Source organism: Streptomyces sp. NPDC051320 (assembly GCF_040682175.1).
Taxonomy (GTDB): domain Bacteria; phylum Actinomycetota; class Actinomycetes; order Streptomycetales; family Streptomycetaceae; genus Streptomyces.
This window is the reverse complement of the sequence record NZ_JBFBAL010000002.1, coordinates 336,238-393,226: the sequence shown is the minus strand read 5'-3', so window position 1 is coordinate 393,226 and position 56,989 is coordinate 336,238. Positions and strand designations below refer to the sequence as shown.

Sequence of the window (56,989 nt, the reverse complement as noted above, 5' to 3'; positions counted from 1 at the left end):
GTCATCCTGCACTGGCTCGGCCCGATGTTCGACCCGGCACTGGACGGCTACTGGGGCTCGGCCGGCCTGGACGCCGCGACGGAGACCTTCCTGGAGGTCATCAAGGCCCACCCGGACAAGGTCGACGGCATCAAGGTGTCGCTGCTGGACGCCGAACGCGAGGTCGACCTCCGCCGCCGCCTCCCCGACGGGGTGCTCTGCTACACCGGCGACGACTTCAACTACCCCGAACTGATCGCGGGCGACGACCGCGGCTTCAGCCACGCGCTGCTCGGCATCTTCGACCCGCTGGGACCGCTCGCCGCCGAGGCGGTACGCGTCCTGGACACCGGCGACCGGCAGGGCTTCCGCGCCCTGCTCGACCCCACGGTCGAGCTGTCCCGCCACCTCTTCCAGAAACCGACCCGCTTCTACAAGACCGGCGTGGTCCTCCTCGCCTGGCTGGCCGGCCACCAGTCGCACTTCACCATGGTCGGCGGACTCCAGTCGGCGCGCTCCCTGCCGCACCTGGCGCGGGCCTACGAACTGGCCGACGGCCTGGGCCTGTTCCCCGACCCGGCGCTCGCCCGGCGCCGTATGACCTCCCTCCTGAACGTGTACGGAGTCGACCAGTGAGCACCGCAGACCGCTCCCGCTTCAGCATCAACCAGATGACCGTCAAGCAACTGTCGCTGCCCGAACTCACCGCCGCCTGCCAGGAGCTGGGCGTGCCCGGCGTCGGCCTGTGGCGGGAGCCGGTGCAGCAGTACGGGGTCACCTCGGCCGCCAAGCTGGTTCGGGACGCCGGGCTGACCGTCACCACGCTGTGCCGCGGTGGCTTCCTCACCGCGATCGACCCGGCCGGGCGGGCCGCCGCGCTGGCCGACAACCGCGCGGCCGTCGACGAGGCGGCGACGCTCGGCACGGACACCCTGGTCCTGGTCTCCGGCGGGCTCCCGGCCGGCTCGAAGGACCTGCACGGCGCCCGGGAACGCATCGCCGACGCCCTGGCCGAGCTGGGCCCGTACGCGGCCGACCACGGCGTGCGCCTGGCGATCGAACCCCTGCACCCCATGTTCGCCGCCGACCGCTGCGTCGTCTCCACCCTCACCCAGGCCCTCGACCTGGCCGAACGCTTCCCCGCCGCGCAGGTGGGGGTGGCCGTCGACACGTACCACATCTGGTGGGACGACCGGGCCCCGGCGGAGGTCGTGCGGGCAGGCGAGGCCGGCCGGATCTGCACCTTCCAGCTCGCCGACTGGACCACCCCGTTGCCGGCCGGCGTACTGAACGGCCGCGGCCAGATCGGCGACGGGGCGGTCGATATGCGGGAGTGGCGCGAGCGGGTGGACGCGGCGGGGTACCGCGGACCGATCGAGGTCGAGCTGTTCAACGAGGCGCTGTGGGCGCGGGACGGGGTGGAGGTGTTGCGGGAGACCGCCGAGCGGTTCGCGCTGCACGCGCTCTGAAGGACGACGAGCACCGGCCGACGGCGCAACCGCTCGGTCAGCGGGTGGCGAGGAGTTCGAGTGTGTCGATCACTCGGTTGGAGAAGCCCCACTCGTTGTCGTACCAGGCCACCACCTTGATGTGGCGGCCGTCGACGCGGGTGAGGGCCGAGTCGAAGATCGACGAGGCCGGATTGCCGGTGATGTCGGACGACACGAGCGGGTCGTCCGAGTACTCGAGGATGCCGGCGAGTGGTCCTTCCGCCGCGGTGCGGTACGCCGCCAGCACGTCCTCGCGGGTCACGTCGCGGGCGACGGTTGTATTGAGTTCGACGATCGAGCCCACCGGGATCGGCACGCGGATCGAGTCGCCCGACAGCTTGCCGTCCAGCTGCGGCAGCACGACGCCGATCGCCTTGGCGGCGCCCGTCGTGGTCGGCACGATGTTCTCAGCGGCGGCGCGGGCCCGGCGGGCGTCGCGGTGCGGGCCGTCCTGCAGGTTCTGCTCCTGCGTGTAGGCGTGCACCGTCGTCATGAAGCCGTGCTCGATGCCGGCGAGTTCGTCAAGGACTGCTGCCAGCGGCGCGAGCGCGTTGGTGGTGCAGGAGGCGTTCGAGACGATGCTGTGCAGGGCCGGGTCGTACGCGTCGGTGTTGACGCCGAACGCGAGCGTGACGTCGGCGCCGTCCGACGGCGCACTGACGAGTACCTTCTGCGCGCCCGCGTCGAGATGGGCGCGGGCGGACTTGGCCGAGGTGAAGCGGCCGGTCGCCTCGAGCACGACGTCGACGCCGAGTGCGGCCCAGGGCAGCTGTGCCGGGTCGCGTTCGGCGAGCACCTTGATGTGGCGGCCGTCGACGACGAGGGTGTCCGCCTCGACGGTCACCGGGCGACCGAGCCGGCCGGCCGTCGTGTCGTAGGCGAGCAGTCGTGCGAGGGTGGCGGGCTCCGTGAGGTCGTTGACGGCGACGACCTCGAGGTCACTGTCGCGTTCGAGCAGTGCGCGCAGCACGTTGCGTCCGATGCGGCCGAATCCGTTGACGGCGATGCGAGTCATGAGGGTGTCCCTTCGGTTCACCACCAGGTTCGCGGGCGGTGTCCGCCCCTGACAGCGGCCTGATCGCCAGGGTTCGCAAGGATCGTGCCACGCGGTGGCGGGCTGGGTCCTAGTCGCCCTGTGCGAAAGTGCGCCGGTACTCGCTCGGCGTGGTGTTGAGGACGCGCTGGAAGTGCAGCCGCAGATTCGCGCCGGTGCCGAGACCGATGTCGTCGGCGATCTGCTCGACGCTCCGCCCGGAACGCTCGAGCAGCTCACGGGCCATGTCGATCCGGGCGCGCATGACCCACTGCATCGGCGTGTATCCGGTGTCCTCCACGAAGCGCCGCGAGAAGGTGCGCGGCGAGACCGCCGCATGCCGGGCGAGCACCGTGAGGGTGAGCGGCTCGCCGAGCCGGTGCAGCGCCCACTCGCGGGTGGCGGCGAACCGCTCGCCGAGCGGCTCGGGCACGCTGCGCGGCACGTACTGCGCCTGACCGCCGCTGCGGTAGGGAGCAGCGACCAGGCGCCGGGCCGCGTGGTTCGACGGGGCCACGCCGAGGTCGCCGCGCAGAATGTGCAGGCACAGGTCGATGCCCGAGGCGGCGCCGGCCGACGTCAGTACGCTGCCCTCGTCGACGAACAGCACGTTCTCGTCGACCCGGACGAGCGGATGCTTCGCGCTGAGCGCACGCGAGTAATGCCAGTGGGTCGTGGCGCGCTTGCCGTCGAGCAGACCGGTGGCGGCGAGTGCGAAGGCGCCCGTCGAGATGGCGGCGAGCCGCGCGCCCGCATGGTGGGCGGCGATCAGCGCGTCGACGACGGCCGGGGGCGGGTCGTTGCGGTCCGGGAACCGGTAACCGGGGATGAAGACGATGTCGGCCCAGGTGAGCGTGTCGAGGCCGTGGGTGACGTGATAGGAGAGGCCGTCGCCACCGGTGACGAGTCCGGGTGCCGCGCCGCATACCCGCACTTCGTACGGCATGCTCGCCCGGGTCGTGAACACCTGAGCGGGAATGCCGACATCGAGGGGCTTCGCACCCTCGAGCACGAGGACGGCGACGCGATGCGGGTGGGAGGACGGCACGGAAACAGGGTACGAGGGGGCGTGGGCCGGGTCATTTGGGCGCTGCGCCCGGATACATCTCCCGGAATCCGTACAACCTTTCCTGAGTGACCGCAGTCGTACACCTCACCAGGGCTTCAGGGGGGCCGTACCCGGGGGGATACGGGAAGCGCTGAGGGGGGGAATGCGGTGGGGCCCGGTCCACGGACCGGGCCCCACGCCATGGCGACGGGACGTCTGCTCAGAAGAAGACGCCGCACCGCAGCAGCACATTGGCGTACGGTCGGGCCTCACCCGTCCGTACCACCAGCCGCGCCCCCACCGATCGGGATTTCAGTTCCTCGTGCGGGACCAGCTCCAGAGTGGGAAAGCATCCGCCCAGCAGCCCAGCGGTAGCGGGGTTCGCGTCCAGGACCTCGCGCGCGGCCGTCGCACCTTCCACCACCAGTTCGGCCAGCAGTCCGTCGAGGACTTCGGCGAACGACGGCACACCGGCCCGGAAGGCCAGGTCCACCAGGCGTGGGCCGTCCGGGACGGGCATCCCGGCGTCGCAGACCAGTACGCCGTCGCCGTGACCCAGTTCGGCCAGCGCCCCGGCGAGATGACGGTTGAGGATTCCGGACTTCTTCATCCGGCGACGACCTCTCCGGCGGTCGGATACGACTCCTGCGCGCCCGCCGCGGTGACCGCGGTGGCGCCCACCCGTGCGGCGAATGCGGCCGCCTCCACGAGCTCGTCGCCCTGGCCGAGACGCCAGGCCAGCGCTGCGGTGAAGGCATCGCCCGCGCCGGTCGTGTCCACCGCGTCGACCCGGGGGCTCGGTACCCGCGAGACGGTGCCGGGGCCGGATGCGGCGACCAGCGCCCCATCGGCTCCCAGGGTGATCACCACCGAGCGCGGGCCGAGACCGAGCAGCGCGGCCGCCCAGTCCTCGGGTCCTGGTCCGGCGGACGGGCCGAGCAGCACCCGGGCCTCGTGCTCGTTGACCACCAGCGGGTCGCAGGCGGCGAGCAACTCGGTGGGCAGCGGCACGGGCGGGGAGGGGTTCAGCACGAAACGGGTGCCGGGCGGCCGGGTGCGGACCACCTCGACGACGGTCTCCAGCGGGATCTCCAGCTGCGCGGACACCACCCGGGACGCGGCGAGCAGGCTGCCCGCCGCGCGGACGTCGGCCGGGGTGAGCCGGGAGTTGGCGCCGGGGGAGACCACGATGCTGTTGTCGCCCGAGGGATCGACGGTGATCAGCGCCACGCCGGTGGGCGCGTCGCCGACCAGCATGCCGACGGTGTCCGCACCGGCCGCCCGCTGCGCGTCGAGCAGCAGCCGGCCGTGGGCGTCGTCCCCGATCCGGGCGAGCAGCGCGCTCCTGGCGCCCAGCCGGGCGGCGGCTGCCGCCTGGTTGGCTCCCTTGCCGCCGGGGTGGACGGCCAGATCGGAGCCGAGCACCGTCTCGCCGGCCGCGGGCCTGCGCTCGACGCCGATCACCAGGTCGGCGTTGGCCGACCCTACGACCAGCAGGTCGTAGTCGTACATGTCTGTCCTGCTTTCCGGGAAGAAAGTGCGTCGGTCAGGGCGTCGGTCAGGAGAAGGCGGCGACGTTCTTGCTGGTGACGACCTTGACCGGCACCTTCACCGCCTTGGGCACCGTCTTGCCGTGCGCGGCCCGCACCGCGTTCCGCACGGCGAGCTTGCCGAGCTCCGCGGGCTGCTGGGCGACCGAGGCGTACAGGGTGCCGGCCTTGACCGCCTTGAACCCGTCGGGCGTCCCGTCGAAACCGATCACCTGGACGGACGTGCCGGCCTTGCTGCCGAGCGCCTTGATCGCGCCGAGCGCCATCTCGTCGTTCGCGGCGAAGACACCGGTGACGCCGTGGTTGGCCTGCAGCATGTTGGTCATGACGTCGAGGCCCTTGGTGCGGTCGAAGTCGGCGGGCTGGCTGGCGACCACCTTGATGCCGGGGTAGGCCTTGATGCCTGCGGCGAAGCCCTGCTCGCGCTCCCGGGCCGCGGAAGTGCCCGCGGTGCCCTGCAGTTCGACGATCCGGCCCTTCCCGCCGAGCTTCTCGGCCAGCGTCTTCGCTGCGAGCTTGCCGCCCGCGATGTTGTCGGAGGCGACCAGGGCGGCGACATCGGCCTTGTTGACGCCGCGGTCGGCGGCGACCACCGGGATGTCCGCCTTGTTGGCGGCCCGCACCGAGGGACCGGACGCGTCCGAGTCCACCGGGTTGATGATGATCGCCTTGATGCCCGAGCTGGTGAAGTTCTGTATCTGGTTGGCCTGCTGGGAGGCGTCGTTCTGGGCGTCGGTGACGGTCAGGTCGAGACCCTCGGCCTTGGCCTCCTGCTGGGCGCCCGCCTTCATCTGCACGAAGAACGGGTTGTTCATGGTGGACAGGGACAGGCCGACCTTGAGCCGGGTGCCGGACGAGCCCGAGTTGTTGAAGAACGACACGGCGGCCACCACGGCCGCCACACAGACCACGGCGACTCCGGCCTTGATCACTTGTGGCCGCTTGCCGCCCGGCGAGCCGGTGCCCGCCGCTGCGGAGGGGCCGGTGCCGGTGCCGGCGCGGCGGCGCAGGGTGTCCAGCAGGACCGCCAGCGCGATGACGACGCCGATCACGACCTGCTGCCAGAAGGCGGACACCGACAGGAGGTTGAGGCCATTGCGCAGCACAGCGAGGATCAGCGCACCGATCAGCGTGCCGGACGCCTTGCCGACGCCGCCGGAGAGGCTGGCGCCGCCGATGACGACCGCGGCGATCGCGTCGAGTTCGTACCCGTTGGCCGCCTGTGGCTGCGCGGAGGACAGCCGGGCGGCGAGGACGATGCCCGCGGCGGCGGCGAAGAGCCCGGAGAGCGCGTAGATGGCGAGCTTCTGCCGCTTGACCCGCAGCCCGGAGAGCCGGGCGGCCTCCTCGTTGCCGCCGATGGCGTACATCGAGCGGCCGATGTACGTACGGGACAGCACCAGCGCGGTGAGCAGACCCATCACGATCATCACGATCACCGGCACCGGCAGCCAGCCGCCGAGGGTGTCACCGAGCGAGGAGACCGAGGAGGGGAAGGCGATCGGGGAGCCCTGCGAGATGACCAGGGAGAGTCCGCGGCCGATCGACAGCATGGCCAGCGTCGCGATGAACGGCGGGAGTTTGCCGTACGAGATGAGCGCGCCGTTGACCAGCCCGCAGGCGATGCCGGTACCGATGGCGAAGATCACCGCCAGCCAGATCGGCAGCCCCTCGGAGGTCGCCGTCCAGGCCAGTACGGTCGCGGAGAGCGCGGCCACCGAGCCGACCGAGAGGTCGATGCCCGCCGAGACGATGACGAAGGTGACGCCGAACGCCAGGATCGCGGTGACCGCGGCCTGTACACCGACGTTGAGCAGGTTCTGGGTGGTGAGGAAGTCGCCGGAGAGCAGCGACATCGCCACCACCAGGACCACCAGGGCGCTGAGCGCGCCGTTGTCGAGCAGAATGCGGCGGACCGCCGAGGCGCCACTCGCGCCCGTTGAGCCCTTGAGCGTGTCAGTGGTCACTGGAGGCCCTCTGCTTCCTTCGCTTCAGTGGTGGGTGTGGTCGGGACGGATGTGGTGACGGCGAGTGCCATCACCGCGTCCTGGGTTGCTTCCTGGGCGGCGAGTTCGCCGGCGATCCGGCCCTGGGCCATCACCAGCACCCGGTCGCTCATGCCGAGCACCTCGGGGAGATCGCTGGAGATCATCAGGACCGCGTGTCCGGAGGCCGTCAGCTCGTTGATCAGCTGGTAGATCTCCACCTTGGCGCCGACGTCGATCCCCCGGGTCGGCTCGTCGAGGATCAGTACCCGGGTGTCGGCGAGCAGCCACTTGCCGATGACGACCTTCTGCTGGTTGCCGCCGGACAGGGTGCCCACCTGCTGGCCGAGCCCGGCCATCCGGACGCCGAGCTGTTCGGCGATGCGCGCGGCCGCGGCCTGCTGGCCCTTGAGGTCGACCAGGCCGCCGCGGGTGGCGGAACGCAGGGTGACCAGGCCGAGGTTCTCCTGGACCGAGGCCGCGAGCAGCAGGCCCTGGCCCTTGCGGTCCTCGGGGACCAGGCCGATGCCGGCACCCATCGCGGCGTTCACGTCGTGCCCGGGGAGCTGCCTGCCGGTGACGGCGACGGTGCCGGAGTCGTAGGGGTCGGCGCCGAAGACGGCGCGGGCGACCTCGGTGCGTCCGGCGCCGACGAGACCGGCCAGGCCGACCACCTCACCGGCCCGCACCTCGAAGCTGACGTCGTGGAAGTGCCCGTTCCGGCTCAGCCCGCGCACCGCGAGCAACGGCTCGCCGGTTTCCGGGCGTTGCCGCGGGAACTGCTGCTCGATGGAGCGGCCGACCATCAGCCGGACGAGTTCGTTCTCCGGGGTGGAGGCGGGCACCTGGTCGATGCTGCGGCCGTCGCGCAGCACGGTGACCCGGTCGCCGAGTGCGGCGATCTCCTCCAGGTGGTGGGTGATGAAGACGATGCCGACGCCGTCGTCGCGCAGCGTGCGGACGAGCGCGAAGAGCTTCTCCACCTCGCCCGAGGTGAGCACGGCGGTCGGTTCGTCCATGATCAGGACGCGGGCCCGCAGACTCAGCGCCTTCGCGATCTCCACCATCTGCAGCCGGGCGATGCCCAGTTCGCGCACCTTGGTACGCGGCGACACGTCGACCCCGACCCGGCGCAGCAGGTCCTGGGCGTCCGCCTCCATCCGGCCGCGGTCGATCATGCCGAAGCGCCGCGGCTGCCGGCCGAGGAAGATGTTCTCGGCGACCGTCAGGTCCGGCACCAGGTTGAACTCCTGGTAGATGGTGGCGATTCCGAGGCGTTCGGCGTCCTGCGCGCCGTGGATGCGGACCTCGCGCCCCTCGGCGAAGATCCGGCCGCTGTCCGGGCGGTAGGCGCCGGAGAGCATCTTGATCAGGGTGCTCTTGCCCGCGCCGTTCTCACCGAGCAGGACGTGCACCTCGCCGCGGCGCAGGTCGAAGTCGACGCTGTCGAGCGCGACCACACCGGGGAAGGTCTTGCGGATGGCTTCGATGCGCAGCAACTCGTCGGGGTTGCTCACCGGTCGCTCCTGTTCGTCGTGTCGGCCGTCGGCCGCGGGGGTTCGGGTTCGCCGCAGGAGCGTCTGATCACCAGCCGGGCGGGCAGGATGGCGGACTGCGGTTCCCTGCCCTCCAGCCGGTCGATCAGCGCCCGGACGGCGGCCCTGCCGAGTTCGCCGGTCGGTTGGGCGATCGCGGTGATCGCCGGGTCCGTGTGGACGAACCACGGGATGTCGTCGAAGGCCGCCAGCGCGATGTCGTGCGGGATACGCAGTCCGTGACCGCGGATCGCGTCCATGGCACCGAGTGTCATGAGGTTGTCGGCGGCGAACACCACGTCGGGTGGTTCGGGGAGGGCGAGGAAGCGGTTGGTCTCCCGGCGACCGCTGTCGGCCTGGAAGTCGCCGTGCCCGATGTAGGCGTCGGGCAGCGGCAGTCCGTACCCCCGGAGCGCGTCGCGGAAGGCCTCGATGCGCTCGTTACCGGTGGTCGTGGTGGCCGGTCCGGCGATGATGGCGAGCCTGCGGTGGCCGAGACCGTGCAGGTGGGCGACCAGTTCACGAACCGCCGCGCGCCCGTCGGACCGTACGACCGGCACGTCCAGGCCCGGGATCCAGCGGTCCACGAAGACCATGGGGGTACCGGAGCCGGCCGTGTCCACCATCAGCGGGGAGCCACCGTCGGTCGGGCTGACCAGGAGCCCGTCGATGCGCCGGTCGAGCAGCGTGCGGATGTGATGGTCCTGCTGGGCGGGCTGCTCGTCGGCGTTGCCGATGATGACGCTGAAGCCGTGCGCCCGGGCCTCGTCCTCCACGGAGCGGGCCAGCTCGGTGAAGTACGGGTTCAGGACGTCGCTGATGACCAGACCGAGCGTCCGGGTCCGGTCGGTGCGCAGCGACCGGGCGACCGCGTTGGGCCGGTAGCCGAGGGCCTCGACGGTGGCCAGCACCCGGGCGCGGGTGCCGGGGCGGACCGACGGATGGCCGTTCAGGGCGCGGGACACCGTGGCAACGGATACCCCCGCACCGGCTGCGACGTCCTTGATGCTCGCCATCGCAGGACCACCTCCTTGTGGGCCATGGAACCGATGCCTCATGGAATCGATTACATTGCTGATTGGAATCGATTACACGGGCGGCGGTCAAGGGGGTACGGGCCGGCCGTGACGCGATCGTGATGGAGCGGGTCCGGCTTCCGGGGGCGCGGCGGAGGCGGGGTACGGGTTGTCGGTGCCGGGCGGTAGCGTCGGCTCATGTCGAACATGGCAGTGCTGGAAGGTGTCCTGGAGCGGATCACCTACGCCAACGAGGAGAACGGCTACACCGTCGCCCGCGTCGACACCGGCCGGGGCAGTGACCTGCTTACCGTCGTCGGCTCGCTGCTCGGTGCCCAGCCCGGCGAGTCGCTGCGCATGGAGGGCCGCTGGGGCTCGCACTCCCAGTACGGCAAGCAGTTCACGGTGGAGAACTACACGACGATCCTGCCCGCCACGATCCAGGGCATCCGCCGCTACCTCGGTTCCGGACTGATCAAGGGCATCGGTCCCGTCATGGCCGACCGGATCACCACGCACTTCGGCCTGGACACGCTCGATGTCATCGAACAGGAGCCCAAGCGTCTCATCGAGGTTCCGGGCCTCGGCCCGAAGCGTACGAAGCTGATCGGCGCGGCCTGGGAGGAACAGAAGGCGATCAAGGAAGTGATGATCTTCCTGCAGGGGGTCGGGGTCTCCACCTCCATCGCCGTGCGCATCTACAAGAAGTACGGCGACGCGTCGATCTCCGTGGTGAGGAACGAGCCCTACCGGCTGGCCGCCGACGTGTGGGGCATCGGCTTCCTGACCGCCGACCGCATCGCCCAGGCCGTCGGCATCCCGCACGACTCCCCGGAACGGGTGAAGGCCGGCCTGCAGTACGCGCTGTCCCAGTCCACCGAGCAGGGGCACTGCTTTCTCCCGGAGGAGCAGCTGATCGCGGAGGCGGTGAAGCTCCTGCAGGTCGACACCGGGCTGGTCATCGACTGCCTCGCCGAACTGGCCGCCGAGGAGGGCGTCGTCAGGGAGCGGGTGCCGGGACCGGAGGGCGGCGAGGAGTGGGTCACCGCCGTCTATCTGGTGCCCTTCCACCGGGCCGAACTCTCGCTCTCCGCCCAGCTGTTGCGGCTGCTGCGCACCGAGGAGGACCGGATGCCGGCCTTCCGGGACGTCGACTGGGACACGGCGCTGTCCTGGCTCGCCGCACGGACCGGCGCCGAGCTGGCCCCGGAGCAGCAGGCGGCGGTCCGCCTGGCGCTGACCGAGAAGGTCGCCGTGCTCACCGGGGGCCCCGGCTGCGGAAAGTCCTTCACGGTCCGCTCGGTGGTCGAGCTGGCCCGCGTCAAGAAGGCCAAGGTGGTGCTGGCGGCCCCCACCGGGCGGGCCGCCAAACGGCTGGCCGAGCTGACCGGGGCGGACGCCTCCACGGTGCACCGGCTGCTGGAGCTGAAGCCGGGCGGTGACGCGGCGTACGACCGGGACCGCCCGCTCGACGCGGACCTGGTGGTGGTCGACGAGGCGTCCATGCTGGACCTGCTGCTCGCCAACAAGCTGGTCAAGGCGGTGGTCCCGGGCGCGCATCTGCTGCTGGTCGGCGATGTGGACCAGTTGCCCTCGGTCGGCGCGGGGGAGGTGCTGCGCGATCTGCTGGTCGCCGGAGGACCGGTGCCGCGGGTGCGGCTCACCCGGATCTTCCGCCAGGCCCAGCAGTCCGGGGTGGTCACCAACGCGCACCGGATCAACTCCGGCAGCCACCCCCTCACTCAGGGGCTGCCGGACTTCTTCCTCTTCGTCGAGGACGAGACGGAGGAGGCCGGAAAGCTCACCGTCGACGTGGCGGCCCGCCGCATCCCGCAGAAGTTCGGCCTCGACCCGCGCCGGGACATCCAGGTGCTGGCACCCATGCACCGCGGTCCGGCCGGCGCGGGGACGCTCAACGGGCTGCTCCAGCAGGCGATCACACCTGCTCGCCCCGGCCTGCCCGAGAAGCGGTTCGGTGGCCGGGTCTTCCGGGTCGGCGACAAGGTCACGCAGATCAGAAACAACTATGACAAAGGGGCGAACGGCGTCTTCAACGGCACGGTCGGCGTGGTCACCGCGCTCGACCCGGACGAGCAGAAGCTCACCGTGCTCACCGACGAGGACGAGGAAGTACCCTACGACTTCGACGAGTTGGACGAGCTGGCGCACGCCTACGCGGTGACCATCCACCGCTCGCAGGGCAGCGAGTACCCGGCGGTGGTCATTCCGGTCACCACCGGCGCCTGGATGATGCTCCAGCGCAACCTGCTCTACACGGCGGTCACCCGGGCCAGGAAGCTGGTGGTCCTGGTGGGCTCCCGCAAGGCCATCGGACAGGCGGTGCGCACGGTCTCCGCGGGCAGGCGCTTTACCGCACTGGACCACAGACTGGCCGGAGGGCGATCGGAGCCGCCGCGGTGGGAAACATCACCCGGGCTTTCGGAACCGGGACCGAGAAGGCAGGATGAATAGGTTGGCGGCACTGAGTGCCGCCGATTAGCCCAATGGGCGACCCCGAGTGCACTCTGCTGAGCCAAGTGGGGGATGGTAGAGACAGTCAGGGCACCTCGAAGAAGAGGCACTACCGTCGGTGAGGGATGACGTGAGCGACAACTCTGTAGTACTGCGGTACGGCGATGGCGAGTACACCTACCCGGTGATCGACAGCACCGTCGGCGACAAGGGCTTCGACATCGGGAAGCTACGCGCCCAGACCGGTCTGGTGACGCTGGACAGCGGATACGGCAATACGGCCGCCTATAAATCCGCGATCACCTACCTCGACGGCGAGCAGGGCATCCTGCGTTACCGCGGGTACCCGATCGAGCAGCTGGCCGAGCAGTCGAGCTTCCTCGAGACGGCATATCTGCTGATCAACGGCGAGCTCCCCAAGGTCGACGAGATTTCGACCTTCAAGAACGAGATCACCCAGCACACCCTGCTGCACGAGGACGTCAAGCGGTTCTTCGACGGCTTCCCGCGTGACGCGCACCCGATGGCCATGCTGTCGTCGGTGGTCAGCGCGCTGTCCACGTTCTACCAGGACAGTCACAACCCCTTCGACGAGCAGCAGCGGCATCTCTCGACGATCCGCCTGATCGCCAAGCTGCCGACCATCGCGGCCTACGCGTACAAGAAGTCGATCGGCCACCCGTTCGTCTACCCGCGCAACGACCTGGGCTACGTCGAGAACTTCCTGCGGATGACCTTCTCGGTCCCCTCGCAGGAGTACGTGCCGGACCCGGTCGTCGTATCGGCGCTGGACAAGCTGCTGATCCTGCACGCGGACCACGAGCAGAACTGCTCGACCTCCACCGTGCGTCTGGTCGGCTCCTCGCAGGCCAACATGTTCGCCTCGATCTCCGCGGGCATCAGCGCGCTGTGGGGCCCGCTGCACGGCGGCGCCAACCAGTCGGTGCTGGAGATGCTCGAGGGCATCAAGCAGGCCGGCGGCGACGTCGACACCTTCATCCGCAAGGTGAAGAACAAGGAAGACGGCGTGAAGCTGATGGGCTTCGGGCACCGCGTCTACAAGAACTTCGACCCCCGGGCGAAGATCATCAAGGCGGCGGCGCACGATGTCCTCTCGGCCCTCGGCAAGGACGACGAGCTGCTCGACATCGCGCTGAAGCTCGAGGAGCACGCGCTGGCCGACGACTACTTCGTCGAGCGGAAGCTCTACCCGAACGTCGACTTCTACACCGGCCTGATCTACCGGGCGATGGGCTTCCCGACCGAGATGTTCACCGTGCTGTTCGCCATCGGCCGGCTTCCCGGCTGGATCGCCCAGTGGCACGAGATGATCAAGGAGCCGGGCAGCCGTATCGGCCGTCCGCGCCAGATCTACACCGGTGAGGTCCTGCGCGACTTCACCCCGGTCGAAGACCGCTGACACCGGCGCGACTCCGCACGGTCGCGCCCACCGACAGAAAAGCGCCCCGCCGCCGATCCCCCCACGGGTCGACGTACGGGGCGCTTCCCATTCCCCGGTCGGATTCCCCCCACGGGATCCGCTCCGGGCGTCTGGTGGGCACAGAAGTGCCCATGCCGCGCTCTGCCGGGGTACGTACACGACGGGAGGGCCGCTCAAAGCTCTCCGTGGCACGTGCCCCGGCCAACGCTTGCCACGGAACGTCCCCCAAGACATTCCGTCGGACGTCCCCCAAGACATCCTTGGCATCGTTCACTTAGACACTCGGTGCGCCGGAATGGTTACCCCATGAAGCACGTGATCCATGTCTCGTTGTGAACGTCATGTGAAGGTACGCAATCTCAGGCTGTTTGTCACTACGAACACCGAAGAGAACGCCATGGCGAAACCGGCGGTCATGGGGTTGAGCAGCCCGGCAGCGGCCAGCGGCAGGGCCGCGACGTTGTAGGCGAAGGCCCAGAAGAGGTTGCCCTTGATGATCGCCAGCGTCCGGCGGGCGAGCCGGATGGCGTCGGCGGCCGTCAGCAGATCTCCACGAACCAGCGTGAGGTCACCGGCTTCGATGGCGGCGTCGGTGCCGGTGCCCATCGCGAGCCCCAGATCAGCGGTCGCCAGGGCGGCCGCGTCGTTCACCCCGTCGCCGACCATCGCGACCCGCCGGCCCTCCGCCTGCAGACCTCTGATCACCTCGGCCTTGTCCTCGGGCAGCACCTCGGCGTGGACCCTCTCGATGCCCACTTCGGCCGCCACCGCATCGGCGACCGTCCGGTTGTCGCCCGTCAGCAGGACCGGTGTGAGGCCCAGCGCGCGCAGCCTCCGCACGGCCTCGGCGCTGGTCTCCCGGACGGCGTCGGCGACCGTCAGCAGGCCCCGGGCCCGCCCGTCCCAGGCGACGGCCACCGTGGTGCGTCCGGCGGCTTCCGCGGGTGCCTCGGGCAGTCCGATACCCGCATCGGTCAGCAGCTTCGCCCGTCCGGCCAGCACCTGATGTCCGTCGACGGTGCCGCGCACCCCGAGTCCGGGTACGTCCTCGAACCCTTCCGGCGCCGGCAGATCCCCTGTGTGCTCCTGTGCGGCCGCGGCGACGGCCAGGGCCACCGGATGGCCCGAGGCGTGCTCCAGGGCGCCTGCGAGCCGCAGCAGCTCCTTCTCGTCGGTGTCCCCGAAGGTGTGCACCTCCTGGAGTCGCATGCGCCCGGTGGTGATCGTGCCGGTCTTGTCCAGTACGACGGTGTCCACCCGCTGCGTCGACTCGAGCACCTCGGGGCCCTTGATCAGGATGCCCAGCTGGGCGCCCCGGCCGGTGCCGACCATCAGAGCGGTCGGGGTCGCCAGACCCAGCGCACACGGGCAGGCGATGACCAGTACCGCGACGGCCGCGGTGAACGCCGCGGTGAGATCGCCGGAGGCCAGCAGCCAGCCGGCCAGCGTGCCCAGCGAGATCAGCAGCACGACCGGTACGAAGACGGCGGCAACCCGGTCGGCGAGCCGCTGCACCTGGGCCTTGCCGTTCTGCGCGTCCTCCACCAGGCGGGCCATCCTGGCCAGTTGGGTGTCCGCGCCGACCCGGGTCGCCTCCACGACGATCCGGCCGGAAGCGCTCACACAGCCTCCGGCGACGGTGTCTCCCGGCCCGGTGTCCACCGGCAGGGACTCGCCGGTGAGCATCGAGGCGTCCACCGCGGACGTGCCCTCGACCACCAGTCCGTCGGTGGCGATCTTCTCGCCCGGGCGCACCACGAAGCGGTCGCCCACCGCCAGCCGGTCGGCCGGCATGCGGACCTCCGTGCCGCCGCGCAGCACCGAGACGTCCTTGGCGCCCAGTTCGAGCATGGCCCGCAGGGCGGCGCCCGCACTGCGCTTGGAACGCGCCTCCAGATAGCGGCCGAGCAGGATGAACGTGACGACTCCCGCGGCGACCTCGAGATAGATCGTCGACGTGCCGTCGGTGGGGGACGCGGTCCAGCTGAAGCCGTGCCGCATCCCCGGCATCCCCGCGTCGCCGAAGAACAGCGCCCACAGCGACCAGAGGAACGCGGCGAGCGTGCCCAGCGAGACCAGGGTGTCCATGGTGGCCGCGCCGTGCCGCAGATTCGTCCAGGCGGCCCGGTGGAAGGGCAGCGCGCCCCACACCGTGACGGGCGCGGCCAGCGCCAGGGAAAGCCACTGCCAGTTGTCGAACTGCAGCGAGGGGATCATCGCCAGCACGACCACCGGCAGGCTGAGCACCGCGGAGACCAGTACCCGCTGCCGCAGCGCGCCCAGCACCGGGTCGGCGGCCGGCTCCGGCTGTCCGTCCGGGGTGGCTGCGGCGGCCGGAGCCGGTGGGGCCGGTTCCTCGGCCGTGTAGCCGGTCTTCACCACGGTGGCGATCAGATCGGCGACCTGTATGCCGTCACCGAAGGAGACCTTCGCCTTCTCGGTGGCGTAGTTGACGGTGGCCTCGACCCCGTCCATGCGGTTGAGCTTCTTCTCGATGCGGGCCGCGCACGAGGCGCAGGTCATCCCGCCGACCGAGAGCTCGACCGTGCTGCTCCCGACCGTGTCGGTTCCGACGGTGCCGGTGTCCACTGCGCCGGTCATGGTGGCTCAGGCCCGGCCCGTGAGCTCGTAACCGGCCTCGTCGACCGCGGCCCGGACGGCCTGCTCGTCCAGCGGGGCCGCGGAGGCCACGGTCACCTGTCCGGTGGCCGCGACGGCCTGCACGGAGCTGACGCCCGGCAGCTCGCCGATCTCGCCGGCCACCGCGCCCTCGCAGTGACCGCAGGTCATGCCGGTCACCTGGTAGACGGTGGTGACGGCGTTGCTCTCGGAGGTCCGGGCCTCGGCGGTCATGTCGCTCTCCTCTGCGCAGATGTACGTGAACCATGGTGCGTGAGGGAACCCCGGGAACGCCGGGGAACCCTCCGACTCCGTCCACGGTATACCCCCAGGGGGTACGGATGCGAGCCGAGACCCACACGCACGTCGGCCGGTCAGCGATCCCGGCCGCGGTTGCTGGGCCTGCGCGACACCCAGACCCGGATGGTCTCCGCGTACCAGTACGGCTTTCCGTGCTCCACCTGATCGGGCGGCGGCAGCAGGCCGTGCTTGCGGTACGAGCGGACGGTGTCCGGCTGGACCCGGATGTGCGCGGCGATGTCCTTGTACGACCAGAGCCTTCGGTCGGTCATGTTCAGCACCTCCCTGCGCCGACCGCGACAGCCGGCCTGGCGGCCGTCGGGGGAGTCGCGGTGCGCGCATTGGTGATCAATCAGCCTGTCCCCGGACAACGAGGGGCGAAGAGGCGCGGCAAGGGCCTGTTGATCTCCTGTGACGGAAAGCACGCGTAACGCGGACATGCGTGACCGCGTGGCAACCACTGTGACGCGAGCGGCACATGGGCCCTAACGGGCTGCAACCACTTCCTGTTCCACGGAGCGGCCTACGCGGCCTCTGCGAGTTCGGTTCTTACCGGCATGGCGTTGGCCGGCGCGAAGCTGTTCGTCGACGAGGGAACTCCTGAAGCCTTCAGGGTCGCCGGTCTCCCCGGCTGCTTCATCGAGTTGACCTGGCACTCCGCGGCCGGGGTGGACGCGCTGCCGGCCGCGCGGCTGCATCCGCCGGCTGCGAGGCGGTCATCCCGGCCCAGGGCCATCGGTGAGCGGCCCATCCGGGCCACGCCGGCCCGAAACGAAGGCCAACAGGCGGGTAGCCGTCCCGTCCGGCTGAAACCCGCCGTCGGGTTCTGGATCCCACGGGCCGACTCCCGACACTACGAACGGCGGAGCCCCGGCGGACCGTCGGCGATCAGCCGACTCGAGCCGCGTCCGCAGCACGTACTTCCAGTCGGTCTCAGGTGCTTCGGGGCTCGGACATCTGCTGACCGAAGAACGGAGCCGGCGCGGAGGCCGGCCACAACAGCACCACTCCGTCAGGCCACTTCACTCGCCGGCGCATGACGAACGGGGGTCAGCCGAACTACTCAGGCGCGCCTCGAGATGGCATCGCCTCGAAGCTGCCACATCTCATAGTTCCCACATTCTGCCGTGATCCCGGCCGTCGACTGAGCCGCAGTGACGAAGTCATCCACTACCGGCGAGGTGTGCGATGCCGCCACGGCGAGGCACACCTGGTCGGGCGCCAGATCCGGGATGGGCACATAGACGACGTCCGGATGCGAATAGAACACGGACGCCGAACGGGCCAGGAAGGAGATGCCCCGTCCGGCCGCGACTTGCTCGAGCGTCTCGTCCACGCCGCGCACCGGGTACCCGGCATTGGGGAGCGGGCGCTTGGTGGGCTGCGTGCTCGGGTCACCGAGCCAGACCAGCGGTTCGCCGGCCAGGTCAGCCTCGGTGACCTCCTCCTTGCCGGCAAGCCGGTGTCCGGCGGGCAGTACCGCTACCCGCGGCTCGGTGTACAGCGGGGTGACTCGCAGGCCGGCCTCATCGATGGGCAGCCGCACATAGCCGACGTCGATGCGGCCGTCGAGCAGCATCGCAGCCTGGTCGTCCCCGTCGATCCGCTGCACGTCCACGACCACGTCCGGGTGCCGCTCCTCGAACGCACGGGCCGCCGGGATGACTGCGACGCCGGCCCGGAAACCGACCATCAGCCGCCGCTTGCCGCCGGCGGCCGCTGACACCCGGCGGCGGACCGCGTGGGTTGAGGCGAGCAGCGGACCGGCGTCGGACAGCAGTTGCCGGCCCGCATCTGTCAGCTCTACGCCGTGGCGATCCCTGGTGAACAGTGAGGCCCCGAGATCCTGCTCGAGCGCGCGGATCTGCCGGCTGAGCACCGGCTGCGCGATGTGAAGATCTTCGGCGGCTCGGCCGAAATGCAGCCGGTCAGCCACGGTGACGAAATAACGCAGTTTGCGCAGATCCAGATCCATGAAACCCCCAGCCCGGTGATGCCTTCAGAGTATCACCACGGCTTAAATAGGTCTTGGACGCCGCTCAGATCCGATGGCAGCATGAAAAACAGGCGCTCGCAGGCGTCGAAGTGAATTCGGCACAAGAATTCGACCAGTGGAATTCGACGGCAGGGCCAAAGCCCGGAAAGCAGCAACGCGGATGAGCAGCATCAGCATTATCGGACTGGGAAACATGTCCCGTGCATTGGCAGCCCGAGCGCTCGCCGGCGGTAACGCCGTCGAGATCATCGGCCGCGACCGGACCAAGGCCAAGGAATTCGCCGCCATGCTCGGCGGCGCCCCGGTCGGGACGGCCGGGGCCGTCCCGACCGGGGACATCGTGATTCTCGCCGCGCCGTACGCCGGCGCGGCGGCCGTGGTGAGGGAGTACGGGGACGCACTACGCGGCAAGATCATCGTTGACATCACCAACCCCGTGGCCCCCGACCTGCAGGGCTTCGTCGTTCCCGACGACAGTTCCGGCGCACAGGAGATCGCCAAGGCGGCTCCTGACGACGCGCATGTCGTCAAGGCGTTCAACACTGTGTTCTCCCACGTTCTGGCGGCCGGCCCGGCCGAGGGCCGCCCTCTGGACGTATTCATCGCCGGCGACGACGCGCAGGCGAAGGCACGCGTGTCGGCCTTCGTCGAGAGCCTGGGGTTGCGCCCCTGGGACGCCGGGGAACTGTTCATGGCGCGGGCGCTGGAAAACGTCGGCCTGCTGGAGCTTGGCCTCATGAACCACTCCGTCAAGCACACCAATTTCTCCCTCGGCGTCACCCTTCTCGGCTGAACGCGCCCTTACTACTACCCCTCGTGCCGCATTACGCCAGGTCACTTACGGCACGGGAGGACCCTGCACCTACCCTCATAAGGACAGTTGGATGCGCATATTCGTGGCTGGGGGGACCGGCCATTCCGGTTCGTACATCATCCCCGAACTCATCGCTGCCGGGCATGAGGTCACCGGCCTGGCTCGGTCGGACGCTTCCGCTGCGGCCCTGTCCGCGCTCGGCGCGAAGGTGCGGCGCGGCGACCTTCAGGATCTCGACGGGCTCAAGGAGGCAGCCGCGGGCGCCGATGGTGTCATCCACGTCGCCCACCGGCAGGATCTGCTGCCCTCCGGCGGGATGGACGCCGTGGCCGCTGCGGAGCTCCCGATCATGCTCGCGTACGGCGAGGCACTGGCGGGAACCGGAAAGCCGCTGGTCGCAGCGGGGAGCATCGGCTCACCCGGGCAGCACCTGGGCCGGCCGGCCACCGAGGAGGACCCGGCCCTCCCCGCAGGCGAGGAGTACACGGGCACCCTGCGGGTCCGCAACGTCGTGGAAAGGGCCGTGGTCGGCCTCGCCGAGCGGGGAGTGCGGTCCTCGGTCGTGCGGGTCGCCAACATCGCGCACAGCGCGACCGATCGTGCCGGCTTCCTCCCCACGCTGATCGCGCTCGCGAAGGAGAAGGGCTTCGTCGGCTACCCCGGAGACGGCGGGAACCTGTGGAACGCCGTGCACGTCCGCGATGCAGCCACCTTGTTCCGCCTGGCGCTGGAGAAGGGGTCAGCCGGCACGTACTGGCACGCGGTTGGGGACGGGGCCATCCCGTTCCGCGAGATCGCCGAGGCCATTGGCAGCCGTCTGGGTTTGCCCGCCGTGAGCGTTCCCAACGATGCCCTGATGACGCCGGGGTACTTCGGGTTCCTCACGACGATCGTCACGCAGAGCTATCCGGCGTCCAACCTCATCACCCGCCGGACACTCGGCTGGGAGCCCGCCCGGCCCGGCCTGCTCGCCGATCTGGACAACGGCCATTATTTCCCCGCCGGCTGACGGGGGACCCGGATCGTAACCAGCCCTGTAACCAGCAATTTCGGCTCTTCTGAAGGACGTCAAGACTATGACGACTGTGGGATTCATCGGAAGCGGAAGCATCGGCAGGACCCTCGCGCGACTCGCAGTCGGAGCCGGGCACCAAGTGGTGCTCAGCAACTCGCGCGGTCCCGAAACGCTCGTTGACACGGCCGAGGAGCTGGGGCCGCGGGCGTCCGCGGCGACGAGCGAGGAGGCCGCGGCGGCCGGAGAGATCGTCGTGGTCACGGTGCCGCTCAGCGCCTTCCCCCACGTGCCCGCCGCACCACTGGCCGGGAAGACGGTCATCGACACCTGCAACTACGGCCCCGAGCGTGACGGGCACATACCCGAGCTCGACGGTAATTCCCTCACCTCGAGCGAGTTGCTTCTGAGATACGTCCCGGACGCCCTGCTCGTAAAGGCGTTCAACAACATCTTCTTCAAGCACCTACTGTCACTCGCCCGTCCGGCAGGGGCGGGCGACCGCTCCTACCTGCCGATCGCCGGGGACTCTGTACCGGCGAAGGCGGCGGTGGCCGAATTCATCGACTCCATCGGCTACAGCGTGGTGGACGCGGGAACGCTGGCCGACGGCTGGCGGCAGGCGACGGGCACGCCGGTGTGGGGAACACCGTACGGGCCGTACACGAACGAGAAGGGCCGGCCGGTCGGCGAGGACGCCATCCGCGCGGCACTGGCCACCGCAACACGGTAACCGTGATGAGGTGCGGCCGTGTCATGCCCCCGCCCGGGGAAATCCGGCGGGGGCGGCTTCGGCGCTGGTCGCCCCGCCCGCCGGTCGGTCTTGGCCTTCCTGGTCTGGTGGAGAGGCCGCCGGAGAGCAGCTGTACGAGAACAGGGCCGCCGAGCGGGGGCGGGCGCCCGGGCTTGCGCCACGCCACCCCGTCCGCGGTGGCCGTCGTCGCGCACCGCTAGGATCCGTGGGCATGGCTCTGACCGTGAACGACGTAGACCGGTTCGAGGCGTTCAGGCCCCGCCTGGAGGCCATCGCCTACCGCCTGCTCGGCTCCGCGAGCGAGGCCGAGGACGCCGCACAGGAGACGTTTTTGCGCTGGCAGGCCGCCGACGTCGACCGTGTCGAGGTTCCGGAGGCCTGGCTGACGAAGGTGCTCACCAATCTCTGCCTGAGCCAGCTCACCTCGGCCCGCGCGCGGCGCGAGACCTACGTGGGCCAATGGCTTCCCGAGCCGCTGCTCGCCGGGGACCCGATGCTGGGTCCCGCCGACACCGCGGAACAGCGCGACTCGGTGTCGTACGCGGTCCTCGTCCTGCTGGAGCGCCTCTCGCCCAACGAGCGGGCCGTGTACGTGCTGCGGGAGGCCTTCGCCTACCCGCACCGGGAAATCGCCGAGATCCTCGGCCTCACCGAGGCCGCCAGCCAGCAGATCTTCCACCGCGCCAAGAAGCATGTCGCCGCGGACGGGCCCCGCACCGAGATCGACGAGGCCGCCGCCCGGCGGGTGGTCGAGGAGTTCCTCGCGGCCGCCACCAGCGGCCGGACCGAGCCGCTGGTACGGCTGCTCACCCAGGACGCCATCGCGGTCGGCGACGGCGGTGGGAAGGTCCCGGCCCGGGCCCGGGCGTTCGAGGGCGCGGTCGCGGTCGCCACGTTCATGCGGGGTCTCTTCAAGCCCAACAAGGCCAAGCGCGCCCTGGTGGGCGGCTCGACCGAGGTCTACGTCGGTGCGGCCAACGGCGCCCCCGCCGTCGTGGTGGTCGTCGAGGGCCGGGTCTTCGGCGTCATCTGCCTGGAGATCACCGCCGAAGGCATCGCCGCGTTCCGCAGCCAGGTCAACCCCGACAAGCTCGAACGCGCCACCCGGCGGTGGGCGGTCACCGACCACGGAGAGCCCCTGATCCGCGCCTTCTGAACACCAGGCGCATCTGATGTGATGCGCCTCACATTCTGCTCCTGTCAGGAAATGGCTGGCTGCCCGGTTCAAGGGGCGAACCCGCTGGAGACAGGAGCCGGACATGCAGCATCGAATCGTCGTCCTCGGAGCCGGATACACCGGAGCCATCGCGGCCGGGCGCCTCGCCAAACGGCTGCGCCGTGAAGACGTCGCCATCACCCTCGTCAACGCCGAACCCGACTTCGTCGAACGAGTCCGGCTGCACCAGCTCGCGGTCGGCCAGGAACTCAGCCCCCGGCCGTTCAGCGAGATGTTCGCGGGCACCGGCGTCGCACTGAGGCTCGCCAAGGTCACCGGCGTCGACGTCGAGCGAAGGACCGTCACCCTCAACGGGGCGAACGAAGCCGAGGAGTTGGAGTACAACACCCTCGTGTATGCCCTCGGCAGCGGCTGGAACGACCAGGGCGTCCCCGGGGTCACCGAGCACGCTCAGGAGATCGCCGGCCGCCCCGGAGCGCTCCGGCTGCGCGAGCGGCTGGCCCGTCTGGACGCCGGACAGCCCGTGGTCGTCGTCGGCGGTGGCCTCACCGGCCTGGAGGCAGCGACCGAGATCGCCGAGGCCCGCCCGGACCTCGACGTCACCCTCGTTGCCCGCGGCACCCTCGGCGACTGGCTCTCGCCCAAGGGCCGCAGGCACCTGCGGAAGGTCGCCGACAAGCTGGGCCTCACCGTGCACGAGCACGTCACCGTCACCGGCGTCGAGACCGACCATGTCGCCACCGCCGACGGCACGACCATCCCGGCCGCCGTCACGGTCTGGACCACGGGCTTCGCCGTCCATCCGATCGCGAAGGCCACCACCCTGGACGTCACCGACACGGGCCGGATCGTGGTCGACGACACCCTGCGGTCGGTCTCCCACCCGGACGTGTACGCCATCGGTGACGCGGCGCTGGCGATGGGCCCGGGCGGCAAGCCGCTGCGGATGTCCTGCGCCTCGGGTGTCCCCTCGGCATGGCAGGCAGCCGACGCCGTCGCGGCACGTCTGACCGGCGGGAAACTGCCGAAGGCATCGGCCCGCTACTTCAACCAGTGCGTCTCGCTGGGCCGCAAGGAGGGCCTGATCCAGTACGTCACCGCCGACGACCGTGCGGTCCGGGCGGCCCTGACCGGACGGCTCGCCGCCGTCTACAAGGAACTGGTCTGCAAGGGCGCGGCCTGGGGCGTCGCCAACCCGACACTCGGCATGCCGACCCGGCGCCACCGCGTCGCGGGTGAGCCGGTGCCGACGAGCCCGGCGGTCGAGGCGGCGTCCTGACGCGCACCGTGGCACATGCCGGGCAGTCGCGGGCGCCGGAAGTCGCCGGCGGGCAGAAGCGCTGCCCGCCGGCGGGTACTAGCCGCCGCAGGACCGCAGAAAGGCCCTGGTGCGGCGGGCGATCGGCAACGGCCGGTCGGGTGGGCACGGGTACATGTCCTGTTCGACGATCGCGAACAGGTCCCGGTCCAGCTTCCGCGCCGCGTCGAGCACCGGCCCCAGCGCGGGCACGCCGTTGGGCGGTTCGCACATCACGCCGCGTGCCACCGCCGGGCCGAACGGCAGTTCCGCTGCGCGCACTTCGGCCAGGACCGCCGGATCCACCTGCTTGAGGTGCAGATAGCCGATCCGCTGCCCGTACGTCTCGATCAGCCGGACGCTGTCGCCGCCGCAGTACGCGTAGTGCCCGGTGTCCAGGCAGAGCGAGACCAGGGCGGGGTCGGTCGCGTCGAGGAAGCGGCTGACATTCTCCTCGGTGTCGATATGGGTGTCCGCGTGCGGATGCACGACGATCCGCAGCCCGAAGCGTTCCCGCACCTCGTGCCCCAGCCGCTCGGTCTGGGCGGTGAGGTCCCGCCACTGCGCGGCGGTGAGGGTGTCGGGCTCCCTGACCTCGCCCGTCTTGTCGTCGCGCCAGAACGACGGGATGACGACCAGGTGCTCCGCCCCCATGGCCCGGGCCAGTGCCGCGATGTCGGAGACATGGGCCCAGGTGGCGTCCCACACGGCGGGCCCGTGGTGCAGCCCGGTGAAGACCGTTCCCGCCGAAACCCGTAGTCCGCGCCCGGTGATTTCCTCGGCGAGCCGGACCGGGTCCGTCGGCAGATAGCCGTACGGTCCCAGTTCGATCCACTCGTAGCCGGACTCCGCGACTTCGTCGAGGAAGCGGGTCCAGGGGACCTGGAGCGGGTCCTCGGGGAACCACACCCCCCAGGAGTCGGGCGCGGAGCCGATCCGGATGTGCGTCATGGCCACCAGGCTTCCGCCCGATCCGGAAAGCTGTCAAGCGTTCGTCCGAATGTAAGGACAATGCGTTGACAGCGGGTCGAGGGGGGAGTTAGACCTGTGAACGTCCCGCCGACCGAGAGGACGTGCACGGTGTACGACCTGATCACCATGGGCCGGATCGGAGTGGACCTCTACCCCTTGCAGGCCGGGGTACCGCTGGCGCGGGTCGACACGTTCGGCAAGTTCCTCGGCGGGTCGGCGACCAACGTCGCGGTCGCCGCGGCGCGGCTGGGACGGCGGACCGCGGTCGTCACCCGGACGGGTGCGGACCCCTTCGGTGATTATCTGCACGAGGCGCTGCGTGGCTTCGGCGTGGACGACCGCTGGGTGACGCCGGTCGCCGGGCTGCCCACACCGGTCACCTTCTGTGAGATCTTCCCGCCGGACGACTTTCCGCTGTACTTCTACCGGCAGCCGAAGGCGCCGGACCTGGAGATCTTCGCCGGTGAGCTCGATCTCGGCGCGATCGCTTCGGCGCGGGTGTTCTGGATGACGGGGACGGGGCTGTGCGCGGAGCCGAGCCGTTCGGCGACGCTGGCCGCGCTGGCTGCACGGTCCGCTGCACGGGGCTCCGCCCCGGGCCCCGCTGCTCAATCTCCCCCAGCTAACTCCCCCAGACTGCGTCCGGGGGGACCCCCACGGAGGTGCCCCCAGGCGGGGCTTGGTTCTGCCACCGTGTTCGACCTCGACTGGCGTCCGATGTTCTGGGAGGACGGACCGCGGCCGTACTACGAACAGGCCCTGCGGCACGCCACCGTGGCCGTGGGCAATATCGACGAGGTGGAGATCGCCACCGGTGAGCGCGACCCGCACACCGCCGCCCAAGCACTGCTCGCGCACGGCGTGGAGCTCGCCATCGTCAAACAGGGCCCCAAGGGGGTACTCGCCGTGCACCGCGACCGCACCACCGTCGAGGTGCCGCCGGTCCCGGTGGAGGTCGTCAACGGGCTGGGCGCGGGCGACGCGTTCGGCGGCGCGCTCTGCCACGGGTTGCTCGCGGGCTGGGACCTCGAACGCACCATGCGGTACGCGAACGCGGCCGGCGCCATCGTCGCCTCCCGGCTCGCCTGTTCGTCCGCCATGCCGTACCCGGCCGAGGTCGAGTCGGCCCTCGAAGGAGTACAGCCGTGACCGGCGCCGGATCCATCTCCATCGCCGATCTGGTGACCGTGCGCACCCGCCACCCGGAGGCCATCGCGGAGGCCGCCGCCCGGCGGGTCCGGCGTCCGCTGCTCGGGGACCGGGGCCGGCTGATGATCGTGGCCGCCGACCATCCGGCCCGCGGTTCGCTCGGCGTCGGAGACCGGGCGCACGCCATGGCCAACCGGCTCGACCTGCTGGAACGACTCTGCGTGGCGCTGTCCAGGCCGGGCGTCGACGGGGTGCTCGGCACCGCCGACATCCTGGAGGACCTGCTGCTGCTGGGCGCCCTGGAGGGCAAGGTGGCGATGGGCTCGATGAACCGGGGCGGACTCTTCGGTGCCTCCTTCGAGCTCGACGACCGCTTCACCGGCCACCGCGCCCAGGACCTGGCCCGCCTCGGGTTCGACGCGGGGAAACTGCTGCTCCGGATCGACTACCAGGACGCGGGTTCACTCACCACACTGCACGCCACCGCCCGCGCCATCGACGACATGGCCGCCCACCGGCTCCCGGTCTTCGTCGAGCCGTTCATCTGCCACCGCGCCGACGGCAGGCTCCGCAGCGATCTGAGTGCCGGTGCGGTGACCCGTTCCATCGCCATCGCCTCCGGCCTGGCCGGCACCTCCGCGTACACCTGGCTGAAGGTGCCGGTCACCGCCGATCCGGACGACATGGCCCGGGTGATGGCGACCTCGACCTTGCCTGCCGTGCTGCTCGGTGGTGAGCCCGGTGACGACCCGGCTGGTACCTACGAGAAGTGGCGCCAGGCCCTGCGACTCCCCACCGTCCAGGGGCTGGTGGCCGGGCGTGCGCTGCTCTATCCGGCCGACGGTGACGTGACGGGCGCCGTCGACACAGCGGTGGGACTGCTGTAGCCATCAGAGAACCCGAGCCGCCCCGGAGGGCACTGATGAAGGACGACGACCTGGTGGTACGGGCCGGGAGCGAGGCCCACGGGCCCTACGCCCTGGACATCGGTCCCGAGCGCGCCGGCTGGGCGCACTGCGCGCTGCGGGTATTGGAACTCGACCCCGGCGGTTCACAACTTCTTTCCACCGAAGACAGTGAATGGATCGTTCTGCCGCTCACCGGGGGCTGTACCGTCCTGGTCGACGGAGAGATCATCGAACTCCACGGCAGAGCCGGGGTGTTCGATGCGGTAACCGATTTCGCCTACGTGCCGCGCGATGCCGACGTGCAGATCTCCTCCGGCGCGGGAGGCCGCTTCGCCCTGGCAGGAGCGAAATGCGGGCGACGTCTCCCCGCCCGCTACGGGCCCGCGCCGGAGGTTCCCGTCGAACTGCGGGGCAGCGGCAGCTGTTCCCGGCAGGTCCACAACTTCGCCGCCGCCGACACGTTCGAGTGCGACCGGCTGATCGCCGTCGAGGTGCTGACTCCGGGCGGCAACTGGTCGTCCTTCCCACCGCACAAGCACGACGAGCACCGTCCCGGTGAGGAGTCCGAACTGGAGGAGATCTACTACTTCGAGATCGCCGGTGCGGGTCCCGGCTACCACCGGGTGTCACCGTCCCGGCCGGGCGGCACCGATCTGCTGGCCGAAGTCCGCAGCGGAGACACCGTGTTGATCCCGGACGGCTGGCACGGCCCGTCGATGGCCACCCCCGGGCACGACATGTACTACCTCAACGTGATGGCCGGCCCGGGCGCCGCACGCGAATGGCTGATCAGCGACCACCCCGACCACGGCTGGATCCGTACGACCTGGGACGACCAGCCGGTAGACCCGCGGTTGCCCCTCTACACGGCCCCCGAGGACGCCGTTCCCGAGGACGCCGCCCCCGACAGCGAATCGGAGCGCCCACGATGACCGCACGCCGGCTCACCACCGCGCAGGCCCTGGTGACCTTCCTGGCCCGCCAGTACACCGAGCGCGCCGGACACCGCAGCCGGCTGATCGCCGCCACCTGGGGCATCTTCGGCCATGGGAACGTGGCCGGGATCGGCCAGGCGCTGGTGGAGGCCGGCCCCGACACCATGCTGTTCCACCAGGGCCGCAACGAACAGGCCATGGTGCACGCGGCGGTGGGGTTCGCCCGGCAGTCCGGCCGGCTCTCCGCGCACGCCGTCACCACCTCCATCGGCCCCGGTGCGACCAACCTGGTGACCGGTGCCGCGCTTGCCACCGTCAACCACCTGCCGGTACTGCTGTTGCCCGGCGACAGCTTCGCGGCGCGCCCCGCCGACCCGGTACTCCAGCAGCTGGAAGTCCCCTACGCCGGCGATGTGTCCGTCAACGACTGCCTGCGGCCGGCCTCCCGGTACTTCGACCGGATCACCCGCCCGGAGGCCCTGATCCCCGCCGCGCTGGCCGCCATGCGCGTGCTGGCCGACCCGGCGCAGACCGGCGCGGTGACGCTCGCGCTGCCGCAGGACGTACAGGCCGAGGCGTACGACTGGCCCGAGGAGTTCTTCGCCGAGCGGGTCTGGCGGGTGCCGGTCCAGCAGCCGGACCGGGCGACGCTGCTGGACGCGGCCGACGCGATCCGGGCCGCCCGCCGGCCGCTGATCGTCGCGGGCGGCGGGGTCCATCACAGCGGCGCCGAACCCGCCCTGCGCGCGCTCGTCGAGGCGACTGGCATCCCGGTGGCGGCCACCCAGGCGGGCAAGGGATCGCTGCCCTACGACCACCCGGCGGACGTGGGCGGTATCGGCCACACCGGGACCGTCACCGCCGACGGACTGGCCCGCGCCGCCGACCTGGTGATCGGCGTCGGCACCCGCTACACCGACTTCACCACGGCCTCCGGGACCCTCTTCCAGGAACCGGCGGTCCGCTTCGTCAATGTCAACATCACCGGTTTCGACGCACACAAAATGGCCGGCCTTCCGGTCATCGCGGACGCCGGAGCCACCCTCCGGCAGCTGACCGAAGCCCTCACGGGCCACCGTGTCCCGGCCGGCTACGAGAGTGCCTACACCGCAGCCAAGGCCGAATGGGAGGCCCAGGTCAGTGCCGCCTACGCCGCGTACCGGGAAGACGCGCGGCCCACCCAGGCCCAGGTGCTCGGCGTCCTCGACACCCTGGTGACCGGCGAGGACATCCTGATCAACGCCGCCGGTTCGCTCCCCGGCGACCTGCACAAACTCTGGCGGACCCGCTCCCGCGACCAGTACCACGTCGAATACGGCTACTCCTGCATGGGATACGAGATCCCGGCCGCCATCGGCGTCCAGCTCGCGGCGCCGGGTCGGCCGGTCTGGGCGCTGGTCGGCGACGGCACGTATCTGATGAACCCGACCGAGATCGTCACCGCCGTCCAGGAGGGGCTCCCGGTCAAGGTCGTCATCCTGCAGAACCACGGCTACGCCTCCATCGGCGGCCTCTCGGACGCGGTGGGCGCCGAGGGCTTCGCCACCGGGTACCGGTTCCGGGCCCCGGACGGCACGTACACCGGCGACCCGCTGCCGGTCGATCTGGCCGCGAACGCGGCCAGTCTGGGCCTCACCGTCCTACGCGCGCAGACCGTCCGTGAGCTGCGCGAAGCCTTGGCCACGGCTCGGACGTCGGACCGTCCCACATGTGTCTACGTGGAGACCGAAACGGGCGACACTGTGTCGGGCCCGCCGCCGGCCCAGGCGTGGTGGGATGTTCCCGTAGCGGAGACCGCGACCCGCCCGTCGGCGGTCAAGGCCCGGGAGGAGTACGACCGGCAGGTCGCAGCCCGACGACGCCATCTGTGAAAGAACACGCCTGAGGACCCCTGAGGAGCTCACCCATGAAGACCGTCAACCACTGGATCGGTGGCAAGACCGTCGAAGGCACGTCGGGCAACTGGGGCCCGGTCACCGACCCGGCGACCGGCGCCGCCACCACCCGGGTGGCGCTGGCCTCGGTCGAGGAGGTCGACGCCGCCGTCTCGTCCGCGAAGGCGGCGTACGAGACCTGGGGCACGTCGTCGCTGTCCGCCCGCACCACCATCCTGTTCCGCTACCGTGCCCTGCTCGACGCGCACCGCGACGAGATCGCCGCGCTGATCACCGCCGAGCACGGCAAGGTGCACTCCGACGCGCTCGGCGAGGTGGCCCGCGGTCTGGAGATCGTCGAGCTGGCCTGCGGGATCACCAACCAGCTCAAGGGCGAGTTGTCCACCCAGGTCTCCACCCGGGTCGACGTGTCGTCCATCCGCCAGTCGCTGGGTGTCGTCGCGGGCATCACGCCGTTCAACTTCCCCGCGATGGTGCCGATGTGGATGTTCCCGCTGGCCATCGCCTGCGGCAACACCTTCGTACTGAAGCCCAGCGAGAAGGACCCCTCGGCCGCGAACCTGCTGGCCGAGCTGGCCGCCGAGGCCGGGCTGCCGGACGGTGTGCTGAACGTACTGCACGGGGACAAGGTGGCCGTCGACGGACTGCTGAACCACCCGGACGTCGCCGCGGTCTCGTTCGTCGGGTCCACCCCGATCGCCCGCTACATCCACGCCACCGCTTCCGCCAACGGCAAGCGCGTGCAGGCGCTCGGCGGCGCCAAGAACCACATGCTGGTGCTCCCGGACGCCGACCTGGACGCCGCGGCCGACGCCGCAGTCTCGGCCGCTTACGGCTCGGCGGGGGAGCGGTGCATGGCGATCTCCGCCGTCGTCGCGGTCGCCTCCATCGCCGACGAACTGGTCGGCAAGATCCGGGAACGCGCCGAGCAGATCAAGATCGGCCCCGGCAACGACCCGTCGTCCGAGATGGGCCCGCTGATCACCGCGGCCCACCGCGACAAGGTCGCCTCCTACGTCAAGGGAGCCGCCGCCCAGGGCGCGAAGGTCGTCCTGGACGGTACCGGCTACACCGTCGACGGCCATGAGGAGGGCCACTGGATCGGCCTCTCGCTGCTGGACAACGTCGCCACGGACTCCGACGCCTACCGCGACGAGATCTTCGGCCCGGTCCTCTGCGTGCTGCGGGTCGACACGTACGAGGACGGCGTCGCCCTGATGAACGCGTCGCCGTTCGGCAACGGCACCGCGATCTTCACCCGGGACGGCGGCGCGGCCCGCCGCTTCCAGCTGGAGATCGAGGCGGGCATGGTCGGCGTCAACGTGCCGATCCCGGTGCCGGTCGGCTACCACTCCTTCGGCGGCTGGAAGGACTCGCTCTTCGGCGACCACCACATCTACGGCAACGACGGCGTGCACTTCTACACCCGCGGCAAGGTCGTCACCACCCGCTGGCCCGACCCGGCGGACGCGCCGGCCGGAGTGGACCTCGGGTTCCCGCGCAACCACTGAGCGGAACGCCGGGCGGCGGCGCCGGTACGGGAGTTCCGCGCGAGGGGTCTTCGTGTGATGTCCGGGCAGTGAACTCTCGGGGAAATCCGGTCGGCCGGGCGTTCGAACGGCCCTGGGGGGCGGTGCCGCTGCCTAGCATGAGCGGCGCCGCCCCCGCCGTACGAACGGAGCCCCCTGGTGTCCAGCCGCGCCATCGTCGGTACCCGCATATGGGCGGCGATGGCCGTCCTGTCGGCCGCCGCCATGGTGGCCACCGGCGCCCTGCTGACCGACGACCGGTCCGGCACGGCGTCCACACCGCGCCCGGCCCACGCCGACGGTCTCCCGCACACCGCCGTGGAGGTCTCGGTCAGCTCCTGCGGCCGGGGCTGGACCCGGGCCCGCGCCGGTGTCCAGGTGTTCGACCTGCGCAACACGTCCACCGGACCGGCCGAGGTCGACCTCACCGACCCGCGCACCGGCGCCGTCTACGGTGAGGTCGAAGGCCTGGCGCCCGGTACCTCCCGCCCGATGCGGGTGTCGCTCGGCAGCGGCTCGTACGCCTTCCGGTGCCTGCCCGACGACGCCGACGCGATCAGCGGGCCCACCGTCCGGATCGCCGGCGGTGCCGGGGCCGCCGGCCCGCACACGGTCCCGGTGACGGAACATGATCTGGTCCCGCCGACCCTCACGTACCAGCGGTGGGTCGGCGTCAGGACCGTGGAACTCGCGCGGCGGACCGACGTACTGCGCAAGGCCGTCGACCGCGGTGACCTGGCCGCCGCGCGCGCCGCATGGCTGCCCGCGCACCTGGTCTACGAGCGGATGGGCGCCGCCTACGGAACCTTCGGGGACGCCGACGCGGCCATCAACGGCACCGGCGCCGGACTGCCCGACGGCATCCACGACCCGGGCTTCCAGGGGTTCCACCGCGTCGAATACGGGCTGTGGCACGGCGAGTCCGCCGCATCGCTGCGGGCACCGGCCGACCGCCTCGCGCAGGCCGTGCACACCCTGCGGGACGGCTGGTCCCAGCAGCGGATGGACCCGGCGGAGCTGGGTCTGCGGGCGCACGAGATCCTGGAGAACACCGAGCAGCTGGAGCTGACCGGGCGCACCGACCGGGGCAGTGGAACCAGCCTGGACACGGCCCGCGCCAACCTCGACGGGACCCGCGAACTCCTGGGCGTGCTGCGCCCGTTGCTCGCCTCCCGGTTCCCGGCGCTGCCACAACTGGATTCCTGGCTGGACCGTACGCAGCACACCCTGGACGAATTCGGGCACGATGGCCACCGCCCGCCGGTGAACCGACTGCCGCGCACCGACCGGGAACGGCTCAACAGTGATATCGGTGAGACGGTGGAGCGGCTCGCATCGGTCGCGGCCATCTGTGATCTGCGGAGGACGGCATGAACGAGGGGCGGATGGACGGGACACCCGGGAACGAGGCCCGTCCGGACGGAGGACGCGCCAACGACGTACGGCGCCGCGGCTTCCTGCGGGGTGCGGCGATCGGCGTGGGCACAGCGGTCGCCGGAGCCGGCCTGGTGGCGGCGGACCATCCGGCCGGTGCCCCGGCGAAGGCCGAACAGGCCACCGACCGCGCCGAGTTCCACGGCCCCCACCAGGCGGGTATCCTCCGGCCCTCGCAACGAGCCACCGCTTTCGCTGCCTTCGACGTGACGGCCGGCGACCGCCGGGAGCTCGCCGAGCTGCTCCGCACCCTCACCGCCCGGGCCCGCTTCCTGACCACCGGCGGCACCCCGCCCTCACCGGGAATCACCGCGCCCCCCACCGACTCGGGGGTCCTGGGACCGGTCGTCCCGCCAGGAGGGCTGACGGTCACGGCCGGTGTCGGCGCCGCCCTCTTCGACGAGCGGTTCGGACTGAAGGACCGTAAGCCACTGCGGCTCTCCGCGATGCCGACCTTCCCGGACGACGACCTCGACCCGGTCATGTGCCACGGCGACCTGAGCCTGCAACTGTCCGCGGAGAGCTTCGACGTGGTGCTGCACGCCCTGCGCGACATCGCTCGCCACACCCGGGGCGGCATGCAGGTGCGGTGGCGGATGGACGGCTTCACCAGCCCCTCCCGGCCCAGCGGAACACCGCGCAACCACCTGGGCTTCAAAGACGGCATCGCCAACCCGGACGCCGGCGACGGCCCGACCATGGATCACCTCGTCTGGGTGGGCGACGGCGGCGCCGAACCGGCCTGGACCGCCGGCGGCACCTACCAGGTGGTGCGGCTGATCAGGATGCTGGTGGAGTTCTGGGACCGGGTCTCGATCACCGAGCAGGAGCGGATGTTCGGCCGCGGCCGGGACACCGGGGCGCCGCTCGACGGGGCCGGCGAGTTCGACGCGCCGAAGTATCCGCAGGACCCGAAGGGCGACGTGATCCCGCTGGACAGTCACATCCGGCTGGCCAATCCCCGGGTCCCGAAGACCGACGCACAGCGGATCCTGCGCCGCGCGTACAACTACGACCGGGGCATGGACAGCAACGGCAACCTAGACATGGGGCTGCTGTTCTGCTGCTACCAGCAGGATCTGGCCCGGCAGTTCGAGACCGTGCAGAAGCGGCTGGCCGGCGAACCGCTGGCGGACTACATCACCCCGTTCGGCGGCGGCTACTTCTTCGCCCTCCCCGGGGTGCGCGACCGTACCGACTGGCTGGGCCGTGCGCTGCTCGCCTGAAGAACTCCTGACCGGTTGTTCACCCCGGCGACACAGTCACGCACCCACCCCGTCGTCCGCCTGCCGAAACATCGCACTCCGCAAGGCCACGACGACAGCCGACAGCGGAGGCACAGAGAACATGGTCAGCACAGGAAGAACCGCGGGACGCCGCGCGGTGCGCTGGGGAGCGTGCGCCGGGGCGGCGGCGCTCGCAGTCCTCGGGGGGGTGGCCCCCGCATCGGCGAACTCGCACACCCACCCGGGCAGCAGCGCAACGAGCACCCCGATCAAGCACCTGGTGGTGATCTTCCAGGAGAATGTCTCCTTCGACCACTACTTCGGCACGTACCCGAAAGCGGCGAACACCGACGGCACCACGTTCAAGGCGAGCAAGCACACGCCGAAGAACATCGACACCCTGAGCACGGCCGGACTGCTGAAGAACAACCCGAACCAGTACGCACCCGAGCGGCTCTCCGCGGACCAGGCCATGACCTGCGACCAGAACCACAGCTACGGACCCGAGCAGTACGCAGCGAACGGCGGCAAGGCCGACCAGTACGTGCAGAACACCGACTCCGGGAAGTGCTCCGGCAACCTGTTCGGCGAGCCCGGCCTGGTCATGGACTACTACGACGGCAACACGGTCACCGGGCTGTGGAACTACGCCCAGCACTACTCGCTCGGCGACAACTCCTACAGCTCCACCTACGGCCCCTCCACGCCGGGTGCGCTGAACCTGGTCTCCGGCCAGACCCACGGCGTCATCTCCGTCGACCCGGCGTCCGGCACCGAGTCCCCGAAGCAGACCGGCAACCCCGACGCGTACGCCGTGGTCTCGCCGGACAGCAAGGGTGTCGGCACCGTCACCAACGACCCGGACCCGGCGTACGACGACTGCTCGGGCGCCGACCACTCCAGCAAGAACGCGCTCGCCGCGATGCAGGGCAAGAACATCGGGGACCTGCTCTCCGCCGAGCACGTCAGCTGGGGCTGGTTCCAGGGCGGTTTCCGGCCCAGCACCGCCTGGGACGGCAATCAGGGCGACTACGCGAAGTGCGCCGGGAACACCCATACCAACGTGGGCGGCGCCGCGTCCGTCGACTACAGCCCGCACCACTCGCCCTTCCAGTACTACAAGTCGACGTCCAACCCGCACCACCTGCCGCCGAAGAACGCCGCAGAGATCGGCCACAGCGGGCAGGCCAACCACAACTACGACCTGACCGACTTCGACACCGCGCTCAAGACCGGCCACCTGCCCGCGGTGAGCTTCCTGAAGGCCGCCGAATTCCAGGACGGCCACGCCGGGTACTCCGACCCGATCGACGAACAGCACTTCCTGGTCGACCGGATCAACAAGTTGCAGCAGTCCCCGGAGTGGAAGGACACCGCCGTCGTCGTCGCCTACGACGACTCCGACGGCTGGTACGACCACGCCTACGCCAAGCCGCAGAACGGCTCCAAGGACACCACCACCGGCTCCAACGGCAAGGCCGCCGACAGCCCCGCCTGCCAGGCCGGCCCCGCCTCCGCCGGCGGCTACGCCGACCGCTGCGGCCCCGGCACCCGCCAGCCGCTGCTGGTCATCTCCCCCTACAGCAAGGTCAACTCGGTCGACCACACCCGCACCGAACAGGCCTCGATCACCAAGTTCATCGAGGACAACTGGCGCACCGGACGGGTCGGCGACGCATCCTTCGACGCCCGCGCGGGTGCGCTGACCTCGGCCTTCGACTTCAAGCACCCGAACAACCAGCAGGTACTGCTCAACACCGACGGCTCGGTGAAGTCGGTACGCCACATCCCCCGGCATCCCGCACACCCGGCCCACCCGTACGGTGCCGCCGACCTGACCACGGATGTCACGGCGCAGGCTGCCACCGACCGGGGGCTGCCGTCGGCCGTGCTGCCGGCCGGTATCGCCTTCGCCGTGCTCGCGGCCGGCGGCACCGCCTTCGCTATGCAGCGCCGCAGGGGCCGTACGGACAGCTGAGCACCGGCTGACCGTCGAGTACATCGAGGAGGGGCCGTCAGGGGGCGGCCCCTCCTCCCCTCCTGTTTCAGCCCGCCGTGCCGCCGGACTGCTGGGCGGCGATCAGCTTGCGCAGATCGACGGTCTCCGATGCGGGCGGCGCCTGCATGTCCTTCGTGGTATCTGCTGTGCGAGGGCGAAACCGTGCCCTGGATCGACCTGCGCCTAGCCTCTGGCAACGAAGGCGAGGATGTCGGGTAGCGCCTCTCGCAGGCTCTTGAAGTGGCGGTGCACGCCGGCCGCCGCGACCGGAGTGTTGACGCCCCACACCGTCATCCCAGCCAGCCGCCCGGACTCAATGCCGGACGGCGCGTCCTTGACCAGGCAGTCCTCCGGCTCGGTACCGAGCCGTGCAGCGGCCAGCAGGTAGGGGGCCGGCGACGGCATGCCTTCGTCGACGGCGGCGGCATCCACGAGCACGCTGGGAACCGGCAGGCCGAACGTCCTCGTCCTCCAGTTCGTGCAACACGGCCAGGCACTCTTGTGGGTCCCGGTCCGGGGTGACCTACGCGAAGGTCTCCAGCGGCCGCGTCCGCAGCGCCAGCTCGTGAACAGCGTCAGGATCCAGTCCGTATCGTCCCGCCCACGTCTTCCAGACCTCACGCTGGTTGTTCACCGCGTTGATCAGCGTGCCGTCGACATGCCATCGGCCCATCCTCACAACGCAGCCGAGCCGACCTGGTCACAAGGTCCGCTGCACAGGCCCCAGCGCGCCCGCTTCCGCTGTTTCGCGGGCGGTGAGGGTGAACGGGGGGGTCAGACGAAGGTCTGGGTGAGTTCGCTCCGGGTTGATGTGTGGACCAGCCGGCCGTGCGCCCCATTGACGATCGGCATGTACGGCGGGACGTGGCCGCATTCCACGTCGGCGATGATCGGCACACGCAAGGGGCCGAGCGCGTCCAGCACGGCCTGGTGCTGGGTCAGTGAAGGGGCGCCTGGCGCGGAGGTCCGTCCGACGAGCACCGCGTTTGCCGCGTCGAAGAAGCCGGCCAGCCGCATACCGTGCAGGTTCCGGCAGATGGTGAAGGCGTCATCGTCGGCGGCCTCCACATATACCAGCAGCCCGTTCGCGGCCTCAGTCCGTGCGAAGTCGGACACGTTGAGATAGCCGGTCCCGGTGAGGTTGCACAGTGTCTCGACGCATCCCCCGATCAGGCGGCCCTCGACTTCCAGATCTCCGCTTCCGTCCAGCCGTGTCCATGTGCCAGGAGCGTCGAGTGTGTAGTCCCGTACGTCGGGCTGGGCGGCATAGTCGTCCCAACCGGTGGACCTGTGGAGGCCGGGCGGGGTCTGCGTGAACTGGTGCCCCGGTGGTGCGCTGACGATGTCGAGCCAGGAGACCAGCCCGTTCGGGGTCCGGTAAGGAGTGTCCATCAGGTTGTTGCCGTGAATGGTCGCGGTCCCGGTGAGGAGTGTCAGCGGGGTGATGATGGTCGACAGGTCGGAGAACCCTACGAGCCAGGTTGGTTCGGCGACGCGCAGTCGCTCCCAGTCGAGCAGCGGCAAGAGGTCAATCGCCAACTCCCCGCCCCACGGCGGCACCACAGCACCGATTTCCGGATCGGTCAGCAGCGCCATCAGTTCGTCTGCGCGCGCGGTGGCCGGAGCACTTACATGTCCCGAACCGTCCATGCAGTGTCCGAGGACCACCTCGAATCCGCGTGCCTCCACGTCGCGGAGAGCCACCTGAAGGCGCTCGCGAAACTTCTCGCTGACGCCGCTGGACGGAGAGGTGATTCCAACGCGGTCACCGGGGCGCAAGGGGCGCGGGTATCGAACGGACATGCGCTGGATTCTGGCACGGCACCGTGCGGGCAGGGCAGCGAGTTTCAGCGTGTCCTCCACCGCCGTGCGTGGTTTGTCGATCAGCCTCCATGCCGTCAGCAGCCACCCGCCACAGCAACGTTCCGTATGCGTCCCAGTCATCCGTCTCGACAGCGATGTTCGCTGCCGCCAGTGCCTGCCCGACCAGTTCCGCCACCGTGTCCACCGCCACCCACACGTTGTGGGGGCGAGGAAGGCGGTCGCCGGCATGCGGCTTCGGCCGGCCCGCCCGCCCGGCGGCCAGGGCCGGGCGCCCCGAGCGGGAGGACTGAAGAGTGCGGCTCACTCGGTACCGGCGGGGCGGCGGGCGTCATGGTCCGGGAAGAGCATCGCCGCCACGTGCCGGGTGTCGGCATATTCGATGACGGAGGCGATCTTGCCGTCGCGGACGGTGTAGATGCCGATACAACGGTTGTCGTAGGTGCCGCCGTGCACAGTCTTGGCCTTGGAGGTCCATTCAGCCACCACGCGGTCGTTCTCGGCGATCGTGCTGACCAGTTCGATTTCCAAGGTGCCGGGGACGAAGGCCGGCCCCATGCCGCCGAGGAACTCGTTGACGATTTCGTCGCGGCCCTGCCACACCTTGGAGACGGGCAGGTCGCCCGGGTAGTGCCAGGTGGCGTCCTCGCAGAAGCTGTCCTGGATGACGTCGGCGTCGCCGTCGCGGACGGCCTCGACGTAGCGGATAACGACGGCCCTGGGATCGATGGTGGTCATAACCGTGCTCCTTCGGTTGTTCTTACGGTCGTTCGGGCGTGGTTGCGGTCAGGGTGAGGACGGCCTTGCCGCGGATGCGGCGCTCGCGCAGGTCGTTGAGGGTGGTCGCGGTATCGGCCCAGTCCGAGACTCGGCCGATCTCGGGATTCAGGCGGTTTTCCGCGGTCAGCCGGACCAGCGCCGCCAGGTCGTCGTCGAGACGGGTGTCGGCGTCGAGGTAGTGGAAGTGGCGGATGACGGCTGATTCGGGGCCGGCGAAGAAGTCGAAGAAGTCGAGCGTCACAGAGGTACGGCTGGCCTGTCCGAACCAGATGAGCGTGCCGCGCTTGGCGAGCCGTGCCAGAGCGAGGGGGAGGGCCTGGCCTCCGGTCGACTCCAGCACGATGTCGTAGGGGCCGCGGGCGTCGGCGACGTCGTGGACGATGTCGGCGGCGCCCAGTTCGGTAAGCCGGCCGCCGCGTTCGGCGTCCCGGGTCACAGCGGTGACTTGGGCCCCGGCGGCGGCCGCGAGCTCGGTGACGAAGTGGCCAACGCCTCCCGACGCACCGGTCAGCAGTACACGCCTTCCCAGCACGGGCCCGGCGGTGCGCAGCAGCCGCAGCGCGGTGAGCCCGGCCAACGGTAGCGTCGCGCCCTGGAGCGCGGAAACGCTGTCCGGCAGTTCGGCGAGCGCGTTGGTCGGCACTGCCACGTACTCCGCCCAGCCGCCGGACATGGGGTGGCCGATGACCCGCGCGATCCCGGACGGTCCGCTTCCATCGGCGGCCGACTGCACCATCAGCCCCGCGACGTCCTTTCCGGGGCGCTCGCCGGGGGTGAAGTTCTCCAGCTTGAACGTCTCGCCCCGGTTGACCGAGAAGGCCTCGACCTTCACCAGCGCCTCGTTGGAGCGTGGTGTCGGCTCGGCGACGTCGGCGAGGACGACCGGTTCGGCGGGATCGCCGGTCGGTATGAGCGCTTTCATCAATCTGACCCTCCTCGGTGGACTGTGGGCCACCCCTCGGTGTGGTGCCTGGGACCATCTGACGGGGTGGGGTGGCGACTCGGCCAACAACAGAACCGCAGGGCCGACAACGCGGGGTTGTCGCATAGGGTCAGCGGCATGGATCTCGACCTCGCCCTGGTCCGCGCCTTCGTCGCGACCGCGGGGACACTGCACTTCGGGCGGGCCGCGGAAGAACTGAGCACCAGCCAGCAGGCGCTGTCCAAGCGCATCGCGCGGCTGGAGAAGTTGCTGGCCGTCCGGCTGTTCGAGCGCGAGGGCGGCACCCGGCTCAGTGAGGCGGGGGAGCGGTTCCTGCCGGCCGCGCGCGAGGCGCTTGCGGCGGGCGAGCGCGCGATCGCGACGGTGACGGACGCCCGGCCGGTCATACGGATCGACACGTGGGGGCATCTGTACGCTCCCATGCGCACTGTCGCCCATGCCGTGCAGGCGCTCGGCCCGGTGCGATGGGCGCCGGGCCCGGGGCGTGACTGGCCGTCAGTCGCGCAGGCGCTGCTGCACGACGACACGGACCTGGGGTTCGGCCGGGTCCACCCGCTGCCGGACGGCCGTGACACGGGACTCACCCAGCGGTTGGTGCGACTCGAACCCGTGGACGCGGTGGTCGGCCCGTCCCACCCGCTGGCCGGCGCCGACGCAGTGCGCCCGGCCGATCTGCGCGACAGCGTCCTGTGGTGCCCGGCCGAACTGACCCGCCTGGACTTTCTGCGCCGCTTCGCCGATGAATTCGAGATCACGCGGCGGCACGATGGTCCCAATCTGGGCATCGACCACCTCGTCCAGCACCTCCGCACCGACACCGAGGGCTTCACCCTGTTTCCCGCCGACGCGCCGCTGCCGGACCACGCGGGTCTGCGTTGCATCCCGCTCGTCGAGCCCACCCCGCTGTACGCGTGGTCGCTGGCCTGGCGCGAGTCCTCCCGTCACCCACTGCTCGACACCTTGCTCAGCGGGTTCGCCGACACCGGCCGTACCATGCGCTGGCTGGACTACACCCCACGGCGCGACTGGCTCCCCGCCACCGACCACGCGAAACTCACGGCTCGTTAGGCGGCACCGGGGGCCTCGCCCATCGCTCCGGTCCCGGCGGAGCGAGAAAAGTACCGACGTGGCACCACCACACTCCTCACCGGCGCCCACGGTCCATCCCGCATCTCGGCCGACCACCTTGCCGCGGCCACGCTCGACGAACTCGAGAACCCATGTGAAGACAAGCAAAACCTCGCCCGCCTCACCGCACGGTTCGGACCCCAAGTCGCTGTCCGATACCGGTCCTTGCCCGCTCTCGTCGACAGGCTCGCCCGGCGGTGGCACCTCGACGTCGGCGAGGCGGGCGGGGGCGGAACCTCCTGTGTGTACCGGTGTTCACGAGAGGGACGCACCCCCTGGCTGAAGCTCACGCCCGACCCCGTTATCGCCACCGAGGAGGCCGAAGAACTGCGGCCTGGGCAGGCAGCGCCTCCGTGGTGGGGCTGCTGGACCACGACCTGTCCGTGGGGGCGCTGCTGCTCGCCGGGATCGAGCCCGGGGCGCGGGTCAAGGAGAGTGGCTGGCGGCTGCGCGATGCCGGCGCGCTAATCGCCGAGCTGCGGACGGCTCCGTACCGCAGCGCACCGGACCTGCGGCCGCTCGCCGACCGGATCACCATTCTGTATGGCATGGCCGCCCGGCGCGGGGGCCGGGCCCCGGAAGCGTTGGACCGGGGGCTGCGCGCGGCGCTGGAGACGGCCCGGAGCGGGCCCGCGCAGGGGCTGGTGCACGGTGATCTGCATCCGGCCAACGTGCTGCTCGGCCCCGGCGGCCCGCTCGTCGCCATCGATCTCCGGCCCACCCTCGGGGACCCGGACTACGACGCGGTCGACTGAGTGCTCGAAGGGGTCACGGACGAGGCCGGGCTCATCGCGCGCATCGCCGAACTGGCCGCACTGGTCCCGGGGATGTCCGCGGAGCGGGTACTCGGCTGGTGCCGGGCGACCGACCCATTCACCGCTGACGCACCGGAGTTCATCACGTCCCCCGACCAGGAGTGGGACGGTGTGTGAGAGCCACGGGATCGGCCCCCTTCACCTGCCGGGCTGCAAGTGGGTATGGGCGTCGCTACTCCCGCTGCGGTACGCGGCGGGCGTAGCGTACGCCCGGAGTACACCAGGCAGCTCCCCCTGCCGGTCGCATCGGTCGTCGGATGCGGCGCCTAGGGTGTTCAGGTATGAAGCTACCCAAACCCCGCGGCCGGGTACTCGCCGGTGCGGTCGCCGCGCTTGCCGTGCTCGCCGGGGCCGGCACCTGGACGGCTGTTGCCTCCGACGGGACCGCGGCGGTGCACCGCGAGGACCGATTGATGGCGGTGGACGGGGTGCGCATCGACACCTCGTACTTCACCGCGGGCGGCCGGCGGCGGCGCCCCGCGGTGCTGCTCGGGCATGGATTCGGTGGCAGCAAGGACGACGTACGTGCGCAGGCGCAGAAGCTGGCGCGCGACGGGTACGCGGTGCTGACCTGGTCGGCGCGCGGCTTCGGGAAGTCGACCGGGAAGATCGGGCTCAACGACCCGGACCACGAGGTCAAGGACGTGTCGAAGCTGATCGACTGGCTGGCGAAGCGCCCCGAGGTGCGGCTGGACAAGGCGGGCGACCCGCGCGTCGGCGTCTCCGGCTCGTCCTACGGTGGGGCGATCTCGCTGCTCGCCGCCGGGTACGACCGGCGGGTGGACGCCATCGCACCGCAGATCACGTACTGGAACCTGGCGGACGCGCTCTTCCCCGACGGGGTCTTCAAGAAGCTCTGGGCCGGGATCTTCATCAATGACGGCGGTGGCTGCGACCACTTCGAGGCGCAGCTCTGCTCGATGTACAACCGGGTGGCGGAGGCCGGGAAGCCGGACGCCGCCGCCCGCAAGATGCTCGCTGTGCGCAGCCCCGAGGCGGTGGGGGACCGGATCAAGGTGCCGTCGCTGCTCGTGCAGGGGCAGACGGACTCGCTGTTCCCGCTGGGGCAGGCGGACGCCGCCGCGAAGCAGATCCGTGCGAACGGCGCGCCGGTGTCCGTCGACTGGATCGCGGGCGGCCACGACGGCGGCGATCGGGAGACCAGCCGCATCGATGGCCGTATCACCTCCTGGTTCAACCGGTATCTCAAGGGCGACAAGGGCGCCGACACCGGCCCCGTCTTCCGGGTCACCCGGACCGGCGGGGTCGACTCGACCGACGGCGCCGCCCAGTTGCGGGGTGCGAGCAGCGATACGTACCCGGGTCTGGCGAGCGGTCGGCACCCGGTCGCGCTGACCGGCGGCGAGCAGACCGTCGCCGGCCCGGCGGGCGGCGCCCCACCGGCGATCTCAGCGGTGCCCGGGGTCGGCGCACTCGCCCGGCTCTCCGGGCTCGGCGTGGGGCTCTCGCTGGACTTCCCCGGCCAGTACGCACAGTTCGAGTCGGCGCCGCTGACCACCGCCCGTACGATCACCGGTGCACCGACGGCCGAGATCAGGGTGAAGTCGACCAGCGACGACGCGGTGCTCTTCGGGAAGGTCTACGACGTCGCGCCGGACGGCAAGCAGCAGGTGCTGCCGCACCAGCTGGTCGCCCCGGTCCGGGTGACCGGGGCCAAGGCCGGCCGGACCGTCCGGCTGACGCTGCCCGCCGTCGACCACAAGGTCGAAGCGGGTCACCGGCTGCGGCTGGTGCTCGCCTCGACCGACCTCGGCTACGCATCTCCCGCTGCCCCCGCGACGTACACCGTCTCGCTGAAGGGCCCGCTGACCGTACCGACGGTGCCCGCGCTGAAGACCGCCGCCGCGGGCATCAGCTGGTGGGTGTGGGGGCTGCCCGCGCTGGCCGCGCTGATCGCCGCGGGGCTGCTGGTGACCCGGCGCAGGGCCGTCCCGGCGCCCGATCCGGTGCTCGCCGTGGTGCCGCTGCGGATCACCGGCCTGACCAAGAAGTACGCCGGGTCCGCCGACCGGTACGCGGTCCGTGATCTCTCCTTCCAGGTGGAGAAGGGCCAGGTGCTCGGGCTGCTCGGGCCCAACGGCGCGGGCAAGACCACCACCCTGCGGATGCTGATGGGCCTGATCACACCCGACGGCGGTGAGATCCGGGTCTTCGGCCATGCGATCGCCCCGGGCGCTCCGGTGCTGTCGCGGGTCGGGGCGTTCGTCGAGGGCGCGGGGTTCCTTCCGCATCTGTCAGGACGGGCCAACCTCGAGCTGTACTGGCAGGCCACCGGACGCCCCAGTGAGGACTCGCACCTCGCGGAGGCTCTGGAGATCGCCGGCCTCGGCGGCGCCCTCGAGCGCGCCGTGCGCACCTACTCGCAGGGCATGCGGCAGCGGCTGGCCATCGCGCAGGCCATGCTCGGCCTGCCCGATCTGCTGATACTCGACGAACCGACCAACGGCCTGGACCCGCCGCAGATCCGCGAGATGCGGGACGTGATGATCAGGTACGCGGGCGAGGGGAGGACCGTGATCGTCTCGAGCCACCTGCTGGCCGAGGTCGAGCAGACCTGCACGCATCTGGTGGTGATGGACCAGGGCCGGCTGCTCCAGGCCGGGCCGGTCGCCGAGATCACCGGGAGCGGCGACAGCCTGCTGGTCACGTCCGCCGACGAGATCCCGGAGGCGCTGGCGGAGAAGGTGGCCGCGCTGCCGGGCATCGGCTCGGCCGTACGGACCGACGACGGGCTGCTGGTCCGGCTCGACGGCGCCACACCGACCGCGCTCATCACCGAACTCGTACGCCTGGACGTGCCGTTGACCGGTGTGGGTCCGCACCGCCGCCTGGAGGACGCGTTCCTCACCCTGATCGGAGGCACTTCCGCATGACCAGCACGGTCCTCCCGGAGACGGCCCCGGGCTACCGCGCCCGGCACACCCTGCCGCTGCGCGTCGAAGCCAGGCGGCAGTGGAAACGCCGGCGGACGCTGGTGATGGGCGCCGTGCTGGTGGCCCTGCCGTTCATCCTCGTCGCCGCGTTCGCGGTCGGCGGCACGCCGAGCGGCAGCGGCCGCAACGGCCCGACGCTGATGGACACCGCGACGGCGTCCGGCGCGAACTTCGCTGCGACCTGCCTCTTCGTCTCGGCGGGCTTCCTGCTGGTGGTGCCGGTGGCGCTGTTCTGCGGCGACACCGTCGCGTCGGAGGCCAGTTGGTCCTCGCTGCGCTATCTGCTCGCCGCACCGGTGCCCAGGGCGCGGCTGCTGCGGAGCAAACTGACCGTGGCGCTGGGCTTCAGCCTGGCGGCCATGGTGGTCATGCCGGTGGTCGCTCTCGCGGTCGGCACCGCCGCGTACGGCTGGGGGCCGCTGGCGCTGCCCACCGGGGGCTCACTCGCCACCGCGGACACGGTGCCGCGCCTCGCGCTCGCCGTGGCGTTCGTCTTCGTCTCCCAACTGGTCACCGCGGCGCTGGCGTTCTGGCTGTCGACGAAGACCGACGCGCCGCTCGGCGCGGTCGGCGGCGCGGTCGGCCTGACCATCGTGGGCAATGTGCTGGACGCGGTCACCGCGCTCGGCTCCTGGCGGGATTTCCTGCCGGCCCACTGGCAGTTCGCCTGGGCGGACGCGCTGCAGCCGCAGTTGGAGTGGGGCGGCATGCTGCGGGGCTCGGCCGTGTCGGTGGCTTATGCGCTGGTGCTCTTCGCGCTGGCGTTCCGGGGGTTCGCCAGGAAGGACATCGTTTCCTGACGGCGGCCGCCTCGACGCTGCGGGGTGCACCCGTCATGATGTGCGCCATGGCCACCACACTGCTGGTTCTCGCCGCCCTGGCCACCGGGCTCTACGCAGGTTTCATGTTCGCCTTCGCGGCCGGCGTGATGCAGGGTCTGAAGCTGCTCACGGACGAGCAGTTCATGGCGGCGATGCGCCGGATCAACGAGAAGGTCCCCGGGCCGTGGTTCCTGCTGGTCTTCCTGGGATCGGCGCTGCTGCCGGCCGCGGCCCTCGTGGTACCGGTGCACGGCCGGTCCGATACGGCCCTGTGGCTGCTCACCGTCGGGCTGGTGTGCGCCGTGCTCAGTCACCTGGTGACCATCGCCGGCAACATCCCGCTGAACAGCGCGCTCGCCGCCGCGACCGGCCAGGAGGCCGGCGCTGTCCGCGCGGCCTTCGAGGCGCGCTGGAACCGCCTCCACCTGGGCAGGTCGTTCCTGTCGACGGCTGCCTTCGCCCTGGTCGTCGGGTCCGTCGTGGCCTGACGACCAGGTGCGGGCTGATACGGGCGGTGCGGGGCGGCTCCTACAGGTCGAACTCGGTCGGTGCGATCCCCAGCGCGAAGCACGCCTCGCGGACCACGGCCTGCTCGCTCTTGTCGAAGTTGCCGTCGGCGCCGCCGATGACAATGCCGATCTGGATGACGGCACGCGCCTCGGTGGGCTTCTTGCTGACCTTGCCGATGGTCTGCAGCACGCTGACCTTGCCGAAGTCGAAGTCGGCGGTGAGCTTCTGGCAGTAGTCGTTGAACCGCGTCTGCAGGTCGTCCGCGGCGAAGTTCTTCAGCACGTCATTGGTGGCGATCAGCGAAGCGACCCGCTGCCGCTCCGAAGCGTCGATCGAACCGTCGGCCGCGGCGACGAGCGCGCACATGGCCATGCTGGCATCCCGGAACCCGCCGCTCTTGAGGTCGTTCTTCTTCGCGTTGAGCTGCGTCTGCATCGTCTGCGCAGATTCCTTGAACCGGTCCCACAGGGCCATCGTCCATCTCCTGGTTCGCCATGGTGGTCATGAGCTCGTACAGCGTACGGAGGGACAACGGCCGGACCCGGCGGGAAGTGCCCGACCGGATCAATGCTTCACCCGTAAGCGCGCCGCCGAGTGCGCAGCGACGGGGGCCGGGTACGGCGAACGCCCCGGACCTGGAGGGTCCGGGGCGTTCGTGTCGCTGCTGCGGCGGGGGATCAGGTGCAGCAGGAGCAGGGGCAGCAGCAGGAGGTGCCGCCGGCGGCGACGTCGGCGAGGTCGCCCTCGGAGAGTTCGGCCATGTCGATCTGGGGGGTCTCGGGGATGTGGAACTCGTAGCGTCCGGTGGCGAGTCCGGTCTCGTAGAGGCCGACCTGGACCTCGAGGTTGCCGTCCTGCTGGCCCTCGGGGACGGTGCGTACGACGATGATCTCGGCGTCGTCGGGGAGGGTGAGGCCGGCTTCGGCGAGTGCGGTGCGGGGGTCGCTGCCGAGCTTGGCCGCGAAGGTCTCGCTGGACCAGGCGGTGATCAGGGCGCGGGTGTAGCCGTTCACGAATTCTGCGCGTGCTCGGGGATCCAAAGCCACGGTTTTCTCCTTGTCACATATTCGCTGTCACGTATTCGCTGTCGTGTGCTCGGTGTAGCCGACTCGGTGTCGCGTTACTCGCTGTGGTGATGCTTGCTGCCGCATGGTCGCCGGTGACATGGATAAAGCTGTCACGCTTTCCGGTCCCGGCCAAGACTTAATCGGACCGAAAGGGCTATTGCGTATTCGGTGCGGGGAAATGCGCTGCGGTACGCCTGGGCTTTACCGGAATCGCCCGTACGCATGCTTACGTATACGTACGGGGGCCGGGTACGGCGAACGCCCCGGACCTGGAGGGTCCGGGGCGTTCGTGTCGCTGCTGCGGCGGGGGATCAGGTGCAGCAGGAGCAGGGGCAGCAGCAGGAGGTGCCGCCGGCGGCGACGTCGGCGAGGTCGCCCTCGGAGAGTTCGGCCATGTCGATCTGGGGGGTCTCGGGGATGTGGAACTCGTAGCGTCCGGTGGCGAGTCCGGTCTCGTAGAGGCCGACCTGGACCTCGAGGTTGCCGTCCTGCTGGCCCTCGGGGACGGTGCGTACGACGATGATCTCGGCGTCGTCGGGGAGGGTGAGGCCGGCTTCGGCGAGTGCGGTGCGGGGGTCGCTGCCGAGCTTGGCCGCGAAGGTCTCGCTGGACCAGGCGGTGATCAGGGCGCGGGTGTAGCCGTTCACGAATTCTGCGCGTGCTCGGGGATCCAAAGCCACGGTTTTCTCCTTGTCGCGTGCTCACTGTCGAGTGCCGAATGGTCGCCGGTGACTCGAACAAAGCTGGCACGAAGACACCGCGACGCCAAGACCTCACCTGCCGGCGGCCGTAGTTAAGTATTGAGCGGTGGCAGGGGTTCCGGTACATTCTCGAAGCGGAGCCAATTCGATACGTAGTGCCGTGCGTGGTGCCGCGGTACGGGGATACGTATCCAGCGGCGTGTACGCATTTACGCAAAGGAGTTTCCGGTGAACCCGAATCTGAAGATCTTCATCACCATCTTCTGCTACATCAGCGGTGTGGTAGGTCTCTTCAGCGCGGTGACCGCGTCGATCCACAAGCCCGCGGAGTCGACCACCGCGATCGTGGCCGGCGTGCTCGGCGTGATGTTCCTGCTGGCCGGCGTCGCGCTCACGCGCAAGCCCCGGTACTGACAGGGCCGCCACCCGGATCACGGTGCGGCGACCGGGCGCAGGCCCGTCGCCACACCGTGATCCCGCGCGTTCAGGGGCAGTTGTACGCCGTGGTGGACAGCCCCGGGGTCCCTGACGCGACGAAGCCGACCAGCATCACCCAGGCGTCCGGGTCGTCCCTGAAGCGCCGCCAGCGGTCCGCGGCCAGGGCGAGCTCGGCGATGGACAGCTGGCCGGATGCCACCAGCGGCTCCAGTCGCTGCGGTCCCAGATGCGGGGCGAAGTCCCCGACGGGCCGGTCGTCGCTGCTCGTCGCGAAGAGCCGCAGTTTCACCTCGTCGAAGCCCGCCGCGCGCAGCATGCGGGTCATCCGCCGCCCGATCGTGCGGTCGCCGCCCGCCGTGCTCTGCGCCGCCGCGACCTTCGCATGGATGCGCGCGAGTTCGGGGTAGGCAGGTTCGGCCAGACCCCAGCAACCGCCGTCCACCTCAACGGTGATGACGCGGCCGCCGGGTCTGAGCACCCGGGCCACCTCGGCGAGGGCAGGCTTCGGATCGGGCAGGTGCTGCAGTACGTAACGCAGCAGTACGGCGTCCACGCTGCCGTCCCGCAGCGGCAGCCGACCGGCGTCGCCCACCGTCTTCGCCGCACCCTCGGCCGTTCCGTGGGCCAGCAGTTGCTCGTCGACGTCGAGGGCGACGACGGACAGCTCGGGCAGCGCCGCGCGCAGCCGCCGGGTGACCGCGCCCGGCCCCGCACCGAGTTCCAGCAGCACGCCGCGCTCCGGCATCCCGGCCTCCCGCAGCACCCGCAGCTCCTCCGGGAAGGCGAGGGCGGCCTGCGCTTCCAGCCGGGCGAGTTCACCGTTCAGTCCGCCGCCGGTGGTACGAGCCGGGTCGTAGGAGCCCGCCGGGGAGCTCACCGCGGCGGTCATCGGGTCATCGCCGGAGCGGTCGTCGGGTCGGTCATCGGGTCGTTCGTCGGGTCGTTCACGGCGGCGTTCATCGGGACCTCGCGATCATTCTCATGCCGTGCTTGGGACGCAGGGTGACCAGGGCCTCCGGTTCCACGGGGAACCCGTCGACCAGCTCCAGGCGCACCCGTTGGGTGAGCATCGCCAGCACCAGTACCGCCTCCACCATGGCGAAGTGCTGGCCGATGCAGACGCGGTCACCGCCGCCGAACGGCATGTACAGGTGGCTGGGTCCGACCGGCTCGGCGAACCGGTCGGGGTGGTACGCATCGGGTCGGTCCCAGTACCGGGGATCGCGGTGCAGCACCCACTGGCTGATACACATCAGGGTGCCCGGCTCGACGTCGTAACCGTCGACGACATCCGCCTCCCTGGCTCGCCGGGAGGTCAGCCACACCGGCGGATACAGCCGCATGGCCTCCTGGACGGCTCTCCGGCACAGCGGTAGCTCTGCCAGATCGGCGGCGGTCGGGATGCGCCCCGCGAGCACCCGGTCCACCTCCTCGCGCACCCGGGCCGCCTCCTGCGGGTTCCGGTCGAGCAGGAAGAGCGTCCAGGTCAGCGACTTGGCCGTGGTCTCGTGGCCCGCCATGATCAGCGTGAGGACCTCGTCGCGCAGTTCGCCGTCGGACAGCTGGTGCGGGCCGTTCAGCATGGCGTCCAGCAGCGTGTTCCCCGGGCCGCCGGCCACCCGGTGGGAGCCGATCAACGTGCTGGTGACCATGGAGAGGAACATCCGCGCCTGCGCGAAGTCCCGCTGCCGACGGGCCGTGTCGGCCGGGTCGGGATCCTCCGGCGGTACGTAGTGGCCTATGCATCGGTTCACCGCGTCGACCGCCTGCCCGAAGCCCTCGCCGACGCCGTCGAGATCGGTGCCCAGGATCGCCCGCGTCACGATGGTGAGGGTCAGCGCCGCCAGATGGTGGTCGACGGCGAGTGGTGTGCCCGCCGTGACCGCGGGCTCCCAGCGCTCCAGGAGGTGGTGCGTGGCCTCCGTGATGACCGTGTCGAAGGCCTTGACCGCGCCCGGCCGGAACGCCGGGGCGCACTGGTGGCGCTGGCGGGCCCACTCCTCGCCGTTGCTGGTCAGCAGGCCGTTGCCGAGCAGCGGGCGCAGCATGTGGTCGTCCGGTGTCTGTTCCTTGGTGTAGTTCGCGCCGTTGTCCTTGAGGACGTGCCGGGCGAGATCGGGCCGGTTCAGCAGATACACCGTGTCGCCGTCGGCCGTGTGACGGGTGACGTCACCGTAGGTACGCGCCAGGCCGGTGACGAATTCAAGCGGTGCGTGCCGCATCTGTTCCAGGTCGACGTCGTCCGCCGGGCCTGGCGGCATGGTCAATTGTTTGGGCATAAGGCGGACCACCTGTCATGGGTGCCGGTTCGATTCGTCCGTACATTCGTCCGTACATTCATCCGTGCGTACGGGGCGGCGGTGTCGGCATGCGTACGGAAAATGCGTACGGAAAATACGTACTGCACTACGTACTGACGATGCGTACAAGCGTGCGGGATACGTAAGCCAATGGGGCCGGACACCGCAATCTAGCGCGCCGTGACCGCCCGATTCAATGCTTCGCCCGCTCGGCCGGGAAGTGAGGTATTGGCCTGCTGCGGGCGCCGTGGAAGACTGCTGCGCGGAAAGTTCCAGCGGAAGAGGAGCAGCCAGGTGGTCGTCGACGGGGGCAACCCAATCACCGTTCGAGGTCTTCGAAAACAATACGGGGACCACGACGTGGTGCGTGGTGTCGACCTTGATGTATTCCCCGGGGAAGTCTTTTCTCTGCTCGGTCCGAATGGTGCGGGGAAAAGCACCACGGTCGAAATTCTGGAAGGAATTCGCAGCCGCAGCGGCGGTGACGTGAAGGTGCTCGGCGAGGACCCGGCGGCCGACCGGCGGGACTGGCGGGCGCGCATCGGTGTGGTGCCGCAGAGCACGGGCACCTACCCGGACCTCACGGTGCGCGAGGTGGTCCAGCACTTCGCGGCGTTCTATCCGGCACCGCTCGGCGTCGACCAGGTCATCGACATGGTCGGACTCGCCAAGCACCAGCGCACCCAGACCCTGGCGCTCTCCGGCGGCCAGCAGCGCCGCCTGGACGTAGCCGTCGGTGTCGTCGGCGACCCCGATCTGATCTTCCTCGACGAACCCACCACGGGTCTTGACCCGGTGGCCCGGCGCGAGGCGTGGGACCTCGTACGGTTCTTCGCCGACCGGGGGACGACCACCGTGCTCACCACGCACTACCTCGACGAGGCAGAGGCGCTGGCCCAGCGGGCCGCCGTCATCGTGGAGGGCCGGATCGTCGAGGTCGGCCCGACGGCCGGGCTCGGGGGCCGGGCCGACACCCCGGCCACCGTGTCCTTCCGTCGTCCGGCGGAGCTCGACCGGCTGGCGCTGCCGGCCCTGCGGCCGGAGGCCCGGGCCGAGGAACACGGCAATGCGGTCAGTGTGCTGACCGAGCACCCGAGTGAGGTGCTGCGCACCCTGCTGGCGTGGGCCGCGGACGCCGGCGTACCCGAACTGCTCGATCTGCGGGTCCATCGGCCGACCCTCGAAGAGACCTACCTCGACCTGATCCGTCGCAACAGCGAACTGGGGACCTCATGACCAGTACCCAGCCAACCGCCGCCGAGGTGGCCACCACCACCGTGCGGGCCCCGGCCACCGCGCGCCGCCTGCCCGGTATCTGGCGGGCGAGCATGGCCAGGTCGGCCGTCGAACTCAAGGGCTTTTTCCGCAACAAGCAGTCGCTGATCTTCACCCTGCTCTTTCCGGTGCTGCTGCTCCTGGTGTTCGGATCGATCTTCTCCGGCACCGTCAAGGGCACGCACACCGACGTCAAGCAGGTGTTCATGGCCGGGATCATCGCGGCCGGCGTGATGAGCACCGCATTCTCCGGCCTGGCCATCAGCATTGCCATCGAGCGGGACACCGGCACCATCCGGCGCCTGGGCATCACCCCGATGCCGAAGACCGCCTACTTCGTCGGCAAGCTGGTCCGGGTCGTCGTCACCGCGGTGCTCGAGACGATCCTGCTCGTCGGGATCGCGGTGACACTCTTCGGGCTGCCGATGCCCGACACGGCGCAGCGCTGGGCCACCCTCGGCTGGGACCTGGCCCTGGGCACCATCGCCTGCGCGATGATCGCCGTCGCCTACAGCGCGCTCATCCCCAACAGCCGGTCGGCTGCCGCGATCGTGACCCCGGTGTTCATGGTGCTGCAGTTCATTTCGGGGGTCTTCTTCCCGTTCAACCAGCTGCCCTCCTGGATGCAGGGCGTGGCGGCGCTCTTCCCCGTCAAGTGGATGGCACAGGGCTTCCGTTCGGTGTTCCTGCCGGACTCGTTCGCCGTAGTTGAACCGGCCGGCGGCTGGGAGCTCGGCCGTATCGCCCTGGTGCTGGCGCTGTGGACGCTGGCCGGTGCGGTGCTCTCGGCGCTCACCTTCCGCTGGCGCGGTCCCCGGGTGAACTGAGATGACCACCGTCTCGCGCCCCGTCACCGTGCCGCTGCCCCCGCACCTCGGGCACCCGTTCGCTCCGGCCGGGCGAGCCAACCCGGGCCCCGCCTACCGCTGGTTGCAGTTGCACGATCCCGTCCACTACGACCCGTACTCCCGGATGTGGTGGCTCACCAGCCATGCGGCATGCGGCGCCGCGCTGCGCGACCACCGGCTGTCGGCCGCGCTCGGCCAGCGGGAGCGGGCCCGGGACGACGCGCTGCCGCCCTCGATGCTCACCACCGACCCGCCGGAGCACCAACGGCTGCGCAACCCGGGGCAGTTGCTGCTCGGTCCGGCGGCGATCCGCTCCCTGGAGGGGGTGCTCGGCGAGGAGATCGACGCTCTGATCGGCGCCCTGCCCGATCGTTTCGACGCGGTCGAGGCGATCGGAGCGCCGTTCGCCACCGCCGTGTTCGGCCGGCTCTTCGGCCTGCCGCGCACCGACTGGGCACGGTTCGAGCTGCTGGCGGGGGCCGCCTCGGTCAACCTCGACCCGCTGGCCGGAAGCGAACGCGCGGCGGCCGGCCGGGCCGCCATGGGGGAGCTCAGCCGTTTCCTGACCGCCCACGCGCGTACGGCGGTCGCCGGGCCACTCGGCCGCCTGATGGCTGACGACCGGATCACCGAGCGCGAGAAGACCGGCATCCTCGGGCTGGCCGTCGTGGGCGGCTGGCAGCCACTGGCCGAGATGGTCGGCAACGCCCTGTACTGGCTGCTGCCCCGCCCCGAAGCCGTGGCGGTACTGCACGGCAGCGGCGGCGACACCGGACACGGTGCTGACGGCGGCGGCGCGGCCCGGCTGCTGGTGGACGAGTTGCTGCGCCTGGAGGCGCCCATCCCGTTCACCGCGCGGGTCGCCACCGAGGAGGTACCGCTGCCCGGCGGCACGGTGCCCCGCGACGGCCGGGTGCTGATCATCATCGCCGCCGCCAACCGGGACCCGGCGGCCTTCGAGGACCCCGACGAGCTACGGCCGGGCCGCACCCCCAACCCGCAGCTCGCCTTCGGCGCCGGTACGCACTTCTGCCTGGCCGCGCAACTGGTGCGGACCGCAGGCGCGTTGTTGTTGCCCCGGCTGCTGGGCCGCTTTCCGGGCCTCGCGCTGACCACGGCACCGGACGCCCTGGCCTGGGACCCGAGTCCGATCCCCAGACGGCTGCTGAGCTGTCCGGTGACCACCACGGGGAGCGCCGATGCGGGCTGAGGTCATCGTGGTCGGCGCCGGGGCCGCCGGGCTGATGTGCGCCCGGACCCTCGCCGACCGGGGGCTGCGGGTCGCCGTGCTCGAGGCCCGGCAGCGCATCGGCGGCCGAATACGGACCTTCCGCCCCGGTGACGGCGGCCCCTCGCTGGAACTCGGCGCCCAGGTCGTGCACGGCTCGGCGAGTCCTGTGCACCGCATGGCCGGACCGCTGGACGTGGTCCCGCGTACGGGAGGCGCGGGCGCGGTCAGCGCGGGGCGCGCCCACGACATGGCGGACCTCGGAGGGGGCGGGCGGGCGCCGTGGCTGTTGCAGCACCGCCTCAACCGCGCGCCGGGAGCGGCCGGCGGCTCGGTCGCCGACTGGCTCACCGCCCAGGGACTGTCCGGCACCGAGAGCTCGGCGGCCCGGGAATGGTTCGCCCAGCACTGGGCCGTGGGCCCCGAGCGGCTCGATGCCTACGGTGTCGCGGCCGCCCACCTCTCCGACGGCGTCGGAGAGGGCGAATACGCGGTCCCCGGTGGCTTCGACCGGCTTCCCGAGCGTCTCGCCGCCGGACTCGACGTGCGCTGCGGGACCCCGGTCCGCGCGGTGGAATGGTCGCCGGGGCGGACCCTCGTACGGACCGACGACGGAGAGCTGCAGGCGAGTGCGGTGGTCGTGACCGTCCCGCCGGCCGTCGTCGCCGCCGGCGGACTGAAGATCGCCGATCTGCCGGCCGCCAAGTACCAGGCCGCGGGTCGCCTCCCTGCGGGTGACGCCTGTTGCCTCGTCGTCACCTGTGCACGCCCCGCGCCGGACTCCACCGTCGTCTTCGACGCGGACGGTCTGCGCGGCTTCGTGAGCTGCCGGGCGGGCAGCCCCCAGGTGCTGGTGGTGGCCAAGGCGGCTGCCGCGGCAGCGGTACGGAAAGCGGCAGCGGGCCCGTACGGAGAGCTGCTGCGACTGCTGCAGCCTGCCCTGCCCTGGACCGCCGGTGCCCGGGTGACCGATGTGACGGTGGCGGACTGGGGTGAATCTCCCTGGAGCCTCGGCGCCTTCACGCACGCCGGACCCGGCGCGGCGGCCGCCGCCGACACCTGGGCGGATCCGCTCGGCGACACGTTGTTCTTCGCGGGCGAGGCCACGCTGGCCGGTCACCGGCTGCCCTGGGTGCACAGCGCGCTCGACAGCGGGCAACACGCGGCCGAGCAGATCCTGTTGGGAGTCCGGCGATGAACCGACCCAGCAGAACGGCCATCGGAACGGACACGGGCACCATGCGCGCAGAAACGAATCTTCACACCGGCTGGTATCTGGCCGCCTTCCGGTCCGAGCTGAGCGGCGGCGACATCACCCCGCTCGCCATCGGCCCCCGCCGCCTCATCGCGGTCAGCGACCAGGACCGGATCCGGCTGTTCGACGCGAACTGTCCGCACCGCGGCGCCCACCTCGGCCACGGCGGCACCCTCGACGCCGGCTGCGTCATCTGCCCCTTTCACGGCAAACGCGTCGCACTCGGCGATCCGGCCAAACGCTGGTCGGTCCGTGAGTACCCGGTCCTGCAGTGGGGCGACGCCCTGTTCACCCGACTCACCGATGACGACACCGACGACCGGGGCCTGCCCGAGGCGCTGAGCGCCTTCGCCGGCACTCACCCGCTGGTTCCCGCGCTGACCCAGCAGATCGCGGCGCCCGCCGAGCTGATCGTCGAGAACGCCTTCGACGGCGAGCACTTCACGGCGCTGCACAAGGTGCCCAAGGTCACCGGGATGGTCGCCACCGCAGGCGAGCGGGGCGAACTCGTCATCGAGGGCGAGTTCCTGATGCAGACCTCCCCCTGGCAGGACGACCGGGCGAAGGAGGAGATCCGCTGGAACGCCGTGCGGACCGGGGTGGTTCGCTGGGACTACCGGCCCAGGTTCCTGGCGCGGGCGTTCAGCCCCACCGTGGTGGTCACTGAATTCGGGCCGCCCGGCCGGACCCATGTCATCGTCACCGCCGCCGTGCCGACGCCGGACGGCTGTGTGGCCCGCGTCGCGATCGGCGTTGCGGAAGGGCACGAGGGGGAGTTGCCCATGCTCATCCAGGGCAGCCACAAGGCGCTCGCCGAGGACACGGAGATCTGGGAGAACCTGGACCTCGAAGCGGTACCCCGCTACGACGCAAGTGACCGCCCGGTGCTCGCCTACCGCTCCTTCTGCGCGGCCTTCGGGCAGCTCACCTCCGGACCCCTCGCCTCCGGACCCCTCGCCTCCGGGCAGCCCGCATGAGCGCGGTACGGGAGCTCCTCGCCACGACGACGTACGGCAGCGGCCCGGCGGTCCTGTGGATCCACGGCTACACCATGGACTCCAGCACCTGGCAGCCGCTGTGGCAGCTGCTGCCCGGCCATCGGCACATCGGCGTCGACCTGCCGGGCCACGGCCGCTCCGGTCCCGTCCCCGCCGGGCTCACCCTGCCGGAGCTTGCCGCGGCCGTGGCCGAGCTGGCGCGCGACGAACAGGTCTCCAGGATGGTCGCGCTGTCCTTCGGCTCGCTGGTGGCCACCCAGCTCGCCGTCGACGAACCCGCGCTGCTGGACCGGCTCGTGCTGGCCGCGCCCACCCTGGGCGGTGCCCCGGCGGAGCCGCACGCCAAGCGCCGCTACCAGGAACTCACCATGCTCAGGCGCCTCGCCGGTGCATCGGCGCCGCTGGCGGACCTGTGGATGACCTCGCCGCCCGACATCTTCCGGGGCACCGAGAAACACCCCGAACTCCGGGCCCGGCTGCGGCAGGTGATCGCGCGGCACAGCTGGGCCGAGCTGGACAACGGGGCCATGCGGACCCTGACCACCCGGTGCCACACGCCGTCCGACCTGGCCCGGATCGAGGCCCGCACGCTGGTGTTCGTCGGCGACGAGGACATGCCGGTGTTCACCGCCAACGCCCGGCTGCTGCGCGACACGGTCCCCGACTGCCGGCTGCGGACGGTGGCCGGCACGGGGCACCTCCCGCTCCTCGAACGCCCCGAAGCCGTCGCGGCCGACCTCGCGGCTCAGCTGGCCTGACCGCCGCACCACCACGGTGGGCGACCCCACCGGAGGACGCCACCCCACCACTTACGGAGTACTCATGACCCGCAAGGTGCTCGTCGTCGGCGGCGGACCCGCCGGTTCCATCAGCGCGACGCTGCTCGCCCGGGCAGGACTGTCCGTCACCCTCCTGGAGCGCGAGCGCTTCCCCCGCTACCACATCGGCGAATCCATCGCCCCCTCCTGCCGTGCCATCATCGACTACGCCGGAGTCGGCGAGAAGATCGAAGCGCGCGGCTACCAGGTCAAGCGCGGCATTCTGCTGCGCTGGGGCACCGAGAAGGAATGGGCCGTCGACTGGCGTGAAATGTTCGGCGAGGACATCAGGTCCTGGCAGGTCGACCGCGCGGACTTCGACGCGGTGCTCCTCGACCACGCCGCCTCCCAGGGCGTCGAAGTGATCCAGCAGGCCACCGTCAAGGAGATCCACTTCGCGGACGGCCGTGCGGTCGCCGCCGACTGGGAGCACGAGGGCCGCACGCGGCGTACGGACTTCGACTACGTGGTGGACGCCTCGGGCCGCGCGGGCATCCTCTCCGCCCGGCAGCTCAAGAACCGGCGCCGCCACGACGAGTTCCGCAACGTCGCCATCTCGGCCTACTACCGGGGCGGCACGCTGCTGCCGCGTACCCCCGCGGGCGGCATCAACTGCATCTCGTCGCCGCAGGGCTGGTACTGGGTGATCCCGCTCAAGGACGACGAGTACAGCGTCGGGTTCGTCACCCACCAGACGCAGTTCCAGCAGCGCAGGCCCAAGTTC

General features: G+C 70.6%; 51 protein-coding genes and 2 pseudogenes (2 of these 53 running past the window's edge). 32 read left to right on the top strand and 21 right to left on the bottom strand.

Going from position 1 to position 56,989, the window contains the following annotated elements; translation table 11 throughout:
• Positions 1–615: the 3' portion of a dihydrodipicolinate synthase family protein gene (locus AB0M87_RS05825; protein WP_365850428.1), read on the top strand. 549 nt of this gene lie to the left of the window's left edge; only the last 615 of its 1,164 coding nucleotides appear in the window; its start codon lies off the left edge, out of view; its stop codon occupies positions 613–615.
• 35 nt (positions 616–650) lie between these two features.
• The gene (locus AB0M87_RS05820) at positions 651–1,448 is read left to right on the top strand and encodes a sugar phosphate isomerase/epimerase family protein (RefSeq protein WP_365850960.1); all 798 of its coding nucleotides are present in this window, start codon (positions 651–653) and stop codon (positions 1,446–1,448) included.
• A gap of 37 nt (positions 1,449–1,485) precedes the next feature.
• Here the strand turns inward: AB0M87_RS05820 and gap are convergent, their stop codons facing one another.
• The 7 genes from gap to AB0M87_RS05785 form a co-directional block, all read right to left on the bottom strand.
• On the bottom strand, positions 1,486–2,484 hold the full coding sequence (gap, locus tag AB0M87_RS05815; protein WP_365850426.1) for a type I glyceraldehyde-3-phosphate dehydrogenase: 999 nt from the start codon (positions 2,482–2,484) through the stop codon (positions 1,486–1,488).
• Positions 2,485–2,593: 109 nt separating this feature from the next.
• Positions 2,594–3,550 (bottom strand): helix-turn-helix domain-containing protein, encoded by a 957-nt coding sequence (locus AB0M87_RS05810; RefSeq protein WP_365850425.1) that lies wholly within the window; start codon positions 3,548–3,550, stop codon positions 2,594–2,596.
• Positions 3,551–3,770: 220 nt separating this feature from the next.
• Complete coding sequence (gene rbsD, locus AB0M87_RS05805; protein WP_365850424.1) at positions 3,771–4,160, bottom strand: D-ribose pyranase; 390 nt, start codon at positions 4,158–4,160, stop codon at positions 3,771–3,773.
• Positions 4,157–5,062 carry a ribokinase gene (locus AB0M87_RS05800; RefSeq protein ID WP_365850422.1) on the bottom strand — a complete coding sequence of 302 codons (906 nt, stop codon included), beginning with the start codon at positions 5,060–5,062 and terminating at the stop codon, positions 4,157–4,159. Before AB0M87_RS05800 ends, rbsD begins: the two co-directional genes overlap by 4 nt.
• A gap of 46 nt (positions 5,063–5,108) precedes the next feature.
• Entirely contained in the window at positions 5,109–7,067 is a 1,959-nt protein-coding gene (locus tag AB0M87_RS05795; protein WP_365850421.1) for a substrate-binding domain-containing protein, read from the bottom strand.
• On the bottom strand, positions 7,064–8,602 hold the full coding sequence (locus AB0M87_RS05790) for a sugar ABC transporter ATP-binding protein (RefSeq protein ID WP_365850420.1): 1,539 nt from the start codon (positions 8,600–8,602) through the stop codon (positions 7,064–7,066). The genes AB0M87_RS05795 and AB0M87_RS05790 overlap by 4 nt, the downstream gene beginning before the upstream one ends.
• Positions 8,599–9,636 (bottom strand): LacI family DNA-binding transcriptional regulator, encoded by a 1,038-nt coding sequence (locus tag AB0M87_RS05785; protein WP_365850419.1) that lies wholly within the window; start codon positions 9,634–9,636, stop codon positions 8,599–8,601. The genes AB0M87_RS05790 and AB0M87_RS05785 overlap by 4 nt, the downstream gene beginning before the upstream one ends.
• A 198-nt stretch (positions 9,637–9,834) precedes the next feature.
• Here AB0M87_RS05785 and AB0M87_RS05780 point away from each other — a divergent pair, with 198 nt between their 5' ends.
• Together AB0M87_RS05780 and AB0M87_RS05775 are read left to right on the top strand one after the other, a co-directional pair.
• The gene (locus AB0M87_RS05780) at positions 9,835–12,108 is read left to right on the top strand and encodes an ATP-dependent RecD-like DNA helicase (RefSeq protein WP_365850417.1); all 2,274 of its coding nucleotides are present in this window, start codon (positions 9,835–9,837) and stop codon (positions 12,106–12,108) included.
• A gap of 130 nt (positions 12,109–12,238) precedes the next feature.
• The gene (locus tag AB0M87_RS05775; RefSeq protein WP_365850416.1) at positions 12,239–13,528 is read left to right on the top strand and encodes a citrate synthase; all 1,290 of its coding nucleotides are present in this window, start codon (positions 12,239–12,241) and stop codon (positions 13,526–13,528) included.
• Between the two features lie 360 nt (positions 13,529–13,888).
• On the opposite strand, the gene AB0M87_RS05770 is transcribed toward AB0M87_RS05775, so the two are convergent.
• The 4 genes from AB0M87_RS05770 to AB0M87_RS05755 form a co-directional block, all read right to left on the bottom strand.
• Complete coding sequence (locus tag AB0M87_RS05770) at positions 13,889–16,150, bottom strand: heavy metal translocating P-type ATPase (RefSeq protein WP_365850414.1); 2,262 nt, start codon at positions 16,148–16,150, stop codon at positions 13,889–13,891.
• A gap of 6 nt (positions 16,151–16,156) precedes the next feature.
• Positions 16,157–16,402: a cation transporter gene (locus AB0M87_RS05765; protein WP_365850412.1), complete on the bottom strand. Its 246-nt coding sequence runs from the start codon at positions 16,400–16,402 to the stop codon at positions 16,157–16,159.
• Positions 16,403–16,542: 140 nt separating this feature from the next.
• Positions 16,543–16,740, bottom strand: a complete 198-nt coding sequence (locus AB0M87_RS05760) for a MerR family transcriptional regulator (protein WP_365850411.1) — start codon at positions 16,738–16,740, stop codon at positions 16,543–16,545.
• Between the two features lie 791 nt (positions 16,741–17,531).
• Positions 17,532–18,443 (bottom strand): LysR substrate-binding domain-containing protein, encoded by a 912-nt coding sequence (locus tag AB0M87_RS05755; RefSeq protein ID WP_365850410.1) that lies wholly within the window; start codon positions 18,441–18,443, stop codon positions 17,532–17,534.
• A gap of 181 nt (positions 18,444–18,624) precedes the next feature.
• Between AB0M87_RS05755 and AB0M87_RS05750 the strand changes: the two genes are divergently transcribed.
• From AB0M87_RS05750 to AB0M87_RS05730, 5 genes are all read left to right on the top strand, one after another.
• Entirely contained in the window at positions 18,625–19,257 is a 633-nt protein-coding gene (locus tag AB0M87_RS05750; RefSeq protein WP_365850959.1) for an NAD(P)-binding domain-containing protein, read from the top strand.
• Positions 19,258–19,348: 91 nt separating this feature from the next.
• Entirely contained in the window at positions 19,349–20,287 is a 939-nt protein-coding gene (locus AB0M87_RS05745; RefSeq protein ID WP_365850409.1) for an SDR family oxidoreductase, read from the top strand.
• A gap of 76 nt (positions 20,288–20,363) precedes the next feature.
• Positions 20,364–21,023, top strand: a complete 660-nt coding sequence (locus AB0M87_RS05740) for an NAD(P)-binding domain-containing protein (RefSeq protein ID WP_365850958.1) — start codon at positions 20,364–20,366, stop codon at positions 21,021–21,023.
• 232 nt (positions 21,024–21,255) lie between these two features.
• Complete coding sequence (gene sigJ / locus AB0M87_RS05735; RefSeq protein ID WP_365850407.1) at positions 21,256–22,200, top strand: RNA polymerase sigma factor SigJ; 945 nt, start codon at positions 21,256–21,258, stop codon at positions 22,198–22,200.
• Between the two features lie 103 nt (positions 22,201–22,303).
• Positions 22,304–23,500: an FAD-dependent oxidoreductase gene (locus AB0M87_RS05730; RefSeq protein ID WP_365850406.1), complete on the top strand. Its 1,197-nt coding sequence runs from the start codon at positions 22,304–22,306 to the stop codon at positions 23,498–23,500.
• 78 nt (positions 23,501–23,578) lie between these two features.
• Here AB0M87_RS05730 and AB0M87_RS05725 read toward each other — a convergent pair whose 3' ends face one another.
• Positions 23,579–24,469: a sugar phosphate isomerase/epimerase gene (locus AB0M87_RS05725; RefSeq protein ID WP_365850404.1), complete on the bottom strand. Its 891-nt coding sequence runs from the start codon at positions 24,467–24,469 to the stop codon at positions 23,579–23,581.
• Between the two features lie 147 nt (positions 24,470–24,616).
• Between AB0M87_RS05725 and AB0M87_RS05720 the strand changes: the two genes are divergently transcribed.
• The 8 genes from AB0M87_RS05720 (at position 24,617) to AB0M87_RS05685 (ending at position 35,544) form a co-directional block, all read left to right on the top strand.
• The gene (locus tag AB0M87_RS05720) at positions 24,617–25,639 is read left to right on the top strand and encodes a 5-dehydro-2-deoxygluconokinase (RefSeq protein ID WP_365850957.1); all 1,023 of its coding nucleotides are present in this window, start codon (positions 24,617–24,619) and stop codon (positions 25,637–25,639) included.
• Entirely contained in the window at positions 25,636–26,526 is an 891-nt protein-coding gene (locus AB0M87_RS05715; protein WP_365850403.1) for a deoxyribose-phosphate aldolase, read from the top strand. The genes AB0M87_RS05720 and AB0M87_RS05715 overlap by 4 nt, the downstream gene beginning before the upstream one ends.
• Before the next feature lie 35 nt (positions 26,527–26,561).
• A complete protein-coding gene (gene iolB, locus AB0M87_RS05710; protein ID WP_365850401.1) occupies positions 26,562–27,479 on the top strand; it encodes a 5-deoxy-glucuronate isomerase in 918 nt (305 codons plus the stop codon).
• A complete protein-coding gene (gene iolD / locus AB0M87_RS05705; protein ID WP_365850400.1) occupies positions 27,476–29,353 on the top strand; it encodes a 3D-(3,5/4)-trihydroxycyclohexane-1,2-dione acylhydrolase (decyclizing) in 1,878 nt (625 codons plus the stop codon). The genes iolB and iolD overlap by 4 nt, the downstream gene beginning before the upstream one ends.
• 35 nt (positions 29,354–29,388) lie before the next feature.
• Positions 29,389–30,888, top strand: coding sequence for a CoA-acylating methylmalonate-semialdehyde dehydrogenase (gene mmsA / locus AB0M87_RS05700; protein ID WP_365850399.1), 1,500 nt, complete (start codon positions 29,389–29,391; stop codon positions 30,886–30,888).
• Positions 30,889–31,131: 243 nt separating this feature from the next.
• Positions 31,132–32,280, top strand: coding sequence for an EfeM/EfeO family lipoprotein (locus AB0M87_RS05695; protein ID WP_365850956.1), 1,149 nt, complete (start codon positions 31,132–31,134; stop codon positions 32,278–32,280).
• Between the two features lie 11 nt (positions 32,281–32,291).
• Positions 32,292–33,566, top strand: coding sequence for an iron uptake transporter deferrochelatase/peroxidase subunit (gene efeB / locus AB0M87_RS05690; protein WP_365850955.1), 1,275 nt, complete (start codon positions 32,292–32,294; stop codon positions 33,564–33,566).
• 121 nt (positions 33,567–33,687) lie between these two features.
• Positions 33,688–35,544 carry an alkaline phosphatase family protein gene (locus AB0M87_RS05685; RefSeq protein ID WP_365850397.1) on the top strand — a complete coding sequence of 619 codons (1,857 nt, stop codon included), beginning with the start codon at positions 33,688–33,690 and terminating at the stop codon, positions 35,542–35,544.
• 204 nt (positions 35,545–35,748) lie between these two features.
• On the opposite strand, the pseudogene AB0M87_RS05680 reads toward AB0M87_RS05685, so the two are convergent.
• The 4 genes and pseudogenes from AB0M87_RS05680 to AB0M87_RS05665 form a co-directional block, all read right to left on the bottom strand.
• A pseudogene (locus tag AB0M87_RS05680) lies at positions 35,749–36,238 on the bottom strand (phosphatase).
• A 101-nt stretch (positions 36,239–36,339) separates the two neighbouring features.
• On the bottom strand, positions 36,340–37,368 hold the full coding sequence (locus AB0M87_RS05675) for a S66 peptidase family protein (RefSeq protein ID WP_365850396.1): 1,029 nt from the start codon (positions 37,366–37,368) through the stop codon (positions 36,340–36,342).
• A 321-nt stretch (positions 37,369–37,689) separates the two neighbouring features.
• Positions 37,690–38,124, bottom strand: coding sequence for a nuclear transport factor 2 family protein (locus tag AB0M87_RS05670; protein WP_365850395.1), 435 nt, complete (start codon positions 38,122–38,124; stop codon positions 37,690–37,692).
• Positions 38,125–38,146: 22 nt separating this feature from the next.
• Positions 38,147–39,088, bottom strand: a complete 942-nt coding sequence (locus AB0M87_RS05665) for a zinc-binding dehydrogenase (protein ID WP_365850394.1) — start codon at positions 39,086–39,088, stop codon at positions 38,147–38,149.
• A gap of 138 nt (positions 39,089–39,226) precedes the next feature.
• Here AB0M87_RS05665 and AB0M87_RS05660 point away from each other — a divergent pair, with 138 nt between their 5' ends.
• The 7 genes and pseudogenes from AB0M87_RS05660 to AB0M87_RS05630 all read left to right on the top strand — a co-directional run bounded on the left by AB0M87_RS05660 (position 39,227) and on the right by AB0M87_RS05630 (position 45,315).
• Complete coding sequence (locus AB0M87_RS05660) at positions 39,227–40,177, top strand: LysR family transcriptional regulator (RefSeq protein ID WP_365850393.1); 951 nt, start codon at positions 39,227–39,229, stop codon at positions 40,175–40,177.
• A 51-nt stretch (positions 40,178–40,228) separates the two neighbouring features.
• Positions 40,229–40,330, top strand: a pseudogene (locus AB0M87_RS05655) (NADH-flavin reductase); the annotation flags it as partial.
• 104 nt (positions 40,331–40,434) lie between these two features.
• Positions 40,435–40,992, top strand: a complete 558-nt coding sequence (locus AB0M87_RS05650; protein WP_365850391.1) for a phosphotransferase — start codon at positions 40,435–40,437, stop codon at positions 40,990–40,992.
• Positions 40,993–41,169, top strand: a complete 177-nt coding sequence (locus tag AB0M87_RS05645) for a hypothetical protein (protein WP_365850390.1) — start codon at positions 40,993–40,995, stop codon at positions 41,167–41,169.
• Between the two features lie 164 nt (positions 41,170–41,333).
• Entirely contained in the window at positions 41,334–43,946 is a 2,613-nt protein-coding gene (locus AB0M87_RS05640; protein ID WP_365850389.1) for an alpha/beta fold hydrolase, read from the top strand.
• Positions 43,943–44,806, top strand: coding sequence for an ABC transporter permease (locus tag AB0M87_RS05635; RefSeq protein ID WP_365850388.1), 864 nt, complete (start codon positions 43,943–43,945; stop codon positions 44,804–44,806). Before AB0M87_RS05640 ends, AB0M87_RS05635 begins: the two co-directional genes overlap by 4 nt.
• Before the next feature lie 47 nt (positions 44,807–44,853).
• Positions 44,854–45,315 carry an anthrone oxygenase family protein gene (locus tag AB0M87_RS05630; protein ID WP_365850387.1) on the top strand — a complete coding sequence of 154 codons (462 nt, stop codon included), beginning with the start codon at positions 44,854–44,856 and terminating at the stop codon, positions 45,313–45,315.
• Positions 45,316–45,355: 40 nt separating this feature from the next.
• On the opposite strand, the gene AB0M87_RS05625 is transcribed toward AB0M87_RS05630, so the two are convergent.
• The 3 genes from AB0M87_RS05625 to AB0M87_RS05615 all read right to left on the bottom strand — a co-directional run bounded on the left by AB0M87_RS05625 (position 45,356) and on the right by AB0M87_RS05615 (position 47,084).
• A complete protein-coding gene (locus AB0M87_RS05625) occupies positions 45,356–45,811 on the bottom strand; it encodes a TerB family tellurite resistance protein (RefSeq protein WP_365850385.1) in 456 nt (151 codons plus the stop codon).
• A 203-nt stretch (positions 45,812–46,014) separates the two neighbouring features.
• A complete protein-coding gene (locus AB0M87_RS05620) occupies positions 46,015–46,383 on the bottom strand; it encodes a hypothetical protein (protein WP_365850383.1) in 369 nt (122 codons plus the stop codon).
• A 332-nt stretch (positions 46,384–46,715) separates the two neighbouring features.
• A complete protein-coding gene (locus tag AB0M87_RS05615; protein ID WP_365850383.1) occupies positions 46,716–47,084 on the bottom strand; it encodes a hypothetical protein in 369 nt (122 codons plus the stop codon).
• Between the two features lie 249 nt (positions 47,085–47,333).
• On the opposite strand from AB0M87_RS05615, the gene AB0M87_RS05610 reads away from it, so the two are divergent.
• Positions 47,334–47,519 (top strand): hypothetical protein, encoded by a 186-nt coding sequence (locus AB0M87_RS05610; protein ID WP_365850382.1) that lies wholly within the window; start codon positions 47,334–47,336, stop codon positions 47,517–47,519.
• A gap of 70 nt (positions 47,520–47,589) precedes the next feature.
• Here AB0M87_RS05610 and AB0M87_RS05605 read toward each other — a convergent pair whose 3' ends face one another.
• Together AB0M87_RS05605 and AB0M87_RS05600 are read right to left on the bottom strand one after the other, a co-directional pair.
• Positions 47,590–48,432, bottom strand: coding sequence for a methyltransferase domain-containing protein (locus tag AB0M87_RS05605; protein ID WP_365850380.1), 843 nt, complete (start codon positions 48,430–48,432; stop codon positions 47,590–47,592).
• Between the two features lie 67 nt (positions 48,433–48,499).
• A complete protein-coding gene (locus AB0M87_RS05600) occupies positions 48,500–49,822 on the bottom strand; it encodes a cytochrome P450 (RefSeq protein ID WP_365850379.1) in 1,323 nt (440 codons plus the stop codon).
• Between the two features lie 315 nt (positions 49,823–50,137).
• Between AB0M87_RS05600 and AB0M87_RS05595 the strand changes: the two genes are divergently transcribed.
• The 7 genes from AB0M87_RS05595 to AB0M87_RS05565 all read left to right on the top strand — a co-directional run.
• On the top strand, positions 50,138–51,079 hold the full coding sequence (locus tag AB0M87_RS05595; protein WP_365850378.1) for an ABC transporter ATP-binding protein: 942 nt from the start codon (positions 50,138–50,140) through the stop codon (positions 51,077–51,079).
• On the top strand, positions 51,076–51,945 hold the full coding sequence (locus AB0M87_RS05590; RefSeq protein WP_365850377.1) for an ABC transporter permease: 870 nt from the start codon (positions 51,076–51,078) through the stop codon (positions 51,943–51,945). Before AB0M87_RS05595 ends, AB0M87_RS05590 begins: the two co-directional genes overlap by 4 nt.
• A gap of 1 nt (position 51,946) precedes the next feature.
• Positions 51,947–53,176 carry a cytochrome P450 gene (locus tag AB0M87_RS05585; protein WP_365850375.1) on the top strand — a complete coding sequence of 410 codons (1,230 nt, stop codon included), beginning with the start codon at positions 51,947–51,949 and terminating at the stop codon, positions 53,174–53,176.
• Positions 53,166–54,392, top strand: a complete 1,227-nt coding sequence (locus AB0M87_RS05580; RefSeq protein WP_365850374.1) for an FAD-dependent oxidoreductase — start codon at positions 53,166–53,168, stop codon at positions 54,390–54,392. The genes AB0M87_RS05585 and AB0M87_RS05580 overlap by 11 nt, the downstream gene beginning before the upstream one ends.
• A gap of 41 nt (positions 54,393–54,433) precedes the next feature.
• On the top strand, positions 54,434–55,426 hold the full coding sequence (locus AB0M87_RS05575; protein ID WP_365850373.1) for a Rieske 2Fe-2S domain-containing protein: 993 nt from the start codon (positions 54,434–54,436) through the stop codon (positions 55,424–55,426).
• Entirely contained in the window at positions 55,423–56,205 is a 783-nt protein-coding gene (locus tag AB0M87_RS05570) for an alpha/beta hydrolase (RefSeq protein ID WP_365850371.1), read from the top strand. The genes AB0M87_RS05575 and AB0M87_RS05570 overlap by 4 nt, the downstream gene beginning before the upstream one ends.
• Positions 56,206–56,269: 64 nt before the next feature.
• Positions 56,270–56,989, top strand: partial view of an NAD(P)/FAD-dependent oxidoreductase gene (locus tag AB0M87_RS05565; protein ID WP_365850370.1) — the 5' portion only. 675 nt of this gene lie beyond the right edge of the window; only the first 720 of its 1,395 coding nucleotides appear in the window; its start codon is at positions 56,270–56,272; its stop codon lies off the right edge, out of view.

What these genes read in the sequence shown, in the direction of transcription:
- AB0M87_RS05820 (WP_365850960.1), top strand. Translation starts at nt 651, where the DNA reads ATGACCGTCAAGCAACTGTCGCTGCCCGAACTCACCGCCGCCTGCCAG.
- gap (WP_365850426.1), bottom strand. Translation starts at nt 2,484, where the DNA reads ATGACTCGCATCGCCGTCAACGGATTCGGCCGCATCGGACGCAACGTG.
- rbsD (WP_365850424.1), bottom strand. Translation starts at nt 4,160, where the DNA reads ATGAAGAAGTCCGGAATCCTCAACCGTCATCTCGCCGGGGCGCTGGCC.
- AB0M87_RS05800 (WP_365850422.1), bottom strand. Translation starts at nt 5,062, where the DNA reads ATGTACGACTACGACCTGCTGGTCGTAGGGTCGGCCAACGCCGACCTG.
- AB0M87_RS05785 (WP_365850419.1), bottom strand. Translation starts at nt 9,636, where the DNA reads ATGGCGAGCATCAAGGACGTCGCAGCCGGTGCGGGGGTATCCGTTGCC.
- AB0M87_RS05780 (WP_365850417.1), top strand. Translation starts at nt 9,835, where the DNA reads ATGTCGAACATGGCAGTGCTGGAAGGTGTCCTGGAGCGGATCACCTAC.
- AB0M87_RS05770 (WP_365850414.1), bottom strand. Translation starts at nt 16,150, where the DNA reads ATGACCGGCGCAGTGGACACCGGCACCGTCGGAACCGACACGGTCGGG.
- AB0M87_RS05765 (WP_365850412.1), bottom strand. Translation starts at nt 16,402, where the DNA reads ATGACCGCCGAGGCCCGGACCTCCGAGAGCAACGCCGTCACCACCGTC.
- AB0M87_RS05760 (WP_365850411.1), bottom strand. Translation starts at nt 16,740, where the DNA reads ATGACCGACCGAAGGCTCTGGTCGTACAAGGACATCGCCGCGCACATC.
- AB0M87_RS05755 (WP_365850410.1), bottom strand. Translation starts at nt 18,443, where the DNA reads ATGGATCTGGATCTGCGCAAACTGCGTTATTTCGTCACCGTGGCTGAC.
- AB0M87_RS05750 (WP_365850959.1), top strand. Translation starts at nt 18,625, where the DNA reads ATGAGCAGCATCAGCATTATCGGACTGGGAAACATGTCCCGTGCATTG.
- AB0M87_RS05745 (WP_365850409.1), top strand. Translation starts at nt 19,349, where the DNA reads ATGCGCATATTCGTGGCTGGGGGGACCGGCCATTCCGGTTCGTACATC.
- sigJ (WP_365850407.1), top strand. Translation starts at nt 21,256, where the DNA reads ATGGCTCTGACCGTGAACGACGTAGACCGGTTCGAGGCGTTCAGGCCC.
- AB0M87_RS05730 (WP_365850406.1), top strand. Translation starts at nt 22,304, where the DNA reads ATGCAGCATCGAATCGTCGTCCTCGGAGCCGGATACACCGGAGCCATC.
- AB0M87_RS05725 (WP_365850404.1), bottom strand. Translation starts at nt 24,469, where the DNA reads ATGACGCACATCCGGATCGGCTCCGCGCCCGACTCCTGGGGGGTGTGG.
- AB0M87_RS05720 (WP_365850957.1), top strand. Translation starts at nt 24,617, where the DNA reads ATGGGCCGGATCGGAGTGGACCTCTACCCCTTGCAGGCCGGGGTACCG.
- iolB (WP_365850401.1), top strand. Translation starts at nt 26,562, where the DNA reads ATGAAGGACGACGACCTGGTGGTACGGGCCGGGAGCGAGGCCCACGGG.
- iolD (WP_365850400.1), top strand. Translation starts at nt 27,476, where the DNA reads ATGACCGCACGCCGGCTCACCACCGCGCAGGCCCTGGTGACCTTCCTG.
- mmsA (WP_365850399.1), top strand. Translation starts at nt 29,389, where the DNA reads ATGAAGACCGTCAACCACTGGATCGGTGGCAAGACCGTCGAAGGCACG.
- AB0M87_RS05695 (WP_365850956.1), top strand. Translation starts at nt 31,132, where the DNA reads ATGGTGGCCACCGGCGCCCTGCTGACCGACGACCGGTCCGGCACGGCG.
- efeB (WP_365850955.1), top strand. Translation starts at nt 32,292, where the DNA reads ATGGACGGGACACCCGGGAACGAGGCCCGTCCGGACGGAGGACGCGCC.
- AB0M87_RS05685 (WP_365850397.1), top strand. Translation starts at nt 33,688, where the DNA reads ATGGTCAGCACAGGAAGAACCGCGGGACGCCGCGCGGTGCGCTGGGGA.
- AB0M87_RS05675 (WP_365850396.1), bottom strand. Translation starts at nt 37,368, where the DNA reads ATGTCCGTTCGATACCCGCGCCCCTTGCGCCCCGGTGACCGCGTTGGA.
- AB0M87_RS05670 (WP_365850395.1), bottom strand. Translation starts at nt 38,124, where the DNA reads ATGACCACCATCGATCCCAGGGCCGTCGTTATCCGCTACGTCGAGGCC.
- AB0M87_RS05665 (WP_365850394.1), bottom strand. Translation starts at nt 39,088, where the DNA reads ATGAAAGCGCTCATACCGACCGGCGATCCCGCCGAACCGGTCGTCCTC.
- AB0M87_RS05660 (WP_365850393.1), top strand. Translation starts at nt 39,227, where the DNA reads ATGGATCTCGACCTCGCCCTGGTCCGCGCCTTCGTCGCGACCGCGGGG.
- AB0M87_RS05640 (WP_365850389.1), top strand. Translation starts at nt 41,334, where the DNA reads ATGAAGCTACCCAAACCCCGCGGCCGGGTACTCGCCGGTGCGGTCGCC.
- AB0M87_RS05635 (WP_365850388.1), top strand. Translation starts at nt 43,943, where the DNA reads ATGACCAGCACGGTCCTCCCGGAGACGGCCCCGGGCTACCGCGCCCGG.
- AB0M87_RS05630 (WP_365850387.1), top strand. Translation starts at nt 44,854, where the DNA reads ATGGCCACCACACTGCTGGTTCTCGCCGCCCTGGCCACCGGGCTCTAC.
- AB0M87_RS05625 (WP_365850385.1), bottom strand. Translation starts at nt 45,811, where the DNA reads ATGGCCCTGTGGGACCGGTTCAAGGAATCTGCGCAGACGATGCAGACG.
- AB0M87_RS05605 (WP_365850380.1), bottom strand. Translation starts at nt 48,432, where the DNA reads ATGACCGCCGCGGTGAGCTCCCCGGCGGGCTCCTACGACCCGGCTCGT.
- AB0M87_RS05600 (WP_365850379.1), bottom strand. Translation starts at nt 49,822, where the DNA reads ATGCCCAAACAATTGACCATGCCGCCAGGCCCGGCGGACGACGTCGAC.
- AB0M87_RS05590 (WP_365850377.1), top strand. Translation starts at nt 51,076, where the DNA reads ATGACCAGTACCCAGCCAACCGCCGCCGAGGTGGCCACCACCACCGTG.
- AB0M87_RS05585 (WP_365850375.1), top strand. Translation starts at nt 51,947, where the DNA reads ATGACCACCGTCTCGCGCCCCGTCACCGTGCCGCTGCCCCCGCACCTC.
- AB0M87_RS05580 (WP_365850374.1), top strand. Translation starts at nt 53,166, where the DNA reads ATGCGGGCTGAGGTCATCGTGGTCGGCGCCGGGGCCGCCGGGCTGATG.
- AB0M87_RS05575 (WP_365850373.1), top strand. Translation starts at nt 54,434, where the DNA reads ATGCGCGCAGAAACGAATCTTCACACCGGCTGGTATCTGGCCGCCTTC.
- AB0M87_RS05570 (WP_365850371.1), top strand. Translation starts at nt 55,423, where the DNA reads ATGAGCGCGGTACGGGAGCTCCTCGCCACGACGACGTACGGCAGCGGC.